This window comes from Geodermatophilus sp. SYSU D00758 (assembly GCF_054049955.1).
In genome coordinates, this window is record NZ_JBJGYK010000009.1 from 56525 (window position 1) to 113595 (window position 57071).

54 protein-coding genes (1 of these 54 cut by a window edge) are annotated in these 57071 nt (G+C 76.1%); 14 read left to right on the forward strand and 40 right to left on the reverse strand.

The window, feature by feature from the left end:
• Window positions 1-233: 233 nt before the first annotated feature.
• Together ACI8AC_RS08655 and ACI8AC_RS08660 are read left to right on the forward strand one after the other, a co-directional pair.
• Window positions 234-1244: a DUF2877 domain-containing protein gene (locus ACI8AC_RS08655; protein WP_456897148.1), complete on the forward strand. Its 1011-nt coding sequence runs from the start codon at window positions 234-236 to the stop codon at window positions 1242-1244.
• A gap of 106 nt (window positions 1245-1350) precedes the next feature.
• Window positions 1351-1677, forward strand: coding sequence for a PspC domain-containing protein (locus ACI8AC_RS08660; protein ID WP_456897150.1), 327 nt, complete (start codon window positions 1351-1353; stop codon window positions 1675-1677).
• A gap of 274 nt (window positions 1678-1951) precedes the next feature.
• On the opposite strand, the gene hisG is transcribed toward ACI8AC_RS08660, so the two are convergent.
• The 8 genes from hisG to ACI8AC_RS08700 are packed head-to-tail and all read right to left on the reverse strand — an operon-like array spanning window position 1952 to window position 8176.
• Window positions 1952-2818 (reverse strand): ATP phosphoribosyltransferase, encoded by an 867-nt coding sequence (hisG, locus tag ACI8AC_RS08665; RefSeq protein ID WP_456897152.1) that lies wholly within the window; start codon window positions 2816-2818, stop codon window positions 1952-1954.
• A gap of 50 nt (window positions 2819-2868) precedes the next feature.
• On the reverse strand, window positions 2869-3132 hold the full coding sequence (locus ACI8AC_RS08670) for a phosphoribosyl-ATP diphosphatase (RefSeq protein ID WP_456897154.1): 264 nt from the start codon (window positions 3130-3132) through the stop codon (window positions 2869-2871).
• Entirely contained in the window at window positions 3129-3656 is a 528-nt protein-coding gene (gene ribH / locus ACI8AC_RS08675; RefSeq protein ID WP_456897156.1) for a 6,7-dimethyl-8-ribityllumazine synthase, read from the reverse strand. The genes ACI8AC_RS08670 and ribH overlap by 4 nt, the downstream gene beginning before the upstream one ends.
• Window positions 3653-4972: a bifunctional 3,4-dihydroxy-2-butanone-4-phosphate synthase/GTP cyclohydrolase II gene (locus ACI8AC_RS08680; RefSeq protein ID WP_456897158.1), complete on the reverse strand. Its 1320-nt coding sequence runs from the start codon at window positions 4970-4972 to the stop codon at window positions 3653-3655. Before ACI8AC_RS08680 ends, ribH begins: the two co-directional genes overlap by 4 nt.
• Window positions 4969-5577 carry a riboflavin synthase gene (locus tag ACI8AC_RS08685; RefSeq protein ID WP_456897160.1) on the reverse strand — a complete coding sequence of 203 codons (609 nt, stop codon included), beginning with the start codon at window positions 5575-5577 and terminating at the stop codon, window positions 4969-4971. The genes ACI8AC_RS08680 and ACI8AC_RS08685 overlap by 4 nt, the downstream gene beginning before the upstream one ends.
• Before the next feature lies 1 nt (window position 5578).
• Complete coding sequence (gene ribD / locus ACI8AC_RS08690; protein ID WP_456897162.1) at window positions 5579-6748, reverse strand: bifunctional diaminohydroxyphosphoribosylaminopyrimidine deaminase/5-amino-6-(5-phosphoribosylamino)uracil reductase RibD; 1170 nt, start codon at window positions 6746-6748, stop codon at window positions 5579-5581.
• Window positions 6745-7416, reverse strand: coding sequence for a ribulose-phosphate 3-epimerase (rpe, locus tag ACI8AC_RS08695; protein ID WP_456897163.1), 672 nt, complete (start codon window positions 7414-7416; stop codon window positions 6745-6747). Before rpe ends, ribD begins: the two co-directional genes overlap by 4 nt.
• A gap of 55 nt (window positions 7417-7471) precedes the next feature.
• Window positions 7472-8176 (reverse strand): DUF1775 domain-containing protein, encoded by a 705-nt coding sequence (locus ACI8AC_RS08700; protein WP_456897165.1) that lies wholly within the window; start codon window positions 8174-8176, stop codon window positions 7472-7474.
• A 344-nt stretch (window positions 8177-8520) separates the two neighbouring features.
• Between ACI8AC_RS08700 and ACI8AC_RS08705 the strand changes: the two genes are divergently transcribed.
• Window positions 8521-10182, forward strand: coding sequence for a DUF222 domain-containing protein (locus ACI8AC_RS08705; RefSeq protein WP_456897166.1), 1662 nt, complete (start codon window positions 8521-8523; stop codon window positions 10180-10182).
• A 59-nt stretch (window positions 10183-10241) separates the two neighbouring features.
• Here ACI8AC_RS08705 and ACI8AC_RS08710 read toward each other — a convergent pair whose 3' ends face one another.
• Window positions 10242-10634: a nuclear transport factor 2 family protein gene (locus tag ACI8AC_RS08710; RefSeq protein ID WP_456897168.1), complete on the reverse strand. Its 393-nt coding sequence runs from the start codon at window positions 10632-10634 to the stop codon at window positions 10242-10244.
• Window positions 10635-10780: 146 nt separating this feature from the next.
• Here ACI8AC_RS08710 and ACI8AC_RS08715 point away from each other — a divergent pair, with 146 nt between their 5' ends.
• The gene (locus tag ACI8AC_RS08715) at window positions 10781-12253 is read left to right on the forward strand and encodes an aldehyde dehydrogenase family protein (RefSeq protein WP_456897170.1); all 1473 of its coding nucleotides are present in this window, start codon (window positions 10781-10783) and stop codon (window positions 12251-12253) included.
• Between the two features lie 120 nt (window positions 12254-12373).
• The gene (locus ACI8AC_RS08720) at window positions 12374-13030 is read left to right on the forward strand and encodes a universal stress protein (RefSeq protein ID WP_456897172.1); all 657 of its coding nucleotides are present in this window, start codon (window positions 12374-12376) and stop codon (window positions 13028-13030) included.
• Between the two features lie 16 nt (window positions 13031-13046).
• On the opposite strand, the gene ACI8AC_RS08725 is transcribed toward ACI8AC_RS08720, so the two are convergent.
• From ACI8AC_RS08725 to def, 3 genes are read right to left on the reverse strand one after another with little or no spacing between them, the layout of a single operon-like run.
• Complete coding sequence (locus ACI8AC_RS08725; RefSeq protein WP_456897174.1) at window positions 13047-14480, reverse strand: RsmB/NOP family class I SAM-dependent RNA methyltransferase; 1434 nt, start codon at window positions 14478-14480, stop codon at window positions 13047-13049.
• Entirely contained in the window at window positions 14477-15472 is a 996-nt protein-coding gene (gene fmt, locus ACI8AC_RS08730) for a methionyl-tRNA formyltransferase (protein WP_456897318.1), read from the reverse strand. Before fmt ends, ACI8AC_RS08725 begins: the two co-directional genes overlap by 4 nt.
• Window positions 15421-15954 carry a peptide deformylase gene (gene def, locus ACI8AC_RS08735; protein WP_456897175.1) on the reverse strand — a complete coding sequence of 178 codons (534 nt, stop codon included), beginning with the start codon at window positions 15952-15954 and terminating at the stop codon, window positions 15421-15423. The genes fmt and def overlap by 52 nt, the downstream gene beginning before the upstream one ends.
• A gap of 42 nt (window positions 15955-15996) precedes the next feature.
• Between def and ACI8AC_RS08740 the strand changes: the two genes are divergently transcribed.
• Window positions 15997-16491 (forward strand): hypothetical protein, encoded by a 495-nt coding sequence (locus ACI8AC_RS08740; protein WP_456897177.1) that lies wholly within the window; start codon window positions 15997-15999, stop codon window positions 16489-16491.
• Window positions 16492-16535: 44 nt separating this feature from the next.
• Here the strand turns inward: ACI8AC_RS08740 and ACI8AC_RS08745 are convergent, their stop codons facing one another.
• The 13 genes from ACI8AC_RS08745 to pyrR form a co-directional block, all read right to left on the reverse strand.
• Window positions 16536-18491 carry a primosomal protein N' gene (locus tag ACI8AC_RS08745; RefSeq protein WP_456897179.1) on the reverse strand — a complete coding sequence of 652 codons (1956 nt, stop codon included), beginning with the start codon at window positions 18489-18491 and terminating at the stop codon, window positions 16536-16538.
• Window positions 18492-18730: 239 nt separating this feature from the next.
• Entirely contained in the window at window positions 18731-19927 is a 1197-nt protein-coding gene (metK, locus tag ACI8AC_RS08750) for a methionine adenosyltransferase (protein WP_456897181.1), read from the reverse strand.
• A 107-nt stretch (window positions 19928-20034) separates the two neighbouring features.
• Window positions 20035-21246 (reverse strand): bifunctional phosphopantothenoylcysteine decarboxylase/phosphopantothenate--cysteine ligase CoaBC, encoded by a 1212-nt coding sequence (gene coaBC, locus ACI8AC_RS08755; protein ID WP_456897183.1) that lies wholly within the window; start codon window positions 21244-21246, stop codon window positions 20035-20037.
• Window positions 21247-21377: 131 nt separating this feature from the next.
• On the reverse strand, window positions 21378-21641 hold the full coding sequence (gene rpoZ, locus ACI8AC_RS08760; protein WP_012949163.1) for a DNA-directed RNA polymerase subunit omega: 264 nt from the start codon (window positions 21639-21641) through the stop codon (window positions 21378-21380).
• Between the two features lie 55 nt (window positions 21642-21696).
• Window positions 21697-22308, reverse strand: a complete 612-nt coding sequence (gene gmk / locus ACI8AC_RS08765) for a guanylate kinase (protein ID WP_456897185.1) — start codon at window positions 22306-22308, stop codon at window positions 21697-21699.
• Between the two features lie 38 nt (window positions 22309-22346).
• On the reverse strand, window positions 22347-22697 hold the full coding sequence (gene mihF, locus ACI8AC_RS08770) for an integration host factor, actinobacterial type (protein WP_456897186.1): 351 nt from the start codon (window positions 22695-22697) through the stop codon (window positions 22347-22349).
• Window positions 22698-23034: 337 nt separating this feature from the next.
• Window positions 23035-23913, reverse strand: coding sequence for an orotidine-5'-phosphate decarboxylase (gene pyrF / locus ACI8AC_RS08775; protein WP_456897188.1), 879 nt, complete (start codon window positions 23911-23913; stop codon window positions 23035-23037).
• A complete protein-coding gene (locus ACI8AC_RS08780; protein WP_456897190.1) occupies window positions 23910-25253 on the reverse strand; it encodes a dihydroorotate oxidase in 1344 nt (447 codons plus the stop codon). The genes pyrF and ACI8AC_RS08780 overlap by 4 nt, the downstream gene beginning before the upstream one ends.
• Before the next feature lie 32 nt (window positions 25254-25285).
• Window positions 25286-28594: a carbamoyl-phosphate synthase large subunit gene (carB, locus tag ACI8AC_RS08785; protein WP_456897192.1), complete on the reverse strand. Its 3309-nt coding sequence runs from the start codon at window positions 28592-28594 to the stop codon at window positions 25286-25288.
• A gap of 2 nt (window positions 28595-28596) precedes the next feature.
• The gene (gene carA, locus ACI8AC_RS08790; RefSeq protein ID WP_456897194.1) at window positions 28597-29766 is read right to left on the reverse strand and encodes a glutamine-hydrolyzing carbamoyl-phosphate synthase small subunit; all 1170 of its coding nucleotides are present in this window, start codon (window positions 29764-29766) and stop codon (window positions 28597-28599) included.
• A gap of 76 nt (window positions 29767-29842) precedes the next feature.
• The gene (locus ACI8AC_RS08795; protein ID WP_456897196.1) at window positions 29843-31147 is read right to left on the reverse strand and encodes a dihydroorotase; all 1305 of its coding nucleotides are present in this window, start codon (window positions 31145-31147) and stop codon (window positions 29843-29845) included.
• A complete protein-coding gene (locus tag ACI8AC_RS08800) occupies window positions 31144-32061 on the reverse strand; it encodes an aspartate carbamoyltransferase catalytic subunit (RefSeq protein WP_456897198.1) in 918 nt (305 codons plus the stop codon). The genes ACI8AC_RS08795 and ACI8AC_RS08800 overlap by 4 nt, the downstream gene beginning before the upstream one ends.
• On the reverse strand, window positions 32058-32663 hold the full coding sequence (pyrR, locus tag ACI8AC_RS08805; RefSeq protein ID WP_456897200.1) for a bifunctional pyr operon transcriptional regulator/uracil phosphoribosyltransferase PyrR: 606 nt from the start codon (window positions 32661-32663) through the stop codon (window positions 32058-32060). Before pyrR ends, ACI8AC_RS08800 begins: the two co-directional genes overlap by 4 nt.
• Window positions 32664-32928: 265 nt before the next feature.
• Here pyrR and bldD point away from each other — a divergent pair, with 265 nt between their 5' ends.
• Window positions 32929-33477 carry a transcriptional regulator BldD gene (bldD, locus tag ACI8AC_RS08810; RefSeq protein ID WP_456897201.1) on the forward strand — a complete coding sequence of 183 codons (549 nt, stop codon included), beginning with the start codon at window positions 32929-32931 and terminating at the stop codon, window positions 33475-33477.
• A gap of 132 nt (window positions 33478-33609) precedes the next feature.
• A complete protein-coding gene (locus tag ACI8AC_RS08815; protein WP_456897203.1) occupies window positions 33610-35322 on the forward strand; it encodes a hypothetical protein in 1713 nt (570 codons plus the stop codon).
• Window positions 35323-35352: 30 nt separating this feature from the next.
• Here ACI8AC_RS08815 and ACI8AC_RS08820 read toward each other — a convergent pair whose 3' ends face one another.
• Both ACI8AC_RS08820 and ACI8AC_RS08825 read right to left on the reverse strand, forming a co-directional pair.
• A complete protein-coding gene (locus tag ACI8AC_RS08820; RefSeq protein WP_456897205.1) occupies window positions 35353-35448 on the reverse strand; it encodes a hypothetical protein in 96 nt (31 codons plus the stop codon).
• A gap of 157 nt (window positions 35449-35605) precedes the next feature.
• Window positions 35606-38245, reverse strand: a complete 2640-nt coding sequence (locus ACI8AC_RS08825; RefSeq protein ID WP_456897207.1) for a LuxR C-terminal-related transcriptional regulator — start codon at window positions 38243-38245, stop codon at window positions 35606-35608.
• Window positions 38246-38888: 643 nt separating this feature from the next.
• Between ACI8AC_RS08825 and ACI8AC_RS08830 the strand changes: the two genes are divergently transcribed.
• The 6 genes from ACI8AC_RS08830 to ACI8AC_RS08855 all read left to right on the forward strand — a co-directional run bounded on the left by ACI8AC_RS08830 (window position 38889) and on the right by ACI8AC_RS08855 (window position 45294).
• Window positions 38889-39125 (forward strand): hypothetical protein, encoded by a 237-nt coding sequence (locus ACI8AC_RS08830; protein WP_456897208.1) that lies wholly within the window; start codon window positions 38889-38891, stop codon window positions 39123-39125.
• 520 nt (window positions 39126-39645) lie between these two features.
• A complete protein-coding gene (locus ACI8AC_RS08835) occupies window positions 39646-39873 on the forward strand; it encodes a hypothetical protein (RefSeq protein ID WP_456897209.1) in 228 nt (75 codons plus the stop codon).
• 143 nt (window positions 39874-40016) lie between these two features.
• A complete protein-coding gene (locus ACI8AC_RS08840; RefSeq protein ID WP_456897210.1) occupies window positions 40017-42293 on the forward strand; it encodes a hypothetical protein in 2277 nt (758 codons plus the stop codon).
• A gap of 1089 nt (window positions 42294-43382) precedes the next feature.
• Complete coding sequence (locus ACI8AC_RS08845) at window positions 43383-43619, forward strand: hypothetical protein (protein WP_456897211.1); 237 nt, start codon at window positions 43383-43385, stop codon at window positions 43617-43619.
• A gap of 458 nt (window positions 43620-44077) precedes the next feature.
• A complete protein-coding gene (locus ACI8AC_RS08850; protein WP_456897213.1) occupies window positions 44078-44794 on the forward strand; it encodes a glutaminyl-peptide cyclotransferase in 717 nt (238 codons plus the stop codon).
• Between the two features lie 293 nt (window positions 44795-45087).
• Window positions 45088-45294, forward strand: coding sequence for a hypothetical protein (locus tag ACI8AC_RS08855; protein WP_456897215.1), 207 nt, complete (start codon window positions 45088-45090; stop codon window positions 45292-45294).
• Between the two features lie 24 nt (window positions 45295-45318).
• Here the strand turns inward: ACI8AC_RS08855 and nusB are convergent, their stop codons facing one another.
• The 13 genes from nusB to ACI8AC_RS08920 all read right to left on the reverse strand — a co-directional run.
• The gene (nusB, locus tag ACI8AC_RS08860) at window positions 45319-45726 is read right to left on the reverse strand and encodes a transcription antitermination factor NusB (protein WP_456897217.1); all 408 of its coding nucleotides are present in this window, start codon (window positions 45724-45726) and stop codon (window positions 45319-45321) included.
• A 30-nt stretch (window positions 45727-45756) separates the two neighbouring features.
• Window positions 45757-46317: an elongation factor P gene (gene efp, locus ACI8AC_RS08865; RefSeq protein ID WP_456897219.1), complete on the reverse strand. Its 561-nt coding sequence runs from the start codon at window positions 46315-46317 to the stop codon at window positions 45757-45759.
• On the reverse strand, window positions 46318-47436 hold the full coding sequence (locus ACI8AC_RS08870) for a M24 family metallopeptidase (protein ID WP_456897221.1): 1119 nt from the start codon (window positions 47434-47436) through the stop codon (window positions 46318-46320).
• A 53-nt stretch (window positions 47437-47489) separates the two neighbouring features.
• On the reverse strand, window positions 47490-47924 hold the full coding sequence (gene aroQ / locus ACI8AC_RS08875; RefSeq protein ID WP_456897223.1) for a type II 3-dehydroquinate dehydratase: 435 nt from the start codon (window positions 47922-47924) through the stop codon (window positions 47490-47492).
• Window positions 47921-48979 (reverse strand): 3-dehydroquinate synthase, encoded by a 1059-nt coding sequence (gene aroB, locus ACI8AC_RS08880; RefSeq protein ID WP_456897225.1) that lies wholly within the window; start codon window positions 48977-48979, stop codon window positions 47921-47923. The genes aroQ and aroB overlap by 4 nt, the downstream gene beginning before the upstream one ends.
• The gene (locus ACI8AC_RS08885; RefSeq protein ID WP_456897227.1) at window positions 48976-49512 is read right to left on the reverse strand and encodes a shikimate kinase; all 537 of its coding nucleotides are present in this window, start codon (window positions 49510-49512) and stop codon (window positions 48976-48978) included. Before ACI8AC_RS08885 ends, aroB begins: the two co-directional genes overlap by 4 nt.
• The gene (gene aroC, locus ACI8AC_RS08890; protein ID WP_456897229.1) at window positions 49509-50687 is read right to left on the reverse strand and encodes a chorismate synthase; all 1179 of its coding nucleotides are present in this window, start codon (window positions 50685-50687) and stop codon (window positions 49509-49511) included. Before aroC ends, ACI8AC_RS08885 begins: the two co-directional genes overlap by 4 nt.
• A 167-nt stretch (window positions 50688-50854) precedes the next feature.
• Entirely contained in the window at window positions 50855-51679 is an 825-nt protein-coding gene (locus ACI8AC_RS08895; RefSeq protein WP_456897231.1) for a shikimate dehydrogenase, read from the reverse strand.
• The gene (gene mltG, locus ACI8AC_RS08900) at window positions 51672-53168 is read right to left on the reverse strand and encodes an endolytic transglycosylase MltG (protein WP_456897233.1); all 1497 of its coding nucleotides are present in this window, start codon (window positions 53166-53168) and stop codon (window positions 51672-51674) included. Before mltG ends, ACI8AC_RS08895 begins: the two co-directional genes overlap by 8 nt.
• Complete coding sequence (ruvX, locus tag ACI8AC_RS08905; protein WP_456897235.1) at window positions 53165-53818, reverse strand: Holliday junction resolvase RuvX; 654 nt, start codon at window positions 53816-53818, stop codon at window positions 53165-53167. Before ruvX ends, mltG begins: the two co-directional genes overlap by 4 nt.
• A gap of 5 nt (window positions 53819-53823) precedes the next feature.
• On the reverse strand, window positions 53824-56499 hold the full coding sequence (gene alaS / locus ACI8AC_RS08910) for an alanine--tRNA ligase (protein WP_456897237.1): 2676 nt from the start codon (window positions 56497-56499) through the stop codon (window positions 53824-53826).
• Between the two features lie 26 nt (window positions 56500-56525).
• The gene (locus tag ACI8AC_RS08915) at window positions 56526-56807 is read right to left on the reverse strand and encodes a hypothetical protein (protein WP_117376347.1); all 282 of its coding nucleotides are present in this window, start codon (window positions 56805-56807) and stop codon (window positions 56526-56528) included.
• Window positions 56807-57071, reverse strand: the 3' portion of a protein-coding gene (locus tag ACI8AC_RS08920) for a DUF948 domain-containing protein (RefSeq protein WP_456897240.1). Its footprint extends 161 nt past the window's final position; the window shows 265 of its 426 coding nt (coding positions 162-426); its start codon lies beyond the right edge, outside the window; it ends in the stop codon at window positions 56807-56809. Before ACI8AC_RS08920 ends, ACI8AC_RS08915 begins: the two co-directional genes overlap by 1 nt.

Genomic DNA, 57071 nt, shown 5'->3' on the forward strand with positions numbered 1-57071 from the left:
CACAGAAGTCTGTCAGTAGTACCTGGACCGACGACCCCATTCTTGGCTACTTCCGCCATACTTCCGCGCGCGACGCGCCGCATAGGTTCGAAGCCCGGGCCCACCCGCCCGCAGGATGGTAAGCCGGTCACCGCGACCCGGTGGCGACCGGCCCCTCCGGCACCGGTGGGCTGGGCCGGGCGGGGGGCCCGAGCCGAAGGTCTCCCGTTGCATCCACGGTGAAGAGGCCTCCCATGCGCACCATCGACGAGTCGACCGGACCGGAGGCCCCTCGTGGCCTGTCGGGTCGCGCCACCGCCGCCCCCGACGCCCGCGCGGCCCGCGCCGGCGTCCCGACCATCCCGCTGCCCCGCGCGTCCGCCTCGGCAGCGGCTCGGACCGCCCCGGTCGCCCGCGCGGCCGTACCCGCGTCCGCCAGCACCGGGATCGCCGACCTGCTCCGGGGCCCCGTCCGCCCGGCCCGGGTCCTGATGACCGCCCCCGCCGCCGTCTACCTGCAGGTGCCCACCGACCACGGAACCGACATCGTCGGGGTGCTCACCAGCGACGCCGCCCGCCTCCCCCTGGGCTGCGTGCTGTTCCGCCCGAGCAACGGGCGCCCCCTGGTCGCCCTCCCGAGCGGTGCCCCGGCCGAGGTCGGCGGCGGCCGCATCGTCGTGGGTGACCTCGCGGTCAGCGCGGCGGCGTGGTGGGACCCGCGCCCGCGGCTGCCCAGCCCGCGGCCCGCACTGCTCCCCGAGGGCGTGCGCCAGCTGCGCAACGCGCTCTACGGGGAGGGTGTCCCCCACAGCGCGTTCACGCTGCCCGGCCTGCCGGCCGGTCCCGGGGGGCCGCTGGCCGCGCTGCGCGGCGCGGTCCGGCGCGCCGACCTGGACGCCGCCCTGCGGACCGCCGCCCGGCTGATCGGGCTCGGCCCCGGGCTCACGCCCGCCGGGGACGACGTCATGGCCGGCACCATGGCCGGTCTCGTCCTCCTCGGCCACCCGGCCGCCGAGCGGTTCGCCGCGGGGGTGTACTCGCTCGCGGCCGGGCGGACGACCGAGCTGTCCCGGGCGCTGCTGCGGCACGCCGCCGCCGGGCGGGTCAGCGGCGAGTACGCCGCGGTCCTGCACGGGCTGGTCGGCGAGCGGCCGCTGGGCCCGACGATCGCCTCGCTGCTGGCCACCGGTTCGACGAGCGGCCGGGCGATGGCGCTGGGCATGTGCACCGCCATCGACCTCGTGGAGCGCACCACCCGCCGCTGAGCTCCCCCGTCCCCGGCCTCGGGTGTCCCCCGAGGCCGGGGACCAGGGACGGTTCCGGGCGTTCCCGGATGGTCCGGGGCCGCTCCGCGGCGGCAGGCTCTGTGCCATGAGCGAACCGCACACCACCGTCCCCCCGTACACCGCCGTCCCCCCGACCGCCGCCGACCAGCCCCGCCGCGCGGAGCTGCGCCGCAGCCGCACCGACGCCATGGCCGGCGGTGTCTGCGGGGGGCTCGGCGAGCACACCGGCATCGACCCGCTGCTCTGGCGGGTCGGCTTCGTGACCCTCACCCTCGCCGGCGGTGCCGGCATCCCCGTCTACCTGCTGCTCTGGGTGCTCATGCCCCCGGCGCCGCTGCCGGCCGGTCAGCAGCCACGGCCGGTCGACGCCCTGGCCGACCGGCTGCACGAGAAGCTGGTCCGCCGCAGCTGACCGCGCGCGGCCCCGGTGCAGGGTCCCGCGCCGAGCCCGGGCCGCGCGCCGGGCACCGGCGGCCCCGGTGCAGGGTCCCGCGCCGAGCCCGCGCCGCGCGCCGGGCACCGGCGGCCCCGGTGCAGGCTCCCGCGCCGAGCCCGCGCCGCGCGCCGGGCACCGGCGGCCCCGGTGCAGGGTCCCGCGCCGAGCCCGCGCCGCGCGCCGGGCACCGGCGGCCCCGGTGCAGGGTCCCGCGCCGAGCCCGCGAGGCGTGGGGGGCACCGGGGTCCTTTCAGATGCGGCAGGCGTGGATGCTGGTCACGAGGATCGCCCGGGCGCCCAGCTCCCACAGCTCGTCCATGAGCCGGTTGGTCTCGCCCTGCGGCACCATGGCCCGCACCGCCGACCAGCCGGGGGTCTGCAGCGGGCTCACCGTCGGGCCCTCCAGGCCGGGGGTGATGGCGGTGGCCCGCGGCAGCAGGTCGTTGGGGCAGTCGTAGTCGAGCATCACGTACTGCCGGGCGACCAGCACCCCGCGCAGCCGGCGGCGCAGCTGGGCGACCGCGGGCACCTCCTCGGCGCCGGCCCGGCGCACCAGGATCGCCTCGCTGGTCAGCACCGGCTCGCCGATGATGTGCAGGCCGGCCGCGCGCAGCGTCGTCCCGGTCTCGACGACGTCGCAGACGGCGTCGGCCACCCCCAACCGGCAGGCGGTCTCCACGGCACCGTCGAGCTTGACGACCTCTGCCTTGATGTCCTTGTCCTCGAGGTAGCGGCGCAGCAGCACGGGGTAGGCCGTCGCGATCCGCTTGCCGGCCAGCTGGTCGACGCCCTCGATGCCCGACTCCACCGGGGTGGCGAACCGGAACGAGGAGCGCCCGAAGCCCAGCGGCATGACCTCGACGGCCGCGGCCCCCTGCCCGTCGGCCGGTGCGGTCTCGAGCAGCATGTCCCGGCCGGTGATGCCCACGTCCAGGGTGCCGGCGGCGACGTAGACGGCGATGTCGCGGGGTCGCAGGTAGAAGAACTCGGTGTCGCTGTCGGGGTCGTAGACGGCGAGGTCCTTGGTGCTGCGGCGCTGGCGGTAACCGCTCTCGGCGAGCATCTCGGCCGCCGGCTCGCTCAGGACGCCCTTGTTGGGCACGGCGATGCGCAGCACGGTGGGATCTCCTTCGGTGGGATCGGGTCGGTCGGGGAGGCGGAGCGGGTCTACAGGTGCGCGTAGACGTCGTCGAGGCTCAGCCCGCGGGCCAGCATGAGCACCTGCACCCGGTAGAGCAGCTGGCTGACCTCCTCGGCGGTGCGCTCGGGCCCCTCGTGCTCGGCGGCCATCCAGGACTCGGCGGCCTCCTCGACGACCTTCTTGCCCGCGGCGTGCACGCCGTCGCGGACGGCGCTGACCGTGCCCGAGGCCGGGTCGCCGGCGGCCACCTTGGCCGACAGCTCGGCGAACAGCTCGTCGAAGGTCTTCACGACCGGGCCTCCTGGCCGGCCGGGAGGACGCGGAAGCCGGTCGGCCCCTGCGGGCCGCGCAGCCCGCGCAGGGTCAGCGCGGTGGCCAGTGCGGCGACGGTGGCCTCCCAGCCCTTGTCCTCGGCCGAGCCGGGCAGCCCGGCGCGGTCGCGGGCCTGCTCCTCGGTGTCGCAGGTGAGGACGCCGTTGCCCACGGGGGTGCCCGCGTCGAGGGCCACCCGGGTGAGACCGGCGGTGACGGCGTCGCAGACGTACTCGAAGTGCGGGGTCCCGCCCCGGACGACCACGCCGAGGGCGACGACGGCGTCGTGCCGGTCGGTGAGCGCCTGGGCGACCACCGGCAGCTCCACCGCGCCGGGGACCCGGGCCACGGTCGGCTCGGCCACCCCGCAGGCGCGGGCGGCGGCCAGCGCACGGTCCAGCAGCGCGTCGGTGAGCTCGGCGTGCCAGGTGGTGGCGACGACGCCGAGGGTCAGGCCCGCCGCGTCGACCGGCCGGGCCTCGGGCGCACCCCGGCCGCTCACAGCTGCTGCTCCGTCCGGCGCAGCGGGACCGCGGTGCCGGGCACCGTCGCGGTGCCCGGGTTGTCCGCGGGGCCGGCCTCGGTCTCGGGCTCGATGATGTCGAGCAGGTGCCCCATCCGGTCGCGTTTGGTGCGCAGGTAGGCCAGGTTCTCGGCGGTCACGTGGCTGGGCAGCGGCACCCGGCCGTTGATCTTCAGGCCGTAGCCCTCCAGGCCGGCGCGCTTGGCGGGGTTGTTGGTGAGCAGCCGCATCGTGTGCACGCCGAGGTCGACGAGGATCTGCGCGCCGGTGCCGTAGTCGCGGGCGTCGGCGGGCAGGCCGAGGTCGAGGTTGGCGTCGACGGTGTCCACCCCGGCGTCCTGCAGCTGGTAGGCCTGCAGCTTGTGCAGCAGGCCGATGCCCCGGCCCTCGTGCCCGCGGATGTAGAGCACGATGCCGCGGCCCTCCTGGGCCACCGCGGCCAGCGCGGCCTGCAGCTGCGGACCGCAGTCGCAGCGCAGCGACCCGAACACGTCACCGGTGAGGCACTCGGAGTGCACCCGGACGAGCACGTCCTCGCCGTCCCCGACCTCGCCGTAGACGAAGGCCACGTGCTCGCGGTCGTCGTAGGAGCTGCGGTAGCCGACCGCGGTGAAGGTCCCGGGGGCCAGCGGGACGGTCGCCTCGGCCACCCGCTCGACCAGCTTGTCGAAGCGCTTGCGGTAGGCGATCAGGTCGGCGATCGAGACCAGGCACAGGCCGTGCTCGTCGGCGAAGACGCGCAGCTCCTCCCCGCGGGCCATGCCGGTGGGGTCCTTCTCGCTGACCAGCTCGCACAGCGTGCCGGAGGGGCGCAGCCCGGCGAGGACCGCGAGGTCCACGGCGGCCTCGGTGTGGCCGGGGCGGCGCAGCACCCCGCCGTCCTTGGCGCGCAGCGGGACGATGTGCCCCGGCCGGGCCAGGTCGGCGGAGTTGGTGGTCGGGTCGGCCAGCAGCCGGATCGTGTGCGCCCGGTCGTGCGCGGAGATGCCGGTGGTGACGCCCTCGCGGGCGTCGACGGTGACCGTGTACGCGGTGCCGCGGCGGTCCTGGTTGACGCGGAACATCGGCGGCAGGTCCAGCCGGTCGGCGTCGGCCTCGGTGACGGCCACGCAGATGTAGCCGGAGGTGTAGCGGACCATGAAGGCCACCAGCTCCGGGGTGGCCAGCTCCGAGGCGAAGATCAGGTCGCCCTCGTTCTCGCGGTCCTCGTCGTCCATGACGACGACGGGGCGGCCGTCCTTGATGGCGGCGATGGCGTCCTCGATGGAGTCCAGCCGCAGGCCCGGGGTGGTCACCGGCGCGCTCCCAGCAGTCGTTCGGTGTACTTGGCGATGACGTCGACCTCCAGGTTGACCGGGCTCCCCGGGGGGAGCGTGCCGAGCGTCGTCTCGCGCAGCGTGGTGGGGATGAGGCTGATCTCGAACCAGGGCTCCGGGACGCCGGCATCGCTGACCGCGCTGACCGTCAGCGACACCCCGTCGACGGTGATCGAGCCCTTCTCGACGACGTAGCGGGCCAGCTCGGGCGGCAGCGCGACCCGCACGACCTCCCAGTGCTCGGCCGGGGTCCGGGTGAGCACGGTGCCCACGCCGTCCACGTGCCCCTGGACGATGTGGCCGCCGAGCCGGGTCTGCGGGGTGACCGCGCGCTCGAGGTTGACCGGGTCGCCCACGGCCAGCCTGCCGATGCTGCTGCGGCGCAGCGTCTCCCCCATGACGTCGGTGCTCCAGGCGGCGTCGTCGACGGAGGTGACCGTCAGGCAGACGCCGTTGACCGCGATGGAGTCGCCGAGCGCGGTGCCCTCGAGCGCCCGGGCGGCGCGGATGCGCAGCCGGGCGGAGTCGCCGTCCTCCTCGCGCGCGAGCAGGGTGCCCATCTCCTCGACGATGCCGGTGAACACCTCAGCCCCTCCCGTCCGCGGACCCGTCGTCCCCAGTGTGACGGGTGGGGCGCAGGCGGATCTGCACGTCCCCGCCCAGCCGGGTCACGTCCACGACGTCCAGGGTCAGCGCGCCGCCGATCCCGGCAATTCCCAGGTCGCCCACCAGCGGGGCGCCGGCCCCCAGCAGCTTGGGTGCGAGGTGGACGACGGCCTCGTCGACCAGGCCGGCGCGCAGGAAGGCGGCGGCCAGCGTGGGGCCGCCCTCGAGGAGGACCCGCCGGACGTCGCGGTCGAACAGCTCGGCGAGCAGCCCGGCCGGGTCCGCTGCGGTGCTGACGTGGGTGGGCGCGGCGCCGTCCCGGACCCGGGCCCCGGCCGGGAGCCGGCCGCGCCGGTCGACCACCACGCGCAGCGGCTGCCGCGCGGCGTCCCGGCCGTCGGGGGTGCGCACGGTGAGCTGCGGGTCGTCGACGAGCGCGGTGCCGGAGCCGACGACGACGGCGTCGCAGATCGCCCGGAGCCGGTGGACGGCGGCGCGCGCGTCGGGGCCGGTGACCCACCGGCTGCTCCCGTCGGCGGCGGCCACCCGGCCGTCGAGGGTGCCGGCGGCCTTCCACACCACGTAGGGGCGCCGCAGCCTCACGCCGGTCAGCCAGGCGGCCAGCGCGCCGTCCTCGGCCTGCTGCCGCTCGACGCCGAGCTCGACGTCCACCCCGGCCGCCCGCAGCCGCTCGGCGCCGCCGCCGGCGAGCTCGGTGGGCTCGGGGACCGCGACGACGACCCGGGCGACCCCGGCCGCCAGCAGCGCGTCGGCGCACGGGCCGGTGCGGCCGGTGTGCGCGCACGGCTCCAGGGTGACCACGGCGGTGCCGCCGCGGGCCCGTTCCCCGGCCTGCCGGAGGGCGTGGACCTCCGCGTGCGGGCCGCCGGGCGGGTCGGTGGCGCCCTCCCCTGCGACGGTGCCGTCCGCGGCGAGGACGACGGCGCCCACCGGGGGGTTGGGGCTGGTGGTGCCGAGGACGGACTCCCCGAGCTCGCGCGCCCGGGCCATGGCGCGGGACTCGTGCGCCCGGGCCGTGGCGCGGGACTCGTGCGCCCGGGCCGTGGCGCGGGACTCGCGCGCCCGGGCCGTGGCGCGGGACTCGCGCGCCCGGGCCGCCGCCGCGCGCTCGGCGTCCGTGCCGTTCACCCCGGCATCGCCGCGGCGGCCTGGGCCCGCAGCGCGGCGATGGCCCGGCCCGGGTCGTCGGCGCCGTACACCGCCGAGCCGGCGACGAAGACGTCGGCGCCCGCGGCCGCGGCCTGCTCGATCGTGTCCGCGTTGATGCCGCCGTCCACCTCGACGAGGACGGTGAGGTGCCCGGTGTCGACCAGCTCGCGGGCGCGGCGGACCTTGGGCAGGGTCTCGGCGATGAACTCCTGGCCGCCGAAGCCGGGCTCGACGGTCATGACGAGGAGGGTGTCGAAGTCCCGGAGGAGGTCGAGGTAGGGGTCGAGGTCGGTGCCGGGCCTGAGCGCCAGGCCGGCCAGGGCCCCCGCAGCCCGGATGTCCCGCGCCACCGCACGGGGGTCGCCGGAGGCCTCGGCGTGCACGGTGACGTTGCGCGCGCCGGCCTCCGCGTACCCCGGGGCCCACCGCTCCGGCGCCTCGATCATCAGGTGGCAGTCCAGCGGGACGGGGCTCACCGCCTGCACCGCCTGCATGACCGGCAGACCGAAGGTCAGGTTGGGCACGAAGTGCGCGTCCATGACGTCGAAGTGCAGCCAGTCGGCGTCGGCGACCCGCTGGGCCTCGTCGGCGAGACGGGCGAAGTCGGCCGACAGCAGGCTCGGCGCGATCATCGGGGTGCGGGCCACGTCCGCCGAGTCTAGGCGGGCGGTGATCACCGCCCGCCCACGGGAGCGGTGGAGGTCACCGGCGGCGGCGCGTGCGCCGCCGCCGGAGCACGGCCCCCACGACCAGGGCCACGAGCAGGAGCAGGCCGGCCCACCAGGCCCCGGCCGGGACGGAGGTGCCGCCGTCCCCGGGCTCGGCGACGGGGGCGGCTGCGACGTCCGGCGCCGCCTCCGGCGGGGCGGTCGTCGTGGGCGCGGGGCTCGGCGTCGTGACCGGATCGGTCGTGGTCGGTGCCGGTGCGCCGGGGGCGACGGTGAGCACCGGCGCGGGCCGCCGGGGCTCGGGCGCTCCCGGGAGGACCGGCTCGATCCAGGCGTCCTCGCTGCCGTCGGCGTACTGCTGGATCGTCGGGAAGGCCAGCGTCGTGACCCCGGCGGGCAGCGCGGTGACGGTGACGGCGTACTGGGCCCCCTCGCCGACCGGCAGGGCCGGGCCGGCCACCTGGAAGCCCGTGTCGGTGGGGGTGAGCGCCCACCCCTGGGGGCCTGCGGCGAGGCTCACGTCGGCCGGTGCGATCCCCTCGGGCAGCCGGGTGCGCAACCCGGTGATGCCGGCGGTGTCGGACTCCGCCGCGGCGCTGAAGGTCAGCGTCACCGGGCCGGTGCCGGCGACGGCGTCGGGAGCGGTGACGTGCACGTGCGCGGTGGCGGGGCCGGCGCCGACGGCCACGAGGACGGCGGCCAGCACGGTCGGGACGAGGATGCGGACGACGCGGGTCACGCCACCACCAGTCGTCGGCCGGGCCCCCGGGGTTCCCGAGGCGCCGGGACGCCGTCCCTGCCGACCGCGTGCCGCTGCTCCGGGAGGCCGGCCGGCGCCGGGCGGCCGCGGCTGCGCCACGACCGCACACCACCCCCGACCGGCCCCGGGACCCCGGCCGTCCGCGGGGTGCGCGGTGCCGGGCGCCGTCCGACCACGGCTGCCGCGCCCGGCCCGGCCGGGTGGGCAACCCCGCCGTCGCGGCGCACCCCACCACCGGCCCACCGGCAGCCGTGGTCCCGCAACCTGCGGGAAGGTGCTGGTCAGGGCCGGTTTCTGTCGTACCCGCGCTCTACGGTGAGGGCATGTTCACCGGTGGCGGGTTCGGGGTCGGTCTGACCGTGACCGACCTACCGGTCGCTGCCGCGGTCTCGGGAGTGCTGGTGGCCGAGGAGCGGCCGGCGCGGCTGGCCGAGGTGCTGCCGGTCGATGCCCGCACGGCGGCGGAGAAGGCCTTCGAGCTGCAGCGGGTGCAGGCGCTCAAGGCCCGGCTGGCCGCCTACGAGGTGGAACTGGTCGCCGCGTTGGCCGCCGACCGCCCCGCGGTGCACGACCGGCGGGCGGGTGCGCCGGGCGCCGCCGGCCCCGATCCCGGCCCGGCCGGGGTGCCCGGTCCACCCGAGGGGGTCAGCGAGTTCTTCTGCGACGAGCTGGCGGTCATCCTCAACTGCTCGCGCACCGCCGCCAGCGTGCTCACCGACGAGGCGCTCACCCTCACTGAGCGGCTGCCGGGCACCCGGGCGGCGCTGGCCGACGGACGGCTGGACTGGCCCCGCGCCCGCGCCATCGCCCGCGAACTCGGCTGGCCAGCCCGCGCCACCGACCCGCGGATCGTGGAGCAGGTCGAGGCCGCGGTGCTGCCGCACGCCGACGGCTGGTCGGTCTCCCGGCTGCGCGCGGCGGTGCGCCGCGAGCTCCTGGCCCGCGACGCCGACGCCGCCGACCGCCGCCGGAAGGACGCCGAACGCGCCGCCGACGTCACCAACCGCCCGGCCGGGGACGGCATGGGCGACCTGGTGGCGCGCATGCCCTGGCCGCTGGCCCGGGCGGCCCGGGCCACCCTCGACGCCCATGCCCGCGCCGCCCAGGCCGCCGGCGACGCCCGCCCGCTCGGGCAGCTGCGGGTCGCCGCGCTGGCCGACCTGGTGCTGCGCCCCTGGGCCGTCGCCGCCGAGCCGGTGGCGGTGCACCTGCAGCTCACCGCGCCGCTGGACGCGCTCACACCGCAGCGCTTCCTGGCCGGCGGCGCCCCACCGCCCGCGGACACCGGCACCATCACCCTGCCCCCGCCCGGGGCGGTGGCCGCACCCACCGCCGCCGTCGACGGCGAGCCGATCACCGCCGCCCACCTGCGCGCCCTGCTCACCCAGGTCGACAGCCTGTGCCCCGGCGGCCTGCAGCCGCCCACCGGCGGCAGCCTCACCTTCGCGCTCACCGATCCCGACGGCACCCTGCGCGCCGTGCTCGACCGCCCCCGCCTCGAGCGGTTGGCCGCCCGCGGTTGCCCGGCCCACGGCCGCGACGCCGACTGCCGGTGCGCGGTGCTCGACCGCCCGGCGGCCACTGGCGCCTACCGGCCCACCGACGCCCAGCGGCTCTTCGTCCGCACCCGCGACCGCACCTGCCGCCACCCCGGCTGCGCCAACCGGGCCGGCTGGGCCGATCTGGACCACGTCGTCCCGCACGCCTGCGGCGGCGCCACCGCCTGCGACAACCTCTGCTGCCTGTGCCGACGCCACCACCGGCTCAAGACCCACGCCCCCGGCTGGACCCACACCCTCACCCCGGACGGGCGGCTCACCGTCACCACCCCCTCCGGCGTCACCCGCACCACCCGCCCACCCGGCCAGACCGAAGCCCCACCGCCCCCCGTCGACCTGCCTCTCACTGGGATCCGGCTGCTCGCCACCTGCCCCGAACCCCCACCGGAGACACCCGACCCCGCCGACGACCCACCACCCTTCTAGGGGCGCACCTGTCCGTGGACGGACGGGCGTGGCCCGGGGGGAGTCGGACCAGCCCGGGCTCAGTCGGACCAGAAGGTGTCGTAATGCGCGGCGTCGGTGTGGCCTTCCCAGACCTCGACCAGACGTCCCTCGCGCACGTGGCCGATGAGGGCCAGGCGGGCATCCAGTGATCGTCCGGCCCGCTGGCCGTGCTCGACGTGCAATCCGACCACGTGCTCGTCCCCGGCGACGACGTCGTGCAGCTCGGCCCGGAAGGTGCCATCCGTCAGCGATGCGAGCCGGCCGAAGAGCTGCAGCACCTCGTCGATCCCCTTGAAGTCGCCCGTGAGCGCATTGCGCCCGGGCACGTGCCAGACGATGTCCGGGTGGAGCAGCTCCCGGATCCGCTCCACGTCACCGCGGTCGGAGGCCGCGTAGAGGTCGCGGAGCATGGTCTCGTTCGGGTGCGGCATGGCGTCCTCCTCGCGGGTCCTTCCCCCGTTCGGAGCCGTGATGGTCCTCCTCCGCGGGGGGAGGGACAAGGAGGACGGCGCCGTGGGCCCGGACCCCCGGGGTCACCGCGCATGCCCGTCGCCCGGCACCGGGTAGGGCCTCGTCCATGGCTGTGGACACCCCTGCCCGCTACGACGGCTTCGACCGCATGCCCCTCGCCGGCACCTGGCGCGAGGGCGGCTCGGAGCGGACCGCGACCGACACCGACCCCTACACCGGCGAGACGCTGACCGAGATCCGCCTGGCCGACGCCGACGACCTCGACGCCGCCTACGCCGCCGCCCGGGAGGCGCAGCGGGAGTGGGCCGGCCGCCTGCCGGGCGAGCGGGCCGCGGTCATGCGCCGCGCCGCCGACGTCATGGAGGCGCGCAAGGGCGAGATCGTCGACTGGCTGATCCGCGAGACCGGCTGCGCGGCGCCGGTGGCGGAGTTCCAGTGGGCGATCACCCAGCGGGACTTCTTCGAGGCGGCGTCCTACCCGTACCGCGTGGAGGGGCGGATCCTGCCCGCCGACATCGAGGGCAAGGAGAGCCGGGTCTACCGCCGCCCGGTGGGCGTGGTCGCCGTCATCAGCCCGTGGAACGTGCCCATGCACCTGTCCAACCGCTCGGTCGCCCCGGCGCTGGCCGTCGGCAACGGCGTCGTCCTCAAGCCCGCTGGGGGCACCCCGGTGACCGGCGGGCTGCTGCTGGCCCGGATATACGAGGAGGCCGGCCTGCCCGACGGGCTGCTGTCGGTTGTCATCGGGTCCGGCAGCGAGATCGGGGACGCCATCGTGTCCCACCCGGTGCCGCGCGTGGTGTCGTTCACCGGCTCCACACCGGTCGGCAAGGGCATCGCGGAGAAGGCCGGGTTGAAGAAGCTGTCGCTGGAGCTGGGCGGCAACGGCCCGCTCGTCGTGCTCGACGACGCCGACCTGGACTACGCGGTCGACGCCGCCGTGTGGGGGAAGTTCTTCCACCAGGGCCAGGTCTGCATGATCACCAACCGGCTGGTGGTGGACGACCGCGTGCACGACGAGTTCGTCGACCGGTTCGTCGCGAAGGTTGCCGGCCTGCAGGCCGGCGACCCGCGGGACCCCTCCACGGTGATCGGGCCGATCATCAACGGCAAGCAGCTCGAGGACATCCAGGACAAGCTCGCCCGCGCCCGGGACGACGGCGCCCGGCAGCTCGTCGGCGGCGACCCCACGGGGCCGATCGGCTCGGTGCTGCCGGCGCACGTGCTGCTGGGCGGCAACGACGTCGCCACCGCGCGCGAGGAGGTCTTCGGCCCGGTGGCCACGATCATCCGGGCGCGGGACGAGGACGACGCCCTGGCCATCGCCAACGACACCGAGTACGGCCTCTCCAGCGCGGTGTTCACCGAGGACACCGAACGCGGGGTCCGGTTCGCCCTGCGCGTCGAGGCCGGGATGACGCACGTCAACGACTCCCCGCTCAACGACGAGAACAACACCGCGTTCGGCGGGGAGAAGGAGTCCGGCCTGGGCCGCTTCGGTGGCGAGTGGGCGATCGAGGAGTTCACCACCGACCACTGGGTGAGCGTGCAGCACACCAAGCGGCAGTTCCCCTTCTGACCGACCCCGGGCGTCCGGCGGGTCCATCGACCCGGCCCGTCGGGACCCAGGACCCCCGGCGGCGGGGGCGGGGTGTGGGCACGGTGGGGAGGACCGCCCACCACGTCCGTCGGGAGCCCCGTGTCCACCGGCCTCTACGTCACCCTCGTCGTCCTGCTCTGGCTGGCCTGCGGGCTAGGCGCGGCCTTCTTCCTGCTCGCCCGCCACGGCTACCGCGACCGCCGCTGGTACCTCATCGGCGGCGCGCTCGGGCCGCTGTTCGTCCCGATCGCGGTCGAGCGCGGGCGCCGCTCCTCCGGGGTGCTGGAGCGGGCCGGCGCCGATCCGGCTCCCACCCCGGCGGCGGGGGCGGCCCCGGCGCGCGACCCGGGTCGGGGCCCGACGGTCGTCGTCGGCCTCGACCGCTCGGCCGGCTCGGACGACGCGGTCCGGCTGGCCGGCCGGCTCTTCGACGGCAGCGGCGCCCGGGTGGTGCTGGTCAGCGTCCTCGACCCGGACGTCGGGGAGTTCGGTGACCGGCGCACCCAGCAGGAGTGGCACGACCACCTGGCCGAGCGGTGCCGGTGGCTGCGGCCCGGCGCGGAGGCACCGGTGCTGGAGATCTGCACCGGCGACCCCGGCCCGGCGCTGGTCGCCGTCGCCCGCTCCGAGGACGCCGACGTGCTCGTCGTCGGCCGCCGCGGGCGGGGGCTGACCCACCGGCTCCTCGGCAGCGTCGCCGACCACGCCCTCCGGCACGCCGACGTGCCGGTCCTGCTCGTCCCCCCGGCCCGGTGAGCGGGCCGGAGGGGGTTCAGCGCGCGCGGCGCAGCAGCGCGAGGAACATCGCGTCGGTGCCGTGCCGGTGCGGCCACAGCTGGGCGTAGCGGCCCCGCTCGACCCCGGGCACGTCGGGGAACAGCGGCGCCACGGGGAGCACCTCGACGTCCTCCCGGCCGGCGGCGGCGTCGACGACCGCCACCGTCTCCGCCGGGTGCGGCGAGCAGGTCACGTAGGCGACCAGGCCGCCCGGCCGCACGGCCGCCAGCGCCCCGGCGAGCAGCTCGCGCTGCAGCTCCGCCAGCGGGGCGACGTCCTCCGGCGTCCGCCGCCACCGCACCTCCGGGCGGCGCCGCAGCGCGCCCAGCCCGGTGCACGGCGCGTCGAGCAGCACCCGGTCGAACGAGCCGGGCGCCCACGGCCCCGACCGGCCGTCGGCGACGAGCACCTCGGTGCCCGGCTCGTCGCGCAGCGCGCCGCGCACCAGCTCCGCCCGGTGCGGCGACCGGTCGGCCGCGGTGAGGTGCACGCCCGCGGGGCGGACGGCGGCCAGCAGCGCCGCCTTGCCGCCCGGCCCGGCGCAGACGTCGAGCCACGCCGCGTCCGGCCCCTCGAGGGGGGCCCGGGCGAGCAGGAGGGCGGCCAGCTGGCTGCCCTCGTCCTGCACCGCCGCCCGGCCGGCCCGGACGGCGGGGACCCGGGCCGGGTCACCGCCGCCCAGCCGCACCGCGTACGGCGACCACGGGCCCGGGGTGCCGCCGGACTCGGCGGCCAGCTCCTCGCGCGCCAGCCGGCGGGCCACCAGGTGCACCTCCGGTGCGGCGTTGTCGGCCCGCAGCGCGTCGGCGAGCTCGTCGCCGCCCTCCTGCGGGGCGCAGCCGGCCAGCGCGTCCCGCCAGGCGTCGACCACCCAGCCGGGGTGATCGGTGGCCAGTGCCAGCCGCTGCCGCTCGTCCCCGCCGAGCCGCTCGAGCCAGTCCGCACGCTCCCCGCCGGCCGCCACCTTCCGCAGCACCGCGTTCACCAGTCCGGCGGCGCCGCCGCCGACGATCCCCCGGGTGAGGTCGACGGTGGTCGCCACGGCGGCGTGCGCGGGCACCCGGAGGTCGAGCAGCTGGTGGGTGCCCAGCCGCAGCAGGTCGAGCACCCGGGGGTCGAGGTCACCCAGCGGCCGGTCGACCAGCCGGGCCAGCACCGCGTCGAGGGTGCCCCGGGCCCGCAGCGTGCCGTAGGCCAGCTGGGTGGCGAAGGCGGCGTCGCGTTCGTCGAGGTCGCCGGCCCGGTCGCGCAGCAGCTGCGGCAGCAGCAGGTTCGCGTAGGCCTCGCGCGAGGTGACGGCGTCCAGGACGTCGTAGGCGGTCAGCCGGGCGCCGTCCAGCCGCGGGCGCGGTGGGCGGCGGCCCTGGCGCGGCGCCTCGCGGCGCCCCGGACGCGGGCCGCCGCCGGGTCGGCGGGGCGGGCGGGTCACGCCGCCGCCCCCTCGTCGCCGACCCGCTCACCGGGCTCCGGGCGGGCGCCGCGGGCCCAGTCGGCGGCCGGGAGCATCCGCTTGCCGGCCGGCTGCACCATCGTCAGCCGGACCGCGCCCCGGCCGGTGCCGACGAGCACGCCCGTGGGGCCCACCGACAGCTCGCCGGGCGCCAGGCCCAGCGACGTCGGCAGCGGCTCCACCGGCGCGAGCCGCAGCCGCTCCCCGCGCCAGGTCGTCCAGGCGCCCGGCGCCGGGGTCACCCCCCGGACCCGGCGGTCGACGACGTGCGCCGGGAGCGACCAGTCGACCCGCGCGTCGGCCGGCTCGATCCGCGGCGCGAGGCTGACCCCCTCGGCCGGCTGCGGCTCGGGCACGACGGTGCCGTCCTCGATCCCGTCGAGGGTGGCGACCAGCAGCCGGGCCCCGCTGAGCGCCAGGCGGCCCAGCAGGTCACCGGCGGTGTCCCGGGGCCCGACCGGCTCGGTGACCACGCCGTAGACCGGGCCGGTGTCCAGGCCGGCCTCCAGCCGGAAGGTGCAGGCCCCGGTGACCTCGTCGCCGGCCATCAGCGCGTGCTGCACCGGGGCGGCCCCGCGCCAGGCCGGCAGCAGGGAGAAGTGCAGGTTGACCCACCCGTGGCGCGGCAGGTCCAGCGCCGCCCGGGGCACCAGCGCCCCGTAGGCGACCACCGGGGCGCAGTCGACGGCCAGGTCGGCGAGCGCGGCGAGGAACCCGGGGTCGCGCGGCGAGCCCGGTTGCAGCACCGGGACGCCGGCGGCGTCGGCCCGCTCGGCGACGGGCGAGCGGCTCACCCGGCGCCCGCGCCCGGAACGGGCGTCGGGACGGGTGAGGACGGCGACGACCTCGTGCCGCTGCGAGGCGAGGAGGAGGTCCAGCGAGGGGACGGCGACGTCCGGCGTCCCGGCGAACAGCAGCCTCAGTGGGGACTCACCTCCACGCGCGGGGTCCAGGCGGCGGCGCCGGCCCAGTCGGCCTCGGCGATCGCGGCCAGCGCGGCGGCGCGGGCGGCGGGGTCCAGCCGGTCGAGGAACAGCACGCCGTCGAGGTGGTCGACCTCGTGCTGCACCGCGCGGGCCAGCAGGTGCGAGCCCTCGACGCGGACCGGCTCGCCGTGCACGTCCACCCCCGTGGCGACCACGTGCAGGGAGCGGCGGCAGTCGTAGCTGTAGCCGGGGATGGACAGGCAGCCCTCCGGGCCTTCCTGCACCTCCTCCCCCACCGTCGCGACGACCGGGTTGACCAGGTGGCCGAGCTCCCCGTCGACGTACCAGGTGAACACCCGCAGGCCCACGCCGAGCTGGGGCGCGGCCAGGCCGGCACCGCCGGCGGCGGCCATGGTGTCGGTCAGGTCGGCGACCAGCTGCCGCAGCTCGGCGTCGAAGTCGACGACGGGGGCTGCGGGCGTCCGCAGCACCGGGTCGCCGAGCAGCCGGATGGGGGTCACGCTCACCGGTCGATCCTAGGCGGCGCCGGACCTGGCTACGGTGCGCACATGGCCTCAGCGACGTCCCACCGCGCCCGCGCGGTCGCCAGCGCTGCCCTCGACGGCCTGGTCGTCGGTGCCGCCGAGGCGGCCCTCGAGCTCCCCGCCCGCTCCCCCGGCCGGGCGGGGGTGTACCTGGCGACCGGCGCGGCGGTGACGGCCGAGACCGTCGTCCGCGAGCTGCCCGCGCTGCGCCGGGCGGTGCGCGGGCTGCCGGCGCTGCCCGACGACCCGCACGACCGGGCGGCGCGGGTCCACCAGGCGCTGGTGACCACCGGCTGGGGGCTGCTGGTCACGGCCGTGGACGGCCCGCTCGCCCGGGCGCTGCGCCGCCGCGGGCACGCGCGCCCCCACCTGCTGCTCGGGGTGGCGGTCGGCGTGGCCACGGCCGCCTCGACCGTGCCGGCGTGGTGGCGCCGGGCCACCGCCCTGATCGCCGCCGACCGGATGACCGCGGGTCTGGACGACGAGCTCGCCGAGCTGCTCAGGCAGTCGTCGGACTGAGCTGCCCCGCGCCACCCGCAGACCGGCCCGGCGCGCGCGGGCGGTCAGACGAGGTCGAGCGGGTCGAGCTGCACCCGCACGTGCTCGGCGGCCTTCTTCGCGCTGCGCACCCCCTGGACGGCGGCCAGCGCGTGGGCCAGACCGAGCCCCTCCGCCCGCGGGACGCGGACCAGGAAGCGCTCGCGCTCCCCCTCGTCGCCCGGTCGCGCCGGTTCGGGCACCGGGCCGAGCACGTCGGCGTCCCCGGGGAGGCGGGCGGCCGCGAGGAACTCGGCGAGCGCCGCGGGCGACCCGGAGAGGGCCGCCATGCGGGTGGCCGGCGGGAAGCCGAGCTCCCGGCGGTCGGCCAGCTCGCGGGCGGCCAGCCAGGCGGGGTCCCAGCGCACCAGGGCCTGCACGACCGGGTGGGCGGCGTCCGCGGCGACCACCACCTGGCCGCCGGCCGACGCCGGCCGGACGAGGGTCGCCGCGTTCAGCCACCGGCGCAGCGTCTCCTCCCCCGCGCGCAGGTCGGCCCGGCCGAGCAGCGCCCAGGAGTCCAGCAGCAGCGCCGCCCCGTACCCGCCCTCGGCCACCGGTTCGGCGCCCGGGGTGGCGACCACGAGGGCCGGCCCGCCCGGGACCGTGGCGAGGACGCCGGACCCGCGGCCGGAGACCCGCACCGCGGCCCCGGGGAAGGCCCGGCCGAGCTCCTCGGCGGTCCGCCCGGCACCCACCACGGTCGCCCGCAGCTTGGTGCCGTGGCAGTGCGGGCAGTCGAAGGCCGCCGCCGGGCGGGCGCACCACCGGCAGGCCGGCACCCGGGAGCCGCCCGGGCCGGGTGCGGCGGCGATGCCGAGCGGGCCCGAGCACACCGGGCAGCGGGCCGGCGACCGGCAGCGGTCGCAGGCCAGGCCCGGCGCGTACCCGGCCCGGGGCACCTGGACCAGCACCGGGGCGCCGTCGGCCAGCGCCTGGCGGGCCACCCGGTGGGCCAGGCTGGGCAGCCGGGCGGTGCGCGCGGCGGGGTCGCGGGCCAGCTCGGCGTCGGCGCCCAGGGCCTGCACCCGCGGCGCGGCCGCGCGCAGGGTGGCCCGGTCGGCGGCCAGCTCGTGCGCCCAACCGCTGTCGACCAGCAGCTGGGCCTCCGCGGTGCGCGCGGTGCCGGCGACGACGGCCGCGCAGGAGGCCAGGTGGGCGCGGTGCAGGAGGACGTCGCGGGCGTGCGCGTAGGGCGCCCGGGGCTCGGCGTGCAGGTCGTCCCCGTCGTCCCAGACGGCGACCAGGCCGAGGTCTGCCACCGGGGCGTAGACCGCGGCCCGCGCGCCCAGGACCACCCGCGCGCTGCCGCGGGCGGCGTCCAGGAACCGCCGGTACCGGGCGTCGGGGGCCGCGTCGGCACGGAGGACGACGGTGGAGCCGGCCGGGAGCCGCTGCTCGGCCGCGGCGGCGAGCCGGTCGAGGTCGCGGCCGTCGGGGACGACGACGAGCGCCCCCCGACCGCCGGACAGCGCGGCCTGGCAGAGCTCGGCGAGGCGGGCGGGCCAGTCCTCGCCGGGCAGCGCCGTCCAGACCGCGCGGGCCGGCCGGCCCTCGGCGACCGCCGCGAGCAGCGAGGGCCCGGCCGGGTAGCGGGCGAAGCCGGCCGGGTCGGGCGCCGCCGGCGCCGGCGGCGGCTCGGCCGGCGCCCGCTTCTCCGCCGCCGCGCGGCGGGGCGGGACGGCCAGGCGCAGCACGTCGGGCACGGTGCCGCCCCAGCGGTCGGCGACCGAGCGGGCCAGTGCCAGCACCTCCGGGGTCAGCACCGGCTCGGGCGAGACCAGCTTGGCCAGCGGCGCCAGCCGGCCGCCGTGCTCGGTGGTGTCCCCCAGCTCGGCGACGAAGCCGTCGACCAGCTGCCCGGCGAAGCGCACCCGCACCCGGCAGCCGGGCACGACCCGGCCGGCCAGCTCGTCGGGGACGGCGTAGTCGAAGGTGCGGTCCAGGTGGGCCAGCGGCACGTCGACGACGACCCGGGCCACCCGCGGCGGGCGGGCGCCCGGGTCGGGGTCCGGGGTGGGCGGGGCCGGGGTCAGCGACGTCTCCGTTCGGCGGGCGCGGGGCGGCTCGGGTCAGTGTGGCCGCCGGGTCCGACACCGCCGCGCCGCTGCTCGCCTCGTCCCCCGGGGGCCGCGGGAGCCCCTGGGGGTGAGGAGGGCGGGCGGCCCCTCCGCAGGGCCCCCCGCGAGCCTTCGAGGGCGGGGGGCAGAGGGGCCCTCCTTCAGGCCCCCGCGGCCGCGCGCAGCGCCTCGACGCGGTCCAGCCGCTCCCAGGGCAGCTCGACGTCGGTGCGCCCGAAGTGCCCGTAGGCGGCGGTCGGCCCGTAGATGGGTCGCAGCAGGTCGAGGTCCCGCACGATGGCACCCGGCCGCAGGTCGAACACCGTGCCGATGGCCTTCTCGAGCGCGTCGTCGGCGACCGTGCCGGTGCCGTGCGTGTCGACGAACAGCCCCACCGGGTGGGCGGTGCCGATGGCGTAGGCGACCTGGACCTCGCACCGGCGGGCCAGGCCCGCGGCGACGACGTTCTTGGCCACCCAGCGCATCGCGTAGGCGCCCGAGCGGTCGACCTTGGACGGGTCCTTGCCGGAGAAGGCGCCGCCGCCGTGGCGGGCCATGCCACCGTAGGTGTCGACGATGATCTTGCGGCCGGTGAGCCCGGCGTCGCCCATCGGCCCGCCGATGACGAACTTGCCGGTGGGGTTGACCAGGAGCCGGTAGCCGTCGGTGGGCAGGCCGAGCGCGGCCAGCTCCGGCTCGACGACGAGCTCCTGGACGTCGGGGGTCAGCAGCTGGTCGATCGAGATGTCCTCGGCGTGCTGGGAGGAGACGACCACGGTGTCGACGCCGACCGGCCGGTCGTCCTCGTAGACGACGGTGACCTGGGTCTTCCCGTCGGGGCGCAGGTAGGGCACCGAGCCGTCCTTGCGGACCGCCGACAGCCGCCGGGAGAGCCGGTGGGCGAGCGCGATCGGCAGCGGCATGAGCTCGGGGGTCTCGTCGGTGGCGTAGCCGAACATCAGGCCCTGGTCACCGGCGCCCTGGCGCTCGATCTCGTCGTCGGTGACGCCGGCCGTGCGCGCCTCGTAGGCGGTGTCGACGCCCTGGGCGATGTCGGGGGACTGCGAGCCGATGGACACGCTCACGCCGCACGAGGCCCCGTCGAAGCCCTTGCGCGAGGAGTCGTAGCCGATGCCGAGGATGGTCCGCCGGACGATGTCGGCGATGTCGACGTAGCCGCCCGTGGTGACCTCGCCGGCGATGTGCACCTGGCCGGTGGTGATGAGCGTCTCCACCGCGACCCGGCTGCGCGGGTCCTGCTCGAGCATCGCGTCGAGGATCGCGTCGCTGATCTGGTCGGCGATCTTGTCCGGGTGGCCCTCGGTCACCGACTCGGACGTGAAGAGACGGCGTGGCACTCGGGGCTCCTAGGGGGTCGGGGGCACTCTCGCGGCACCGGCGGGGCCGGTGCGTCCGGCGTGCACGTTACCGGCGGGCACCGGGTCCGCGCCCGGCGCTCCCCCGCTCACGCCAGCCGGGGGACGACGGCGCTCCAGATGGCCGCGGCCACGGCGTCCTTGCTGGCCTCGGGGACCTCGGTCGCGCTGCCGTCCGCGGCGAGCACGACCGCGGCGTTGTCCGGGCGCCCGAAGACCCGCCCGCCGGAGACGTCGTTGACCACGAGCAGGTCGCAGCCCTTGCGGGCCAGCTTGGCGCGGGCGTGGGTGAGCACGTCGCCCTCGTCGTCACCGGTCTCGGCGGCGAAGCCGACCACCAGCTGGCCGGCCGGGCGGGTCTGCACCAGCTCGGCGAGCACGTCGGCGGTCCGCACCAGGCCCACCGCGTCCGGCTCGGAGGGCCCGCCCTTCTTCAGCTTGGTGCCGGCCGCCGCGGCCGGCCGGAAGTCGGCGACCGCGGCCGCCATCACGACCACGTCGGCGTCCGCCGCCTCGGCGGTCACGGCCACGCGCAGCTCCTCCGCCGTCCCGACCGGGACGACGCGGACGCCGAACGGCGCCGGCTCCTCGACGTTGGCCGCCACGAGGACCACCTCCGCACCCCGCGCGGCGGCGACCCGGGCCAGCGCCCAGCCCTGCCGGCCGGAGGACCGGTTGCCGAGGTAGCGCACCGGGTCGAGCGGCTCCCGCGTGCCCCCGGCGCTGATCACGACGCGGCGGCCCTCGAGGTCACGGGCCAGCGTGCCGGCGCCGCCGCCGAGGACCACGCCGGCCAGGGCCGCCACGTCGCCCGGCTCGGGCAGCCGGCCCGGCCCGGAGTCCGGTCCGGTGAGCCGCCCGACGGCCGGCGGCAGCACGACCGAGCCGCGGCGGCGCAGCGTGGCGACGTTGTCCTGGGTGGCCGGGTGCAGCCACATCTCGGTGTGCATCGCCGGAACGAACACCACCGGGCAGTGCGCGGTGAGCAGGGTGGCGGTCAGCAGGTCATCGGCACGGCCGGCCGCGGCGCGGGCCAGCAGGTCGGCCGTGGCGGGGGCGACGACCACCAGGTCGGCGGTCTGCCCGATCCGCACGTGGGCCACCTCGTCGACGTCGGACCAGACGTCGGTGGTGACCGGGTTGCCCGACAGCGCCTCGAAGGTCGCCGCGCCCACGAAGCGCAGGGCCGCCGGGGTCGGGACGACGCGGACGTCGTGGCCGGCCTCGGTGAACGCCCGCAGCAGCAGCGCGGCCTTGTACGCGGCCACGCCACCGGCGACGCCCAGGACGATGCGGCTCATGGGGACATCCTCCACGCACGGCGACGCCCCCGGCACCGGGTGCCGGGGGCGTCACTCGTGAGGGCTGGAACGGCCCCGTCGCAGGGCCCCGCCCCGAGCGCGCGAGGGGTGGGGGGCGACGGGGTCCGCTCTCAGTTCTCGCCGGCGGTGTGGGTGAGCAGGCCCTCGTTGATCTCGCGGAGCGCGATGGACAGCGGCTTCTCCTGCGGCGCGGTGTCGACCAGCGGGCCGACGTACTCCAGCAGGCCCTCGGAGAGCTGGCTGTAGTAGGCGTTGATCTGCCGCGCGCGCTTGGCGGCGAAGATCACCAGACCGTACTTGCTGCTGGTGCGCTCGAGCAGCTCGTCGATCGGCGGGTTGGTGATGCCCTCGGGGGCGGGTGCGACTCCGGACACGGGCGGGCGTGCTCCTCAGCTCGGTGGCGTGGGCGGGCGGCCGGGGGCCGTGCGCTCACTCGGTGGCGCCGGTCTCCTGACGCGGGTGGGACGACGGCGCAGTCAGCAAGCCTACCAACTCGTCCGCGGCCCGGGCCACGTCGTCGTTGACCACGACCACGTCGAACTCCCCGGCCGCGTCCAGCTCGGCCTGGGCGATGGCCAGCCGGCGCTCCTGGACGGCCGGGGGCTCGGACCCGCGCCCGGCCAGCCGGCTGACCAGCTCGGCCCAGGACGGCGGGGCGAGGAACACCAGCTGGGCATCGGCGTCCCGGGCCCGCACCTGGCGGGCTCCCTGGAGCTCGATCTCGAGCAGCGCCGGCGCCCCGGTGGCGAGTCGCTCGCGCACCGGGGCGGCCGGCGTGCCGTAGCGGTTGCCGGCGTACTCGGCCCACTCCAGGAGGCCGTCCTCGGCGACGAGCCGGTCGAACTCGGCGTCGTCGACGAAGTGGTAGTGCACCCCGTCGACCTCACCGGGCCGTGCGCGGCGGGTCGTCGCCGACACCGACACCCACACGTCGGGGTACCGGCGCCGGACCTCCGCGACGACCGTGCCCTTGCCGACCCCGGAGGGGCCGGAGAGCACGGTCAGCCGCGCGGGGGACTGCTGGGGGGCGACACTCGCCACGCGTCGTCCTCGACCTCCGGGTGCCTCGACGAGCGGGATCAGGCCTCGGCGGCGGCCTGGTCGGCGGCCACCTTCTCGCCGCCGAACTCCGCTTCGAGGGCCCTGCGCTGGTTGGCACCCAGGCCGCGCACCCGGCGGGTCGGGGAGATCTCGAGCCGCTCCATGATCTTCGCAGCCCGCGCCTTGCCCACGCCGGGCAGGGACTCCAGGACCGCGGAGACGCGCATCTTGCCGATCACCTCGTCGGTCTCGCCCTGGCGGAGGACGTCGCCGACGGTGGCGCCCTTGCTCTTGAGGCGCTCGCGGAGCTCGGCCCGGGCCTTGCGGGCGGCGGCGGCCTTCTCGAGGGCCGCGGCGCGCTGTTCGGGGGACAGGTCGGGAAGGGGCATGGTGCGACCCAATCTCGTCGTCGCCGGCCTTCGGGCTCGGCCGGCGGGGCTCGTGCTGATCTCGTCGTGCCGGTGCTCTGTGCTGAGCCTGGCGATCAACCTAGTTCCCGGGATATGCGCAGGTCACGCCCGGTCCACGCCTACTTTCCCGGCAATTCGTGACCCTCCGGTGACTCCGCGTGCCCACCAGCGCTCACACTCCGTCAGGATCGCAGGTCAACCCCGGTTGCGTGGCAGCCGTGTCGCGCCCGTGCCACGACGGCGTGCGCCCGACACGCCGGGTCCGACACGCCGGGACGCCGTCCGGTGGGGACCGGGCCGGGCAGGACCCCTCGGCTCACGCGGCCAGCGCGGCGGCCCAGCGCCCGGCGGCCGCCCGGAGCGCTCCGGGGCCGGGCCCGGCGGCCAGCACGTCGCGCGACACCGTCGGGACCACGGCCGCGCCGTCGCCGAAGAGCCGGCGCAGGTCGGCCGGCGAGCCGCCCTGGGCGCCGAGCCCCGGCGCGAGCACGGGGCCGCCGAGGCCGGTCAGGTCGACGTCGCACTCGGCCAGCGTGGCGCCGACGACGACGCCGAAGGAGCCCGTGGCCGGGCCCCAGCGGCTGCCGAGGTCCTGCACGGCGCCGAGGTCGGGCGGCGGGTCGCCGACCACCCAGCCGGGGGTGTTCCAGCCGCGGACGGCGTCGACGACGACCTGCGCCACCGACCGCTCCCCGGCGAGCGCGTGCTGGAGGGCGCCGGCCTCCGGGTTGGAGGTGCGGGCGAGGACGAACAGCCCCCCGCCGTGCTGGCGGGCGGTGTCGACCGCCGGCTGGAGGGAGCCGGGGCCCAGGTAGGGGCTGACGGTCATGGCGTCGACGGCCAGCGGGTGGCCCGGGCGCAGGTAGTCGGCGTAGGCGTCCATCGTCGAGCCGATGTCGCCGCGCTTGGCGTCGAGGAGGACCAGCGCCCCGGCGGCGCGGGCGCGGGCGACGGCGTCCTCCAGCACCGCCAGGCCCCGCGAACCGTGCCGCTCGTAGAACGCCAGCTGCGGCTTGAGGACGGCGACGGTGCCGGCCAGCGCGTCGACGACGGCGTCGGTGAACCGCGCGAGCCCCGTGGGGTCGTCCGGCAGCCCCCAGCGCTCCAGCAGCGGCACGTGCGGGTCGATGCCGACGCACAGCGGGCCGCGGGCGGCGACCGCGTCGGCCAGCCGCTGCCCGAACGGGGCGTTCACGGCGCCACCGCGCGCGGCAGGGTCTCCCCCAGCGCGGCGATGCAGTCGCGGGCCAGGTACGGGTCGGCGAAGGCCCCGGAGGCCGACTGCACCGCGTCGGCACCGGCGGCGAACAGCGCCTCGAAGGACGCCGGGTCGGTGACCCCGCCCATCGCCAGGACGTCGAAACGCGCCCCCGCCGCGTCCCGCAGCGCCACCAGGCGGCGGGTGAAGTCCAGCGCGGAGGCCCGCACGGCGACGCCCGACAGCCCGGCGAGCTCGCGGCCGGGGAACGTCGGCGCGCCGTCGCTACGGCGCACCCGGCTCTGGACGGTGTTGATGCCCGCGACGCCGTCGACCAGCGGGGCGATCCGGGGCACCAGGGCGGCGAGCTGCCCGGCGTCCAGCCAGGACAGCTTGGCCACCAGCCCGGTGCGGTCGTCCAGGGCCCGGCGGACGCCCTCGACGACGGCCACGGTCGCGTCGGCGTCCAGGCACAGCGGCGGGCGCACCCCCGCCGCCGAGCGGTCCAGGGTGTTGGGGCAGGAGAGGTTGAGCTCGACCACCGGCGCGCCGGCCTCCTGCGCCATCGCGGCGGTCCGCGCGAAGTCGGCGACCAGGGCCGCGAGGCCGGCGCCCTCGGCGTCCTCCCCCATGACGCTGACCAGGAGCAGCTGGTCGTCGGCGAGCGCGGCCAGCGACCGCTCCAGGTCGGGCATCCACTCCTCCGGGGCCGGGGAGGGGACCCCGAAGGAGTTCACCGTGCTGACCGCGGGCGTGCCGGGCGCCACCCAGTCCCACGGGTCCGAGACGACCTCCGCCGACGCGCCGGGCGGCAGGCTCGCCGTCTCGCGCGGGGCGAAGGTCCAGTTGGGCCGGGGGTTGGGCTCGTGGGCGCGGCTGCGGACGGTCTTGTAGGTCAGCACGCTGTAGCCGTTGGACGCGAAGTGGCGCACCCACTGCTCGCCGCCGTTGAGCACGCAGGCCGGCACCCCGATGGGGAAGCCGAGCGACCGGCCCAGCACCGGCCAGCGGCGCCGGGCGGCCGGCCGCTCCGGCAACCGCGGCCCGACCGGGGTGGTGAGGTTGTCGCGGTAGGAGCCCAGCACGTCGTAGGCCGGTGTCGGGACGCCCGCGGCGGCCAGGACCCCCGCGTGGCCGGCGAAGAAGAGCACCCGGGTCAGCAGGGGCAGGTCGTCGTCGCCGACCGCGCCGGTGGCCAGGCGGTCCGCCAGCCCGCGCGCCGCCGCGGCCAGGGCGTCGAGCTCCGGCTGCGGCGGCCGCGCGAACCGGGTGACCCCGGCGAGGAAGGCGCCGGGCAGGCCGTCGACCGCCCCCCGGGCCACGAGGTCGTCGCGCACGCGCCGCACGGCCGCCGCCGGCGGGGCCGCGGTCACGACCGCGCCGGCGCCGCGAGCGCGGCGTGCACCTGCTGCAGGCTGCGGACGCCGACGTCCCCGCGGCGCAGCGATTCCACGCCCTGCACGGCCGCGGCCAGCCCCTGCACCGTGGTGATGCACGGGATCCCGGCCGCCACCGCGGCGGTGCGGATCTCGTAGCCGTCGAGCCGGGGCCCGCTGTTGCCCGGGGAGCCGAACGGGGTGTTGACCACGATGTCGACGGCCCCGGCCAGGATGCGCTCGACGACGTTGTCCGGCCCCTCGCTGAACTTGCCCACCACCTCGCAGGTCACCCCGTTGCGGCGCAGCACCTGCGCGGTGCCCGAGGTGGCCAGCACGCGGAAGCCGAGGTCGGCCAGCCGCTTGACCGGGAAGACCGCCGAGCGCTTGTCCCGGTTGGCCAGCGACACGAAGACGGTGCCCTCGACCGGCAGCGACCCGTAGGCGGCGGCCTGGGACTTGGCGAACGCCGTGCCGAAACCGGTGTCGAGGCCCATGACCTCGCCGGTCGACTTCATCTCCGGCCCGAGGACCGTGTCGACGTTGTGCCCCTCGACGGTGCGGAAGCGGTGGAAGGGCAGGACCGCCTCCTTGACCGCGATCGGCACGTCCGCGGGCAGGTCGGCCCCGTCCCCGGAGGGTGGGAGCACCCCGGCGCGGCGCAGGTCGGCGATCGACTCCCCCACCGCGATCCGCGCGGCCGCCTTGGCCAGCTGGACGGCGGTCGCCTTGGACACGAACGGCACCGTCCGCGACGCCCGCGGGTTGGCCTCCAGCACGTAGAGGATGTCGTCCTTGACCGCGTACTGGACGTTGACCAGGCCCCGCACGCCGATCCGCGCCGCGAGCTGCTCGGTCGCCGCGCGGATCCGCCCGACGTCGGTCTGGCCGAGCGTGATCGGCGGCAGCGCGCACGCCGAGTCGCCGGAGTGGATGCCGGCCTCCTCGATGTGCTCCATCACCCCGCCGAGGAACAGGTCGGTGCCGTCGTAGAGGGCGTCGACGTCCACCTCCACCGCGTCCTCGAGGAACCGGTCGACCAGGACCGGGTGCTCCGGGCTGACGTCGGTGGCCTTGGCGATGTAGGCCTCGAGGGTGGCGTCGTCGTAGACGATCTCCATCCCCCGGCCGCCGAGCACGTAGGAGGGCCGCACCAGGACCGGGTAGCCCACCGACGCGGCGATGGCCCGGGCCTCGGCGAAGGTGGTCGCGGTGCCGTGCTGCGGGGCCTGCAGCCCGGTGTCGGCGAGCACGCGGGAGAACGCGCCGCGGTCCTCGGCGTCGTCGATCGCCTCCGGCGCGGTGCCGAGCACGGGCACCCCGGCGTCCTTGAGCCGCTGCGCCAGGGCCAGCGGGGTCTGGCCGCCGAGGGTGCAGATGACCCCGGCGACCGGGCCGGCGGCCCGCTCGGCCTCGTAGACCTCGAGCACGTCCTCGAAGGTCAGCGGCTCGAAGTAGAGCCGGTCGGCGGTGTCGTAGTCGGTGGAGACGGTCTCGGGGTTGCAGTTGACCATCACCGCCTCGTAGCCGGCGTCCTGCAGCGCCATGACCGCGTGCACGCAGGAGTAGTCGAACTCGATGCCCTGGCCGATCCGGTTGGGCCCGGAGCCGAGGATGAGGACGGCCGGCTTCTCCCGCGGCTCGACCTCGGTCTCCTCGTCGTAGGACGAGTAGTGGTAGGGCGTGCGGGCGGCGAACTCGGCGGCGCAGGTGTCGACGGTCTTGTAGGCCGGCCGCACGCCCAGCCGCCGCCGCAGCGTCCGGACGCCGTCCTCCCCGGCCAGCTCGGGGCGCAGGGCGGCGACCTGCCGGTCGGACAGGCCGTGCCGCTTGGCCCGCCGCAGCAGCTCCGGCGTCAGGGACGGCGCGTCCCGGACCTCGGCGCCGACCTCGGAGACGAGCGCGACCTGGTCGACGAACCACGGGTCGAAGCCGCTGGCCCCGGCGACCTGCTCGACGGTGGCGCCGGCGCGCAGCGCCGCCTCGGCCAGGTACAGCCGGCCGTCGACCGGGGTGCGCAGCGCCTCCAGCAGCTCGTCGACGGGGCGCGACGCCACGTCCTCACCCGCCCCGGTCCAGAACCCGGCCCGGGAGGTCTCCGTCGAGCGCATCGCCTTGCCCAGCGCCTCGGGGAAGTTGCGGCCCAGGGCCATGACCTCGCCGACGCTCTTCATCGTGGTGGTCAGCCGCGGGTCGGCGCCCGGGAACTTCTCGAAGGCGAACCGCGGGATCTTGACCACGACGTAGTCGAGCGTCGGCTCGAAGGCCGCCGGCGTGACGCCGGTGATGTCGTTGGTGATCTCGTCGAGGGTGTAGCCGATGGCCAGCTTCGCGGCGATCTTGGCGATCGGGAAGCCGGTGGCCTTGGACGCCAGCGCCGAGGAGCGCGACACCCGGGGGTTCATCTCGATCACGACCAGCCGGCCGTCGGCCGGGTTGACCGCGAACTGGATGTTGCAGCCCCCGGTGTCGACCCCGACCTCGCGCAGGACCGCGATGCCGACGTCGCGCATGTGCTGGTACTCGCGGTCGGTGAGCGTCATGGCGGGGGCGACGGTGACCGAGTCCCCGGTGTGCACGCCCATCGCGTCGACGTTCTCGATCGAGCAGATGACGACGACGTTGTCGCTGCGGTCGCGCATCAGCTCCAGCTCGTACTCCTTCCAGCCGAGCACCGACTCCTCGACGAGCACGGTGTGCACCGGGGAGTCGGCCAGGCCGTGGGTGGCCATCCGCCGGAGCATGGCCTCGTCGGTGGCGAACCCGGAGCCGAGGCCGCCCATGGTGAAGGAGGGCCGGATGACGACCGGGTAGCCGACCTCGGCTGCGGTCTCCAGCGCCTCCTCGACGCTGGCGCACACCCGCGAGCGTGGCGCGTCGGCGCCGACCGACCGGACGATGTCCTTGAACAGCTGCCGGTCCTCGCCGCGGTTGATCGCGCCGACGTCGGCGCCGATGAGCTGCACGCCGTAGCGCTCGAGGACGCCGCTCTCGTGCAGGCCGATGGCGATGTTCAGCGCGGTCTGCCCGCCGAGGGTGGCCAGCAGGGCGTCGGGGCGCTCGGCGGCGATCACCTTCTCGACGAACTCCGGCGTCAGGGGCTCGACGTAGGTGGCGTCGGCGACGTCGGGGTCGGTCATGATCGTGGCCGGGTTGCTGTTGACCAGGCTGACCCGCAGCCCCTCGGCCCGCAGCACCCGGCAGGCCTGGGTCCCCGAGTAGTCGAACTCGGCGGCCTGGCCGATGAGGATCGGCCCGGAGCCGATCACCAGCACGTGGTGGATGTCCTCGCGCCTGGGCATGGTCAGGCCCCCTTCTCTGCCGTGCCGTGCTCCACGACGGGAGGCGGGCTGACGGCGTCCCTGCCCTGCCGGGCGGTCTCCATGAGGTCGACGAACCGGCCGAACAGCGGCGCGGCGTCGTGCGGCCCGGCCGCGGACTCCGGGTGGAACTGCACGCTGAACGCCGGCGCCTCCCGCAGCCGCAGGCCCTCCACCACGTCGTCGTTGAGGCCGACGTGGCTGACCTCGACCGGCCCGTACGGGGTGTCGGTCGGCCGGTCCAGCGGGGCGTCGACGGCGAACCCGTGGTTGTGGCTGGTCACCCGGACCGTGCCGCTGAGCCGGTCGAGCACCGGCTGGTTGAGCCCGCGGTGCCCGAACCGCAGCTTGTAGGTGCCCAGCCCCAGCGCCCGGCCGAGGATCTGGTTGCCGAAGCAGATGCCGAACAGGGGACGGCGGGCGTCGAGGACCCCGCGGACCGCCTCGACCGCGTAGTCGGCCGCGGCCGGGTCGCCCGGGCCGTTGGACAGGAACACCCCGTCGGGGCCGGCGGCCAGCAGGTCCTCGGCGGTCGCGGTGGCCGGCAGCACGTGGGTCTCCACGCCGAGTTCGGCGAGGTGCCGCGGGGTGGCGGTCTTGATGCCCAGGTCGAGCGCGGCGATCGTGAACCGTCGCTCCCCCACCGCCGGGACGACGTAGGGGTCGTTGGCGGTGACCGCCGGTGCGAGGTCCGCGCCGGTCATGCTCTCGGCCTGCCGGACCCGCGCCAGCAGCTCGTCGGCGGGCAGCCCCTCGCTGCTGATGCCGGCGCGCATCGCCCCGCGCTCGCGCAGGTGCCGGGTCAGGGCGCGGGTGTCGACGCCGCTGATGCCGACGACGCCCTGGCCGGCGAGGGCGTCGTCGAGGCTGCCGGTGGCCCGCCAGTTGGCCGGGCGGCGGGCGGGGTCGCGCACGACGAAGCCGGCCACCCACATCCGGCGGCTCTCGTCGTCCTCCCCGTTGACCCCGGTGTTGCCGATGTGCGGGGCGGTCATGACGACGATCTGCCGCGCGTAGCTGGGGTCGGTGAGGGTCTCCTGGTAGCCGGTCATCCCGGTGGCGAAGACGACCTCGCCGAGCGTCGTCCCCACCGCGCCGTAGGCCTCGCCGCGGAACGTCCGCCCGTCCTCCAGGACGAGGATCGCTGCGTTCACCGCTCCACCCCGGGCCCGCTCCGCTCCTCGCTCGCAGGGCTCGCTGCGATGCTCACTCCCCCGTCGTGTCCGCGCCTCACCGCTGGGCCTTGCCGTCGAGCACCGTCGGGACACCTCTCAGGAACGTGTGGACCACCCGGCCGGGCAGCTCCCGGCCGGCGTAGGGGCTGTTGCGGCTGCGGCTGGCCAGGGCGGCCGGGTCGACGACCGACCGGGCGGCGGGGTCCAGCAGCAGCAGGTTGGCCGGCTCGCCGGGGGTCAGCGGGCGACCGTGCGCCAGCGGGCCCCGGCCGTCGAGCCGGCCGATCGCGGCCGGGCGGGCCGACATGCGGTCGGCCACGCCCCGCCAGTCGAGCAACCCGGGCTCGACCATGGTCTCCAGGACCACCGACAGGGCCTGCTCCAGGCCGAGCATCCCGGGGCGGGCGGCGCCCCACTCGCTCTCCTTGTCCTCCACCGCGTGCGGTGCGTGGTCGGTGGCGACCGCGTCGATGACGCCCTCGGCGAGCGCCCGGCGCAGCGCCTGGACGTCGGCGTCCGTGCGCAGCGGCGGGTTGACCTTGAACACCGGGTCGTAGCTCTCGGCGCAGGCGTCGGTGAGCAGCAGGTGGTGCGGGGTGACCTCGGCGGTGACCTGGACGCCGCGGCTGCGCGCCCAGCGGAGGATCTCGACCGAGCCCGCGGTGGAGACGTGGCAGATGTGCAGCCGCGCTCCGACGTGACCGGCCAGCAGCACGTCGCGGGCGATGATCGCCTCCTCGGCGGCGGCCGGCCAGCCGGTCAGCCCCAGCCGCGCGGAGCGGTCGCCCTCGTGCATCTGCGCGCCGGCGGTCAGCCGCGGCTCCTCGGCGTGCTGGGCGACGACGCCGTCCAGCGCCTTGACGTACTCCAGCGCCCGCCGCATGAGCGCGGGGTCGGCCACGCACATGCCGTCGTCGGAGAAGACCCGCACCCGGGCGGCGGAGTCGGCCATCGCGCCGAGCTCGGCCAGCCGCTGGCCGGCCAGCCCGACGGTCACCGCGCCCACCGGCACGACGTCGACCAGCCCCGCGTCCCGGCCCAGCCGCCACACCTGCTCGACGACGCCCGCGGTGTCGGCGACCGGGTCGGTGTTGGCCATGGCGTGCACCGCGGTGTACCCGCCCAGCGCCGCGGCGCGCGAGCCGGTCTCGACCGTCTCGGCGTCCTCCCGGCCGGGCTCCCGCAGGTGCGTGTGCAGGTCGACCAGCCCGGGCAGGGCCACCAGGCCGGCCGCGTCGACGACCTCGGCGCCGGGCGCGGACAGGCCGGCCCCGACCGCGGCGATCCGGCCGTCCTCGAGCAGGAGGTCGGCCGGGGCCTCGCCGTAGGGGCGGGCGCCGGTGACGAGGTAGGAGCTCACTGGGCGCCTCCGAGCAGCAGGTAGAGCACGGCCATGCGCACGGAGACCCCGTTGCCGACCTGCTCGACGATCGTGGAGCGGACGGAGTCGGCCACCTCGGCGGCGATCTCCATCCCGCGGTTCATCGGGCCCGGGTGCATGACGATCGCGTCGTCGCCCAGGGCGGCCATGCGCGGGGCGTCGAGGCCGTAGCGGCGGCTGTACTCCCGGGCGCTGGGGAAGAACGAGGCGTTCATCCGCTCGGCCTGGACCCGCAGCATCATGACGACGTCCGCCTTCGGCAGGACGGCGTCCAGGTCGTAGGACACCTCGGCCGGCCAGCTGCCCACCCCGACCGGCAGCAGCGTGGGCGGCGCGACCAGGGTGACCTCGGCGCCCAGGGTGTGCAGCAGCCGGACGTTGGAGCGGGCCACCCGGCTGTGCAGCACGTCGCCGACGACGGCGACCCGGACGCCCTCGAGCCGGCCGAGCCGCCGCCGGATCGTGTACGCGTCGAGCAGCGCCTGGGTGGGGTGCTCGTGGGTGCCGTCGCCGGCGTTGACGACGCTGCCGCGCACCCAGTGCGCCAGCCGGTGCGGCGCACCCGAGGCGGAGTGCCGCACCACGATCGCGTCGCTGCCCATCGCCTCGAGGGTCAGCGCGGTGTCCTTGAGGCTCTCGCCCTTGGAGACGCTGCTGCCCTTGGCGCTGAAGTTGATGACGTCGGCCGACAGCCGCTTGGCCGCCAGCTCGAAGGAGATGCGGGTGCGGGTGGAGTCCTCGTAGAAGAGGTTCACCACGGTGCGGCCGCGCAGCGTGGGCAGCTTCTTGACCTCGCGGCCGGCCAGCGCCGCGTCGATCTGCGCGGCGGTGTCGAGGACCAGCGTGGCGTCGGCGCGGTCGAGGTCGGCCGCCTCCAGCAGGTGCCGCTTCACCGCCCCTCCCCCGTGAGGAGCACCTCGTCGACGCCGTCCACCTCGGTGAGGTGGACCCGCACCGACTGGCTGCGCGAGGTCGGCACGTTCTTCCCGACGTAGTCGGCCCGGATCGGCAGCTCCCGGTGCCCCCGGTCGACCAGGACCGCCAGCTGCACGGCGCGGGGCCGGCCGAGGTCGCGCAGCGCGTCGAGCGCGGCCCGCACCGAGCGGCCGGAGAAGAGGACGTCGTCGACGAGGACCACGAGCCGGCCGTCGATGCCGGCGTCGGGCAGCACGGTGGGCTCCAGCGCCCGCACGCCCCGGGTGCGCAGGTCGTCGCGGTGCAGGGTGATGTCGACGGTCCCGGTGTCGACCGCGGTGCCGGAGAAGGCCGCCACGCGGGCGGCGAGCCGGCGGGCCAGCGGGGCGCCGCGGGTGGGGATGCCGACGAGGACCAGGTCGGCGAGCGAGGCCGTTCCCTCGCCCGCCCCACCGCCCCCGGCCCACTTCTCGATCAGCTGGTGGGCCATCCGGTCGACCACGCGGGCGACGTCGGCGGCGGAGAGCAGCGCTCCCGGCGCTGCGGGGCTGCCCAGGGCAGCAGGGGACGAGCCGGCCATGAGGCCTCCTTCCCCGCCTCACGGGACGGGTCGTTAAAGGAGAGGGGTGGACCGGGGACGACCGTACTGCACCGGATCGTGTGACCCGCGGCGCGCTCCGGGGTCGCCCCGGGCCCGGACCGACCCCGCCGGCGGGCACCTCCTGCGTGAACCCGCAGGACCACCCCTCACCCGGGGGAGGTGTCCTGGTGTCGCCGTCCCCGCTCGACCAGTACGCTCCGTGACGACAGAACGCCTCCGACGACGGACAGTGAGCAGGAACGCGATGAGCACCGACTACTCACGGGCCCTCGGTGCCCGGCTCCGCGCCATCCGCAACCAGCAGGGCCTCTCCCTCCAGGGGGTGGAGGACAAGTCGCACGGCCGCTGGAAGGCCGTCGTGGTCGGGTCCTACGAGCGCGGCGACCGCGCGGTGACCGTGCAGCGGCTCTCCGAGCTGGCCGTCTTCTACGGCGTCCCGGTCTCCGAGCTGCTGCCCGACCCGCGGCCGAGCTCCGCGGTGACCTCGACGACGAAGATCGTGCTGAACCTCGAGTCGCTGGGCTCGCTGCCCGCCGACGAGGCCGGCCCGCTGGCCCGCTACGCCTCCACCATCCAGGCGCAGCGGCACGACTACAACGGCAAGGTCCTCTCCATCCGCGCCGAGGACCTCAAGTCGCTGGCGATCATCTACGACATGAGCCCGGACGAGCTGACCAGCCGGCTCATCGAGTGGGGCGTGCTCTCCCCCGGCATGGAGGGCATCGCCGGCAGCGGCGACGACGAGGACGAGGACGCCTGGGGCAGCAACGACCGCCGGCGCACCCCGCGCTGAGCGAGGACGCCGTCCCCGCACCGCGCGCCAGCCCCGGACGGGGCGCGCCCGGGGTCGCCGCACGGCAAGCCGTTGCCGAAGCGTCACACCGGGCGGCGGATCCCGCACGGGCAACGGGGTAGCCCGGGTGGGGTGAGCTCCACCGCACCCGCCGTGCACGGGATGACCGGCCTGCGACGCACCACCCTGCTGGTCGCCCTGACCGCCGGCCTCTCCGGCCTCGAGGCGGCCGTGCTGCTCGCCGTCTCCTTCGTCTCGGCCGTCCCTCTCGCCGCCCAGGCCGGCGCACCCGCGCCCTTCGGGCTCTTCCACGACCTCCGCTGGGCGATGACCTTCTCCTGGTCGCCGTGGTCGGTCGCCTGGATGCTGGCGGCGCTGGTCTGCCTCCGCTCGCTGATCGACGCGCTGGCCGTCCGGCTGGCCTGGCCGGCCGACGTGGCGCCACCCTCGCTGACCACCCTGCTGCGGCGCAGCGCGCTGCTCACCGCGGTGGCGCTGGTCGCGCTGACGCCCTGGGTCACCCTGACGTTCCTGGTCGGGGCGACCGGCTTCTCCCCGGTGATGTTCGCGGCGATCCTCGGGGCGGCGGTCACCGTGCTGGTGCTGACCCCGGCCATGGTCACCGGTTCCTGGTGGCGGCCCCGGGTGTCGCTGCGCGGCGTCGGCTGGACCGCGCTGGTGTGGGTCTGGCTGATGGTCGTGGCGCTGGCGCTGACCTGGAGCCCCGGCTGGGTCGCGGTGGTGACCGCCCTGGGCGCCGGCGCGGTCAACGCCTGGCTGTGGCGGCGGGTGGTCGCCGCGGCCCTGGCCCCGCGCCGCAGCCGCGCCGTCCCGGCGTGGCCGCTGGTCCCGGTCGCCCTGACCACCGCGGTGCTCGTGATCGGCGGCTGGACCGCGGTGCCCACGTTCACCGGCGCCTCCGACGCCTCCGACGCCTCGGACGCCTCCGGCGACGAGGGCATCGGCATCGACGTCGGCGAGACGCCGGCCGCAACGGCCCAGCCGGTCCTCTACATCGCCGGGTTCGGCAGCAGCTACGGCGGCGAGCAGTTCGAGATCTACCCCGAGCGGTTCGACACCGTCCGCTACTCCTACCGCGGTCTCGGACCGGACGGCGAGCCGCTGCCCTACGAGCCGGTGCAGACCTTCCAGTCGCTGGACGCCAGCGCCGACATCCTCGCCGAGCAGGTCCGCGAGCTGGCCGAGGCGTCCGAGGGGCCGGTGTCCCTGGTGGCCGAGAGCGAGGGGACGATGGTCGCCCGGACCTACCTGGCCCGCAGCCAGGACCCGCCGGTCGACACGCTCGTCCAGACCTCGCCGCTGATCCGGCCGGCCCGGGTCTACTACCCCGATTCCGGCACGGAGGCCTGGGGCTACGGCGGCGGCTGGGCCGTGCGCGGCCTGCTGACCCTCTTCCGGGTGCAGAACCCCGCGCTGGAGGTCGAGGCCGACATCCCGTTCCTGCGCTCGCTGGTGGAGGATGCGCCGCTGTACCGCGACCAGACGCTGTGCCCGGTGCCCGGGGTGCGCAACTACCTGCTGCTCCCGCTGGAGGCCGCGCTGACGGCCTACCGCGGGCCGCTGTTCCGGATCGAGTGGGCCGCGCTCCCGGCCTTCCACGCCAGCCTCAGCGACGACGCCGGTGTCCAGGAGACGATCGCCCAGGTGCTCGACGGCGAGGAGCCGGACCGGGCCGGCTGGGCGGCGTCCTTCTGGCTGATCCGCGGGGCCGCCGGCGCCTGGCAGGCCCCGGCGCTGCCGTTCGCGGTGCGGGAGGCGTGGGGGGCGGCGCCGCGGTCGGACCCGGAGTTCGGGTACCGCAACTGCGCGTGGTCCCCGACGTAGCGAGCCGCACCCCCCGGCTCGGCACTGCGCTCAGCGGGTGGGGACCTCGGCGTCCAGGATCGCGCCGAGGACGCCGTTGACGTAGGCCGGGGAGTCGTCGGTGGACAGGCTCTTGGCCAGCTCCACGGCCTCGTCGATACCACCGCGTCGGGCACGTCGTCGGCCCACAGCAGCTCGAAGACCGCCATGCGCAGGTGCACCGAACGACCCGCACGCGAACCTCTCGATCCGACGGTCCACGGTGGCGTGACCGGGAACGACCCTGCCCGGGGATCAAGACCGGTCAGGTACCTGTCAAGGCGGCGGTCGGCAGCATCGCCGCCAGGTCCGCTCGGCTGCTGATCCCCAGCTTGGCGTAGGCGTTCGAGAGGTGGGTCTCCACCGTGCGCACCGACACCACGAGCCGGTCGGCGATCGCCTGGTTGCTCAGCCCCGCACTGGCCAGTCGGGCGACCTCCTGCTCCCGAGCGGTCAGACCCGGCAGGGGCAGGACGTCGAGCGCCGGCCCCCGGGCCAGGCCGCACTCGCGGGCCAGGGCGGCTGCCCGCAATCGGGCTGCGGCCGCTGCTCGGCGCTCCCCGCGCCGCTCGTGGGCGGAGGCGGCCTCGGTCGCCGCATCCGCCGCCAACAGCAGCGCTCCGGTCTGCTCGAACCGGCAGCTCGCCTGGTCCAGCCCCTCGGCGGAGCCGGCGACAGCGGCCGCCGCATGCGCAGCGAGGTCGGCCATGAACGGTGCGTCCAGCCGTTCGGCCTGCTGGTACAGCCTGTCGACGATTCTCGGGCCCTGTCCCAGCCGTAGGCCGTCGTGCAGCACGACCGCCTCGACGGCCGCCTGGCCCTGACGAGCGGCCAGCGCCGCTGCCTCGAGCACCAGGGCACCGGCCTGGCCCTGCCGACCGTCCGCGGCAGCGACCCACGCCTCCGCCAAGCGCCGCAGCGGATGGAACACCGCGATCGCCCCGGCGTCAGCGGTCTGCGCGCCGTCCACCAGCCGGCGGGCGGCGCAGACGTCCCCGACCAGAGCCCGCGCCGCCGCCAGGGAGGACCGGCACAGCGGGAGGAGGCCGGCCGGATCCCGCTCCTCGAGAGCCGGCAGCGCCTCGGCCAGCCACCGGTCGGCCACGCGCGGCCGCCCGCTGGCCAACGCCGCCCACCCCCGGTGGACCGAGGCGATCGCGTCCCCGATCCACTCGGGCGCCGCTTCCAGGTTCTGCCGGTGCAGTTCGGCCGCCCGCTGCTCGAGTTGGCCGAACCGTCCGCCCAAGGCCAGCGCCAGGATCTCCGCCTGCGCGAGCGCCATCTGCGTGTAGACCCGCTCCGCCGGGTCGGGATGCCTGTCGAGCGCCAGCCGACCCGTCTCCGCCGTGGTCAGCGCCTGCCCTGTCCGGCCGGTCACCGCCAGGCCGGCTGCCACCGCGGCCGCCGCGAGCGCCTGGGCGGCGCCTGCCGGTGCGGACAGCACGGTCATGCCCTGCCGCACCGCTCGGTGGGGATCCCCCCCGAGGAAGGCCAGCATCGCCTCGACCGCGGCGAGGAGGCCCCGGGCGCCGTCGTCACGGACGGTCGCACCGGCCTCGTGGAGGACCGCCCCGGCCTGGTCGGCCTGCCCCACCCCGCAGAACAGGGTCAGCGCCCGGGCAGCGGCCAACCGCGCCCGGTCCTCGTCGGTACGCGCCTTGGGCGCGGCCGCGGCCGCCAGCCGGTCGACGAGCACCGACCGGCCCTGCCAACGGACGGCCTCGATCAGGGTCGCGTGCGCCGGGAACCCGCCGCCCTCCTTGATGGCGGCCCGGGCCAGGCGCTCGGCCAGGGGGAGGTCCAGCTGGGCGAGTGCGCGACGGGCCCCCGCGGTGAGCAGCGGGCCGCTGTGCGCCGTCGCCCCGCTGTCGAGCAGCACGGCGGCGCGGTGCGGGAGGTGTTCCTCGCCCCCGCCGGCCGCGTGATCCCGGGCCAGCCGACGACGGATCCGTTGCCGCGCGGCCTCCGGGACGAGACCTCGGACGACCTCGGCGTAGAGCGGGTGGGCGACTTGGATTTCCCCGGATCCGGCCGCGTCGTCCTCGATCGCGCGGCGCCGCTCGAGAGCGGTGACGGCGTCCGGGCTGCTGAGCTCCACCACGTGCTCGACGCTGCAGGTCCCGGCCGTGGCGAGAACCTGCAGTGCCCGCCACTCGTCGGTGTCCATGTCCCCCAGGTGGGCCAGGACGATCTCCGAGAGACGTTGTGACGGGGTGATCCCCCCGACCCAGGACCAGAGGTCCCCGTACCGCTGCAGGCGGCCGGTCCGGAGTCCGTCCGCCACGAGCTCGTGGAGGTAGAGCGGGTTCCCCCCGCTGAGCCGCCAGAGACGCTCGACGGTCCGGGTGTGCACCGGGCCGTCCACGCGGTGGCCGATCAGCCGTTCGGCGTCCTCACGCTCGAGCGGCTGCAGCTCGATGCGGGTGGCCGACCCGTCCTTCCACAAGGTCGCCGCTGGGTCCTGGACCGCGTTGCCGGTGCGGACCGTCAGGACCAGGCTCACCGCCCCGCCGGCGGCGAGCTGGTGCAGCAGGGTGACCGACAGGGGGTCGAGGAGGTGGACGTCGTCGACCCCCAGCACACGTGGCGCTCCGGCGCGGTCGCCGACGAGGGTCCTGGTCGCCTGCTGCAGGAGCGCCAAGGCGTCCGCCCCGGTGTCGATGGCAGGGAGCAGGTGGGCGAGGGCCCCGAGCGGCACCCGGGCAGCCGCCTTCGTCCCGGCGGCCCAGTGGGTGGATCGCCCCTCGCCCTCGGCGAGGGACAGCGCCTCCCGGGCGAGCCGGGTGCGGCCGACACCCGCCGGACCCACGATCACCACGTTGCCCGGGGGATCGGCGTCCAACGCGCGGCCGATGAGCTGGCAGGCGGCGTCTCGACCGAGCAGCGGCGTGCGCTCGCCCGCCATCAGTCCGTCGGAGCAGGGATCGACGACCGAATTCCCCCTGGGTCTGCTCCGTCCGGATCCGGCCACTGCCCGGTGCAGACCTGTACGCGCACGATCATGACGCCGACTCCCCCGAGCCACAGTTCCGAAACGGCCCTGGTGCGCAGAGTAGTGACGATTTCGTCACGCATCCGTCACATCCGGGACTGTCCCGCGTTCCGTGCGCATCGGCGGGCCCTGTGCGGCCGAGTTCGTACGGACCGTGATCGATCGCTCACGTTCCGGGGGGACGGGGCACCCGCAGCCGGTCCTTTGACCCATGCCGATCGCGGTCACCCGCGAGGGCCGGGCCGCCCCCGCCGCCCCTCCGACCGCGCCCTGATGAGCCGGGCCCCGGTGTCCCACGGATTCCGTCCGGACTACGTGGTGGGGCCGCACCGGTACGTGACCGACTGCGGTCGGATTCAGTGCGCCCGGCCGTCATCTCGGTGGCGCCCGGCGTTGCCTGGACGTCGTCCTCTCGTCAGGATCTATTTCGCCGATATCGACATGGTGATCGGCCGCCAGTCGGGCTGGAAATGCAATCACGTCGCCTCCGGGCCGCCTCTACGAGAGATTTCCGGCCCTTCTGGCACCAATCGTCGAGGACATCCCAGGAGGAATCATGTTCGAGGACCAGACCGTCGACCTGCTCCCCGCACGGACCACCCTGCAGGCCGGAGCGGGCGGTGCCGGCGGCAACGGCGGCCGGGGCGGGGACGCCCTCGCCGTCTCGGCCGCGGTCATCTTCGTCGGTGGCGACGTGGACGACAGCACGCTGTCGGCGACGTCCGCCGAAGCCACGGCTACCGGTGGCGCCGGCGGCGCCGGCGGCGACGGCGGCGACGGCGGCGACGACTGATCACCGGGCTCCGCCGGCACCGCATCGCTGCTCCGCGCCGCTGACGACGTGCCGCTGAACCGATGAGGAGGAGGGGCGACCGGGTACCGATCGCCCCTCCTCCGTCGTTCCCGCAGGTCCCGGGCGAACGCCCCCGCCCGGTCCCATCCCCTCCGTGACGATCCACCAGGCGGCACGTGCACCACCGGCCATGGCCTCTCGCCGGCCCGCGAGTCGCGTCGGACTACGTGGTCCGGACCCCGGCGTACGTACTCGCGCGCGACTGGTTCCGTGTTCAGGCGCCGCGATCCCCGTGATGCCCGACGTTGCCTGGACGTGTCCCGCTGGCCAGGATCAGTCGGGCCAACAGCGGAATGGTGGAGAAATCGGCGCGGTGATCCGCTCTCGGGCGGGCGGGAACAAATGTGGGAGAACAGATCCTGCTCAGTGCAGGCTCATCCGGGCTGCATTCACGGCGACCTGGTTCCCCGGCTCCGTCACCTCGTGTCTTCACCATCTCGTGAAGACACGAGGAGGAACCATGTTCGAGGACCAGACCGTCGAGCTGCTGCCGGCACGGACCACCCTGCAGGCCGGCTGGGGCGGTGGCGGAGGTCGGGGGGGGCGCGGCGGGGACGCCGTCGCCATCTCGATCGCGATCATCATCATCAACGGTGACGTGGACGACAGCACGATCACGGCGATCTCCGGTGCCGCCACGGCCATCGGGGGCGCTGGTGGCGCCGGTGGCGCCGGTGGCAACAACTGATCGCTGCCCCTGCTGCCGCGCCGCGCCGCGTCGCTGACGGCGGCGTGCCACTGAACCGGTGAGGAGGAGGGGCGACCCGCACCGGTCGCCCCTCCTCCCGTCCGACCCGGGTCCTCGACCCGGGCAGAGCTGAGGTGAGCTGGATGACGCCCTTGACCGGCGATGGGGTCAGCCCGGCCAGGGCCGTCGTGGCAGACCCCGTGCGCCGACTCGCCGAGGGCACGGAGCTGCTCGGGGAGTACCGGGACTCCGGGTACCGGACACCCAAGTTCCTCGTACGACGGGCCGACGGCCAGGTCATGCAGTTGCCCCTGCTCCTGTACCGGGTGGCCTGCCTCCTGGACGGGCGCGACGCCGACCGCATCGCCACGGACCTGGGCGCGGAACTCGGCCAGGACCTGACCGCCGACCAGGTGTCGTACCTGGTCGAAGAGCGGCTCCGGCCGGTCGGCCTGCTCGCCCCCGACGACGCCGTCAGCGCAGACCCCGGCACGGCGACGGCTCCGACCCGGTCCGACCCCTTGCTGGCCCTGCGTTACCGGAAGGGGGTGGTCCCGGCAGACGTCACGTGGCGCATCGCCGGCGTCTTCCGGCAGTTCTTCACGCGTCCTGCCTGGGTGGCGGCTCTGGCCACCTTCGCGGCGCTGGACGCGCTGGTGCTCCTGCAGGGTGACGTGGTGGACCGCGTCACGGCGGGCGCGAGGACGCTGGTCCACCGACCGGAGCTCACCCTCCTCCTCCTCGTGCTCCTGGTCCTCTCGATGGCCTTCCACGAGATCGGACACGTCACGGCCTGCCGATACGGCGGGGCTCGTCCGGGCGACATGGGGATCGGCCTGTACCTCGTCTGGCCGGCCCTCTACAGCACGGTGACCGACACGTACCGCCTGGACCGGGTCGGACGCCTGCGCACGGACCTCGCCGGCGTCTACTTCAACGCCATTTTCATGGCGGTCCTGACCGGTCTGTACCTCCGCACCGACGCGACCTGGCTGCTGCCGGCGATCCTGCTCATGCACGTCCAGGCCGCCCAGCAGTTCCTGCCGAGCATCCGGTTCGACGGCTACTACATGCTCGCCGACCTGGCCGGGGTGCCCGAGCTGTTCAACTACGTGGGGCCGGTGCTGAGGAGCCTGGTCCCGGGCCGGCCGGCACATCCACGTGTGCAGGACCTGCGGCCCCGGTCACGGCGGTTGATCGTGCTCTGGGTCTCCGTGACCGTCCCCATGCTCGTGTTCTACCTGGTCACCTTCCTCCTCGTGGTGCCGCGGGTCCTGCCGCTGGTGTGGGAGGTGCTGCTCGACTACCTGGACCGGATGCAGTCGGCGATGCAGGCCGGCGACGTCACGACCGTCGCGCTGAGCGTGTTCCAGCTCCTGCTCATGCTCCTGCCATGGGTGGGCGCCGCCCTGGTGATCGCCATGATCCTGGGTGCGCTGCGCCGCTTCGGCGATGCGCGGGGATGGGCGTGGGCCGCCCCACGTCGCTGGCGCGGCGTCCGGCGGCACACAGCCCTCGCAGCGGTGGCCGGACTCGCCGGTGCGCTCGTCTGGCGAGTGGCGCACGTGGCCGGGTCGGCTCCGACGTCGACCCCAGGGAGGGGAGTGGGTGGACGCCACGCCGACGTGCTCACCAGCAGCCCGGCGCTCGCTGTGCTGACCTGTGCCGTGCTGGTCGTCAGCTTCCTGACGTCGGCCGCACTGCTCCGGTGGCGGCTGCCGGCGGTCGTCCTGCCGCTGGCCGGGGTCGCGGCCATGGGGCCCGCGATCTCCATCCTGGCTACCCCGTCCCCTGCCGTGGTCGGTGCGACGTCGACGGCGTCGGGGGCGACGATCCTGGTGGCGGCGAGCCGGGCGCATGCCGGCGCGGCTCGACGAGGAACACGGTCGGTGCCGTGGCGACGCGTCCTGGTCGGAGCGGGTCTGGTGGCCGTCGCCGTCGGTGTGGCGACGGCGCCGCTGCTGGCGCTGCCCCTGGCAGTGGGTGCCGTGCTGCTGGCCACCAGGACGGGGTGGCGACCCCACCCGCTGGTGCGCGGGTGGGTCCTGTCCGCGGTCGGCATGCTGGGGGTGACCGCGCTGGTCGCCCTCGCACTGCTCAGGACGACCCCGACGGCGCTGTCCCCTGCAGGGCAGCAGGTCCTCCTGCTGGTCGCGGGGTTGACCGTGGTCGGCGCCTCCGCGGTACGCGAGCTCCGGTGGCCGGCCGCCGCCCTCGCACCCCTCCTCCTGATCGCCGTCGTCCCCGCACCCGGTGCCCTCGCTGCTCTCCCCCTGGTGCTCTGCGCCACGGTCGTGCTCGGTGCGCTGCTCGTCGAGGCGTTGACGCGCCACCCGGTGGAGGACCGGCCGCATCCACTGCTCAGGGCGGTGCTCGTCGTCCCGATCCTCGTCGTCGTGCTCGTCGGGGCCCTCCTGTGATGCCGCCCGGATCGCCGCCCGGGGCCGTGTCCAGCCCGCGGCCCGTCGCCCACCCGACCACCAGTGGTGCGAACCCTCTCGGCCATTCCTGGCGATATCATCGCGAGCCCCACACATTTCCAGGAGGGCGGTCGTGCGTTTCCTGGTCTCCGGTGCCGCCCCCGTGCGGATGACGTGGGCCACCAAGCTCTGTACCGATTCCCTCCTCTCGGCGATGGTGCTCATGGCTTGCTCGACCCCTGCTGATCCGGGCGGCGCTGGAGGCGCAGGCGTCTCGGCCGGCGCCACGAGCGCGGCCGGCTCCCCCGGCGCGGCCGGCTCCCCCGGCTCCCCCGGCGCGGCCGGCTCCCCCGGCGCGGCCGGCTTCCCCGGTGGGACTGCCCGTGGCGGTGCCGTGAGCATCGCCTCCTGCTCCGGGGCCTCGTGCTCCGTGACGCTCGGGGGCGCCGGCTCCCGCGTCCGGGTCCTGGGTACGGCGATCTCCCTCGGCGACATCCGCGACGGGCGGGCGACCATGCGGGTCGGGGACCAGGACGTCACCTGCACCCAGGGACAGAGCACGGCAGCCGGTCCGCTGAGACTGACGTGCACGGCCCTCACGAGCGACACCGTCACCCTGGACGTCTCGCTCGGCTGAAGCGGTGGCCCGCTGGGAGGCGAGTCGCTCGACGCGTGCGACCCCGGCCCGGCGCCGATCACGGGAGCGCACTCGCCGACCGGGTGGGACGGCCCGGCCGTCCTCTCCACCGGCCGCGGGACCGGCCAGGCGTACGTTCCCGGCTCCGGCCTCGTGGACGAGCCTCACGCGGCTGCAGCACCCTCCCCGCATCCTCGGGCGCCGTCGATCTGCGTGCCCGTGGTGTCGGCTACGTAGTCCGCTCCGGCAGGATCCGTGCGCCCGGCCGTCATCTCGGTGGCCTCCGGCGTTGCCTGGACGTCGTCCTCTCGTCAGGATTCATTTCGCCGATATCGACAGGTGATCGGCGGCCAGCCGGGCCGAAAATGGGATCAGCGCACGTGCGGGCTGCCTGTACGAGCCATTCCCGGCTCCTCTGGCACCATTTCGTCGAGGACATCCCAGGAGGAATCATGTTCGAGGACCAGACCGTGGACCTGCTGCCCGCACGGACCACCTTGCAGGCCGGAGCAGGCGGTGCCGGCGGTGCCGGCGGCCGGGGCGGGGACGCCATCGCCGTCTCGGCCGCGGTCATCTTCGTCCAGGGCAGCGTGGACGACAGCGAGCTGACGGCGACGTCCGGCGCTGCCTCGGCGACCGGTGGCGACGGTGGCGACGGTGGCGCCGGTGGCGCCGGTGGCGACGACTGATCGCTGCCCCGGCTGGCGGCGATGCGTCGACGGGATCGTGGGGACCGACCCCGCACCGCTCCTGACGCGCCGCTCACCGTGATGAGGAGGGGTGACCGACACCGGTCACCCCTCCTCCCACTGCTTCCCCGGGTGCCGGACCGCCGGCACCGACCACCGGGGCGCGCCCCTCGGCCTCGGTCCGAGACCCCACCGGCCGCGCGACCGGGTGCGGCGCGTGTGCGCCGCACCGCACCGAGCGGTCGGCGGGAGGTGTCCCGGTCGGCCAGGTCGGCGCCGGGTCCGTCAGCACGTGACTCGCCCACCACCCGTGAAGAGATCGAGAGGGCTCCGTGAACCGTGTGATCCGCCGTCGGACCCTCGGTGCCGTCCTCACCGCTGCGGTGTTGTGCGGCTGCTCCTCGGGGAACGGCGTGGAGGAATCGTCCGAGGAGGGGCCGGCGCAGCTCCAGGACGCCGTGACGAGGGGTTGGGCCCTGTCGGTCCCGGTCCTGCACCCGGAGGTCCTGGCCGAGGTGCCGCACGATCCGTCGGCCTTCACCCAGGGGCTGGAGCTGCACGAGGGCACCCTCTACGAAGGCACCGGTCTCGAGGGGAGGTCCCAGCTGCGCGTGCTCGACCCGGCGACGGGGAAGGTGCAGCGGGCCGAGTCCCTGCCCGGAGAGCTGTTCGGCGAGGGCATAGCCGTGGCCGGGGATCGCATCTGGCAGCTCACCTGGCGCGACGGCGTGGTGCTCGAGTGGGACCGCGCCACCCTCGCACTGCGACAGCAGCTGCCGCTCGACGGGGAGGGTTGGGGGTTGTGCCACGACGGCACCCGCCTGGTGCGCAGCGACGGCACCGACCGGTTGCGTTTCCACGATCCGGTCACCTTCGCCGAGACCGGCTCGGTTCCGGTGACGATCGACGGCGAGCCGGTGACCCAGCTCAACGAACTCGAGTGCGTCGACGGACAGGTCTGGGCCAACGTGTGGCCGTCCGACGTGCTCGTCCGCATCGACCCGACCAGCGGACGGGTCACCGCCGCCGTGGATGCGGCCGGGTTGCTCGACCCGGAGCAGCGCGCGAACCCCGACGCGGTGCTCAACGGCATCGCGGCACTGGGCAACGACGAGTACCTGCTCACCGGCAAGCTGTGGCCCGTCTCGTTCCGCGTCCGGTTCGTGGAGGAGTAGTCGATGACCGGTCGGGGGCGGCCTCGGCCCGCCGGCCGCCGCCCCCTCCCCCTCGGGGCCCGACCGTGCTGGGATCGGACGTCGGGCTCCGGCGCGGCGTTCGACCCGATGACCACTCCCCGTCCGGTCGGAGGTGCCCCGTGCGACGTCGGTTCCCCCGGCCACCCTCCGGGGGCCGTGCTACGGCCGGCCGTGGGTTCGGTGTGCGGTCCGGCGCGGTCAGCGCGTCGGCAGCAGGCGGTTCCGTCTCCGGGTCCGTGACTCTCGTGTCCTGTTCCGGGGACTCCTGCTCGGTGACGCTCGGAGGCAGGGGCTCACGGGCGCACGTCCTCGGGACGACGTTCGGCATCGCCCTGGTCGACGGTGCGCGGGCGACCCTCCGTGTCGACGGCCGGGACGTCCCCTGCACCCCGGGGCACGGCGTCTCGATCGGCGCGCTGCGCCTCACCTGCACGAACGCCACGGACGACACGGTGACGTTCACCGTCACCCGGGGCTGACCTCGCCGCATCGGCGGGGTGCCCTCAGCGGGTGGGGACCTCGGCGTCCAGGATCGCGCCGAGGACGCCGTTGACGTAGGCCGGGGAGTCGTCGGTGGACAGGCTCTTGGCCAGCTCCACGGCCTCGTCGATGACCACCGCGTCGGGCACGTCGTCGGCCCACAGCAGCTCGAAGACCGCCATGCGCAGGATGGCGCGGTCGACGTCGGGCAGCCGCTCCAGCGTCCAGCCGCTGGCGTGCCGGCTGATCAGCTCGTCGATGCGCGCGCCGTGCTCCACGGCGCCCTCGACCAGCCGCACCGCGTGGTCGGGGACCGGCGGGGAGGCCAGCGCCACCCGCTCGCGCAGCAGCTCCAGCGGGTCGCTGCTGCGGACGTCGGCCTCGTAGAGGACGTCGACGGCGCGCTTGCGCGCCTTGGACCGGGCGGCCATGTCAGGGCGGGCCGGGGACGGGGCGGGCCGTCAGTTGGCGCGGCCGAGGTACCGGCCGTCGCGGGTGTCGACCTTGAGCCGGTCGCCGGTGTTGACGAACAGCGGCACCTGGATCTGCGCACCGGTCTCCAGGGTGGCCGGCTTCGTGCCACCCGTGGAGCGGTCGCCCTGCAGCCCCGGGTCGGTGTGCTCCACGACCAGCTCCAGGGTCACCGGCAGCTCGACGTAGAGCGGGGTGCCCTCGTGGACGGCGACGACGGCCTCGGTGTTCTCCAGCAGGTAGTCCGCCCCGCCCCCGACGGTCTCGGCCGGGACCGGGATCTGGTCGAAGGTCTCGCCGTCCATGAACACGAAGTCGGTGCCGTCCTTGTACAGGTAGGTCATCGACCGCTTGTCGACGGTGGCGGTGTCCACCTTGGTGCCGGCGTTGAAGGTCCTGTCGACGACCTTGCCCGAGAGCACGTTCTTCAGCGTGGTGCGCACGAAGGCGCCGCCTTTGCCGGGCTTGACGTGCTGGAACTCGGTGACGGTCCAGAGCTGGCCGTCGAGGTTGAGGACCATGCCGTTCTTGAGGTCGTTGGTGGTAGCCATCTAGAGGACCAGCAGTTCCTTGCTCGTGAGGGTCAACAACTCGGGCTCGCCATCGGTGACGACCAGCGTGTCCTCGATCCGGACACCGCCGTGGCCGGGCAGGTAGACCCCCGGCTCCACGGTGACGGCCATGCCGGCGGCCAGCGTACCCGCGCCGAGCTGGCCGATGCCCGGTGCCTCGTGGATCTCCAGGCCCACCCCGTGGCCCAGCCCGTGGGTGAAGTGCTCGCCGTGCCCGGCGGCGACGATGACGTCGCGGGCCGCGGCGTCGACCGCGACCACGTCGGCGCCGGGCGCGAGCGCGGCCCGCCCGGCCGCCTGGGCCGCGGCGACGAGGTCGTAGACCTCGCGCTGCCAGTCGGCCGCGTGGCCGAGGACCAGCGTGCGCGTCATGTCCGAGTGGTAGCCGTCGACGGTCGCGCCGAAGTCCAGCTTCAGCAGGTCACCACCGGCCAGCACGGTGCCGTCGGGCCGGTGGTGCGGGATCGCCGAGTTGGCGCCGGTGGCGACGATGGTCTCGAAGGACGGCGCCTCGGCGCCCATGGCCAGCATCCGGGCGTCGAGCTCGCGGCCGACCTGCAGCTCGGTGCGACCCGGCCGCAGCGCCCCCTCGGCGGCCAGCTCGGCCAGGGCGGCGTCGGCGATCGCGCAGGCCCGCCGCAGCGCGTCGACCTCCTCGTCGTCCTTGACCGCGCGCAGCGCCTCCACGGCCCGGCGGACGCCGGTCAGCTCGGCGACCGCACCCCCGGCGGCGTCGGCGACCACCGACTCCAGCGCGCGCAGCCCGTCGACGGTGACGTGGTGGGACTCGAAGCCGATCCGTCCCGCGCCCGGCCCGCCGGACCGCGGGCGCACCGCCTCGCGGGCCAGGGCGGTCGCGGTCGCCCGGTCGACGAGCAGCTCCACGTCGGGCACCTGGGTGCCGGCCTGGGTGGTGTAGCGGCCGTCCGTGCCGAAGACGTCCCGGCCGTCGGTGCGCAGCAGCAGCGCGCCGTTCGAGCCGGTGAACCCGGTCAGGTACCGCACGTTGTGCAGCTCGGTCACCAGGACGGCGTCCAGCCCCCGCTCGGCGGCGACCGCCCGCAGCCGGTCGCGCCTGCCCGCCTGACGCGCACCCATCTGGAGACCTCCCTCTCCGGCGCCGCGCCCGCGCGCGGACCCCGCTCCTCGCCTCACCGCACCCCCCGCGCGGCCAGCCACTGCAGCGCGAGCACGTAGCCCTGCACCCCGAGGCCGGCGATGACCCCGTCGGCCACGCCGGACACGTAGGAGTGGTGCCGGAACTCCTCGCGGGCGTGGATGTTGGTGATGTGCACCTCGACCAGCGGGCCGTTGAGCGCGGCCAGCGCATCGCGCAGCACCACCGAGGTGTGCGACCACCCGCCGGGGTTGACGACCACCGCGTCCCCGGCGTCGGAGGCGGCGTGCACCCAGGAGAGGAGCTCGGACTCGGAGTCGGTCTGGCGCACCAGGACCGCGACGTCCAGCTCGCGGGCGGCCTGCTCCAGCAGGGCGACCAGCTCGGCGTACGTCGTCGTCCCGTACCGCTCCGGCTCCCGCAGGCCGAGCCGGCCCAGGTTGGCGCCGTTGAGCACCTGGATGGTCATGCTGTCCCTCCACCGACCGCCGCCCACGCGGCGTCGAGCCAGGCCTGGTCCGGGTCGGCCAGGATGCGCGGGTTGCCGAGCCCGTCGAGGACGACGAACCGCAGCGAGGCGCCGCGGGCCTTCTTGTCCACCCGCATCACCGACTGCAGCCGGGCCCAGTCGCCGGCGTAGCGGGTCGGCAGGCCGATCGCGGCGACGAGGTCGCGGTGCCGGGCCACCTCGGCCGGCGTGAGCAGCCCCGCCTGCCCGGCCAGCTCGGCGGCGAACACCAACCCGACGCCGACCGCCTCGCCGTGCCGCCAGCCGAAGTCCTCGACCCGCTCGATCGCGTGGGCCAGCGTGTGGCCGTAGTTGAGGAACTCCCGCACGCCGGTGTCGAGCAGGTCCTGCCCCACCGCGTCGGCCTTGACGCGCACGGCCCGCTCGATGAGCTCATCGGTGTCGCGGCGGCCGGTGGGGTCGGCCTCGAGCAGGCTCAGGACGACCGGGTCGGCGATGAAGCCGCACTTCACCACCTCGGCCAGGCCCGAGCGGAACTCCGCCCCGGGCAACCCGGCCAGCACCTCGGTGTCGGCGAGGACCGCGGCCGGCGGGTGGAAGGCGCCCACCAGGTTCTTGCCCGCGGCGGTGTTGATGCCGGTCTTGCCGCCGACCGCGGCGTCCACCATGCCCAGCAGGCTGGTCGGCACCTGGACGACGCGGACCCCGCGCACCCAGGTGGCGGCGAGGAAGCCGGCGAGGTCGGTGACCGCGCCCCCGCCCACGCCGACGACCGCGTCGGAACGGGTGAGCCCGAGCCGGCCGAACTCCTCCCAGGCCGCGGCGGCCACCGCCGCGGTCTTGGCCGCCTCGCCGTCGGGCACGACGACGGCCTCGGCGGCGACCCCGGCGGTCTGCAGCGCCTCGACGGCGGCGCCCGCCCGGGCGGCCAGCGGCGGGGCGTGGACGACGGCGGCGCGGGCGGTGCCGGCCAGCACCAGCCCGAGCTCGGCCTGGGCACCGGGGCCGATGACGACCTCGTAGGGCCGCTCACCCGGGACGGGGACGCGCCTCACGGGTGCGCCCGCTGCGCGCCCACGGCGGCGAGCACGTCGGCGACCACCTCGGCCGGCTCCCGCCCGCCGGTCGGGACGGTGGCCGAGGCCACCTCGGCGTAGAGCGGGGCGCGGGCCTGCAGCAGGCTGCGCAGCGTCGCCCGCGGGTTGAGGCCCAGCACCGGCCGTTCCCGGCCCAGGCCCACCCGCCGGGCCGCCGAGGCCAGGTCGACGTCGAGCCACACGACCGCGCCGCCGGCGGCGCGGTGGGCGGTCAGCAGGTCGCGGGTCCCCTGCGCCAGCACCGCCCCGCCGCCCAGGGCGAGGACGCCGTCGTGCTCGGCCAGCGCCCGGCGGACCGCCGCCCGCTCCAGCGCGCGGAAGTGCTCCTCGCCGTGCTCGACGAACAGGTCGGCGACGGTCTGACCCGCGCGCGCCTCGATGTCGGCGTCGGTGTCCCGGAACGGCAGGCCGAGGGCCCGCGCCACCGCGGTGCCGACGGTGGTCTTGCCCGACGACGGCGGGCCCACCAGCACCAGCACCGGCCCGCTCACCGGACCGCCAACGCGTCGAGGTAGGCGCGGGCGTTGCGCCGGGTCTCGGCGAGGGAGTCCCCGCCGAACTTCTCCAGCGCGGCGTCGGCGAGCACCAGGGCGACCATCGCCTCCATGACGACGGCGCCGCGCGGCACCGCGCAGGCGTCGCTGCGCTGGTTGATCGCGACGGCCGGCTCGCCGGTGGCCACGTCGATCGTGGCCAGCGCCCGCGGCACGGTGGAGATCGGCTTCATCGCCGCCCGCACCCGCAGCACCTCGCCGTTGGTCATCCCGCCCTCGATGCCGCCGGCGCGGTCGGTGAGCCGCTGCACCCGGCCGTCGGCGAGGACGATCTCGTCGTGGGCGACCGAGCCGCGGCGGCGGGCGGTCTCCAGGCCGTCCCCGACCTCGACGGCCTTCACCGACTGCACACCCATCAGCGCGGCCGCCAGGCGCGAGTCCAGCCGGCGGTCCCAGTGCACGTGGCTGCCCAGCCCCGGCGGGAGGCCGTGCACCACGACCTCGACGACGCCGCCGAGGGTGTCGCCGTTCTTCCGGGCGTCGTCGACCTCGGCCACCATCTGCGCGCTGGTGGCCGGGTCGGCGCACCGCACGGGGTCCTCGTCGACCCGCGGGTTGTCCTGCGGGCCGGGCACCACGCCCGGCGGGACGACGACCGGGCCGATGCCGACGACGTGGCTGACCACCTCGGCGTCGAGGGCCTGGCGCAGGAAGGCGCGGGCCACCGCACCCAGCGCCACCCGGGCGGCGGTTTCGCGCGCGCTGGCCCGCTCGAGGACCGGGCGGGCGTCGTCGAAGCCGTACTTCTGCATGCCCGGCAGGTCGGCGTGCCCGGGCCGGGGGCGGGTGAGCGGGGCGTTGCGGGCCTGGCCCTCGAGGACGGCCGGGTCGACGGGGTCGGCCGACATCACCGTCTCCCACTTCGGCCACTCGGTGTTGCCGACCTGGACGGCGATCGGCCCGCCCTGCGTGACGCCGTGGCGGACCCCGCCGGTGAGGGTGACGACGTCCTGCTCGAAGGACATCCGCGCGCCGCGGCCGTGGCCGAGCCGGCGGCGGGCCAGGTCGGTGTCGAGGTCGGAGGTCTGCACCCGGACGCCGGCCGGGAGGCCCTCGAGGATGGCGGTGAGCTGCTGGCCGTGCGACTCACCGGCGGTCAGCCAGCGCAACATGCCGGCGATTCTGCCAGTCGGCGGACCGTCCACCTCCGGCCTCCCTGCAGGGTCCCACCGCGAGCCTGCGAGAGGTGGGGGCAGGGAGGTCCTCGCTCCCTCGCCGGCTCGGGGCGGGCCCCGGGAGGGGGGCCACACCTGCGCCGGACAGCACCGAGGTCACCGGGTCAGCGGAGCTCCAGCGCGGCCCGCATGGCCTCGATCGGCGCCGGCCGCCCCGTCATCAGCTCCACCTGGACGGTGGCCTGCCAGAGCAGCACATCGAGGCCGCCGGCCACGGTGCCGCCGGCCGCGGTCACCGCCCGGGCCAGCGGGGTGGGCCACGGGTCGTAGAGGACGTCGAGGACCGTCTGCCCCGCCCGCCAGTCCAGCGCGGCCACGGCCGGCTGCCCGGCGACCGGCACGGTGCTCACCACGACCGGGGCCTGCACCGGGCCCCCGGACATCGGGAGCACCCGTGCGCGCACCTCCAGGGTGTCGAGCACCCGCAGGACGTCCTCGGTGCGCGCGGGGTCGCGGACGACGACGTCCACCGCCTCGGCCCCGAGGGAGGCGAGGGCCACCGCCGCGGCCGCCGCCGTCCCCCCGGCCCCGAGCAGCGCCGCGTGGGAGACCTGCTCGACACCGGCCAGCCGCAGCGCCATGCCCACGCCGGTGACGTCGGTGTTCTCGGCCCGCCAGCCCTGCCCGGTGCGGACGAGGGTGTTCGCCGCGCGCAGCAGCCGCGGCAGCGGCTCCACCACGTCCGCGGCCGCGACCGCCGCCTGCTTGCACGGCATGGTCACCGAGAACCCGCACCACTCCTCGCCGAGGCCGGCCAGGAGGACGGGCAGGTCCTCCGGGCCGACGTCGAGGGCGTCGTAGGTCCACCCCTCCAGCCCCAGTGCGGCGTAGGCCGCCCGGTGCAGCAGCGGGGACAGCGAGTGCGCGACCGGCCGCCCCAGGACCGCCGCGCGCCGGCCCGTCCCCGCCGTGTCGGAGGGGTCAGCCACCGCAGCCCAGGCCGGCCTCGGCGCAGCGCTGCCGGGCGGCCAGGAACTCCTCGTAGCTGTCGGTGAAGAAGTGGTTGCCGTCCTGCGACTCCAGCACGTAGTAGAGGAGGTCCCCGGTCGAGGGCGCGAGGGCCGCCTCGAGGCTGGCCTCGCCCGGGGAGCTGATCGGCGTGGGCGGCAGCCCGGCCCGCGTGCGGGTGTTGTACGGCGAGTCGGTCTCCAGGTCGGTCACCGTGAGCTCGTTGCCGTTCTTGCCCAGCCCGTAGGCCAGCGCCGCGTCGATGCCCAGCGGGATGCCCTGCCCCAGCCGGTTGTAGATGACCTGCGCGACGTCGGGCCGCTCCTCGTCCAGCCGGGTCTCCGACTGCACCATCGAGGCGACGATCACCACGTCGAGCGGCGACCGGCCGGCGGCCGCGGCGCGCTGCTCCAGCTGGATGCGCTGGGCGGTGTCGGTGAACGCCGACACCATCGCCCGCAGCATGTCCGCGGGGGTGTCGTCCGGCGTGAAGTCGTACGTGGCGGGGAACAGGAAGCCCTCGAGCTGGCCACCGGCCCACTCCGGGACGCCCAGCGACGCGGGATCGGCCGCCGCGGCGCGGAACTCCTCGACGGGCCGCTCCGTGGCCTCGGCCAGCCGCTGCAGGGTCTGCTCGACGGTGAACCCCTCGGGCACGGTCACCCGGGCGAACAGCCGCGAGGCGGGGTCGAGCAGCAGGTCGAGGGCGGCCTGACCGCTCATCTCCTCCCGCAGGCCGTACACGCCGGGCTGGATGCCGGTGGCCGCCGGGTTGGCCTCGGCGGCCTCCACGAACGGGCTGACGGAGGCGATGACCCCGGCGTCGACCAGGCTGCGGCCGATGTCGCTGAGGGTGTCCCCCACGGCGACGCGGACCTGCACCTCCCCGGTGCCCTGCCCGGTGTAGTCCTCGGCCGCGGGGTTCACCAGGCCGATCAGCGCCCGGCCGCCGACGACGATGCCGCCGACCAGCGCGACCAGCACCGCCAGCGACAGCACGATGGCCAGCGGGCGGCGGGCGCCACCGCGGCCCCCGCCGCCGCGCCCCCGGGGGGGCCGGCCGCGGTGGTCGGTGTCCTGCGCGTCCGCGCCGAGCACCTCCAGGCCGCCGGTGGCCTCGGCGTCGTCGTCCCACTGCGGCTCGCGCCCGTGCGGGTCGGCGGCGTACGGGTCGCGGACCTGCGGGTCGATCGCGGCGGTCTCGTCGCCTCCGGCCGGGGGCCCGCCCGGCCCGCCGGGTGGCGGCACGGCGACGGTCGCGTCCTCGTCGGCCCCGTCGCGCCGCTGCAGGCGCGACCAGGCCCCGGCGGGCCGCGGCGGGAGGTCCGGCAGCGGCGCCGAGGGGTGGGCCGCACCGGCACGCCGGCCCGCGCCGTCGCCGGGCGGGACGAGCGGACCCGTGCCGTCGTCCTGCCCGGCCACCCGGGAGGCCTGCCGGCCCCGCGCCCCGCGCGGGGCCGGGTCGGTCACGATCGCTCCTGCTGCGCGTCCAGGTAGGCCTGGAGGATGACCACGGCCGCGGCCTGGTCGATCACCGACCGCTGGCGGCGGCTGTCGAGACCGTTGGCCCGCAGCGCGCCGGCCGCGGACACCGTGGACAGCCGCTCGTCGACCAGGTGCACCGGCACGCCGCCGAGGCGCCCGGCGAGGGCCCGGGAGTAGGCGCGGGCCTCCCGTGCCGACGCACCGGACGCACCGGACAGGTGGCGGGGCTCCCCCACGATCACCTCGGTCACCTCGTGCTCGGCGACCAGGGCGGCGATCCGGTCGAGGTCGGACTCGTCCCGGGCCCGCGGCACGGTCTCCAGCGGGCTGGCCAGGGTGCCGGTCGGGTCGGACAGCGCCACGCCCACGCGGACGCTGCCGACGTCGACGCCCAGCCGGCGGCCCTGCCGGGTCCGGCGCGGCGGGATGGGCAGCCCGCCCGGCAGGCCGCCGGAGAGGTCGATCTGCGCGGTCTCGTGCCGGACCGGCGGGAAGCCGGCGCGCAGGTCGATCTGCTCGGTGCGGTGGTGCACCGGCTCCTGCGGGGTGCTGCGGGGCCGGGACGGCGGCACCGCCGGCCGGCTCACCCGCCGCTCCCCCACCGGACCGGTCTCGTCGGGGCGCTGCTCGGGCACGTCCCTCACCTCCCTGCGGCGGTCGCGACCGCCTGTTCGCCGGCCTCGAGGGCCGCGGGGATGCCACTCGGGTCGGTCCCCCCGCCCTGGGCCACGTCTGCCTTGCCCCCACCCCGGCCGCCGACGGGGACGGCGGCGGCGCGGAGGACGTCGTTCGCCGTCAGGCCGCGCTCCTGGGCGGCCGGGGTCACGGCTGCCACGAGGGCCACCTTGCCGCCGGACTCGGAGGCGAGCAAGACCACCGCCGGGCGATCGGCCAGCCGGCCGCGGACGTCGAGGGCCAGGGTGCGCAGGTCACCCCCGCCGAGGCCCGCAGGCGCGCCGGTGACGACCGCGATCCCGGTCACCTCGCGCGCCGAGCGGGCCAGCTCGCCGGCCGCGGCCAGGGTCTGCTGACCCCGCAGGTCGGCGACCTCGCGGTCGAGGTCGCGCATCCGGGCCAGCATGCCGGCGACCCGGTCGGTCAGCCCGTCGGCCGGGGTCTTCAGCAGGTCGGAGAGCTGGCGCACCAGGTCGCGCTCGCGGGCCAGGTACCGGAACCCCTCCAGGCCCACGGCCGCCTCGACGCGCCGCGAGCCGGAGCCGACCGACGACTCGCCGGTGAGCGCCAGGGTGCCGATCTGGGCGCTGCCCTGCACGTGGGTCCCACCGCAGAGCTCCCGGGACCAGGGGCCGCCGATCTCCACCACGCGCACCTGCTCGCCGTAGGTCTCCCCGAACAGCGCCAGGGCGCCGATGGCCTGGGCCTCGGGCAGCGTCATGAACGCGGCGCTCACCGCGTGGTCGGCGCGGACGGCGGCGTTGGCGACGTCCTCGACGTCCCGGCGCTGCTGCGCGGTCAGCGCGCCCTGCCAGGCGAAGTCCAGCCGCAGGTAGCCGGGCCGGTTGTAGGAGCCCGACTGCAGCGCCTGCGGGCCGAGCACCTGGCGCAGCGCGGCGTGCACGACGTGGGTGCCCGAGTGCGCCTGGCAGGCCGACAGCCGCCACTCCCGGTCCACCTCGGCCACGAGCTCGGCGCCGTCGCGCAGCTCCCCCTCGAGGACCCGCACCTGGTGCACGACCAGGCCCTTGACCGGCCGCTGCACGTCGAGCACCTCGGCGCGGCCGCCGTCCCAGGCCAGGTGCCCGGCGTCGGCGACCTGGCCGCCGGACTCGGCGTAGAAGGGCGTGCGGTCCAGCACCACCCGGGTGACCTCGCCGGGGCCGGCCACGGCCGGGCCGTCCTCCTCCAGGTCGGTGACCACGCCCAGCACGCGGGAGTCGGTGCGCAGGGTGGAGTAGGCCCGCCAGTCGGTGGGCCCGTGCTCGGCCAGCAGCCGGCGGTAGGCCAGGACGTCGACCGAGCCGGTCCGCTTCGCGCGGGCGTCGGCGCGGGCCCGGTCGCGCTGCTGCTGCATGAGCGCCCGGAACCCCTCCTCGTCGACGGTGACGCCCTGCTCGGCGGCCATCTCCAGCGTGACGTCGATCGGGAAGCCGTAGGTGTCGTGCAGGCTGAACGCCTGCTCACCGGAGAGCGCCGGGGTGCCGGCGGCCTTGGCCTGGGCGACGGCGGTGTCGAACAGGGCGGTGCCGGAGGTGAGGGTGCGCCGGAAGGCGTCCTCCTCGGCGTAGGCCACCGACGAGATGCGGGCGAAGTCGGTCTCCAGCTCGGGGTAGCTGGCCTTCATCGCGTCGCGCGAGACGGGCAGCAGCTCCGGCAGGGTCGCGGCGTCCACGCCGAGCAGGCGCATCGACCGGACGGCGCGGCGCAGCAGCCGGCGCAGGATGTAGCCGCGGCCCTCGTTGCCGGGCGTGACGCCGTCCCCGATGAGCATCAGGCCGCTGCGCACGTGGTCGGCGACCACCCGCAGCCGGACGTCGGTGTCGTGGTCCTTGCCGTAGGTGACCCCGGCGAGCTCGGCGCCCCGGTACAGCACCGGGGCGACCTCGTCGATCTCGTAGAGGTTGTCCACGCCCTGCAGCAGGTAGGCCACCCGCTCCAGGCCCATGCCGGTGTCGATGTTCTTCCTCGGCAGGTCGCCGACGATGCGGAAGTCCTCCTTGCTGCGCACGTCGGCGAGCTCGTACTGCATGAAGACCAGGTTCCAGATCTCCAGGAACCGGTCCTCGTCCACCACGGGGCCGCCGTCGGGGCCGTGCTCGGGGCCGCGGTCGTAGTAGATCTCGCTGCACGGGCCGCCGGGGCCGGGCTGGCCGGTGTGCCAGTAGTTGTCCTTCAGCCCGCGGCGCTGGATGCGCTCCTCGGGCAGGCCGGCGATCCGCTTCCAGGCGTCGGCGGCCTCGTCGTCGTCCAGGTAGACGGTGACCCAGATGCGGTCGGGGTCGAAGCCCAGCTTCCCGTCCTCGACCGACCCGGTGACGAGGTCCCAGGCGTGCTGGACCGCCCCCTCCTTGAAGTAGTCGCCGAAGGAGAAGTTGCCGTTCATCTGGAAGAACGTGCCGTGGCGGGTGGTCTTGCCCACCTCCTCGATGTCGAGGGTGCGCACGCACTTCTGGACGCTGGTGGCCCGCGGGTAGGGCGCGGGCTCGCGGCCGGTCAGGTACGGGATGAACGGCACCATGCCGGCCACGGTGAAGAGCAGCGACGGGTCCGGCGACACCAGCGAGGCGCTGGGGACGACGGTGTGCCCGCGCTGGGCGAAGTGCTCGAGGAAGCGGCGGCGGATCTCGGCGGTCTGCATGTCCTACTCGGTCGGTCTGCGGGTGGTCAGTCGGCGGCGTGCGCGCCGCGCCGGGGCAGCTGCGCGGGGCCGCCCTCGGGGAGCGGGGCGTCCAGGCCGGTGCCGGCGCGGATCTCGGCCTCGCGCTCGGCCATCGCCTCGCGGACGTCGGCGCCGAACGCGCCGATGGCGTCGGCGAGGTCGCGCAGCCCCTCGGCGATCGAGGCGCCGACCCCCGCGGGGGTCATCCGCTCCGCGGCGCGGGACATCTTGCGGACGAGGAGGGCGCCGATCGTCACGCCCATCGCCAGCCAGAACAGCCGGCGCATCAGGCGGCCCGCCGAGCGGTGCGGCGCGCACGGCGCTCGGCCTTGTCGCGGGCGGCGGCCTCGGCGATGGCCTGGCCCTCGCGCTTCTTGCGCGCCGCGCTGCGCACCCCGTAGCTGAACGCGGCCACCTTGATCAGCGGGCTGCCGATGGTGGCGGCGACGACGCTGGTCAGCGCGGCCACGTTGCTGGAGACGTTCGCCGCGTTGCCGGTGATGTCGTCCACGCGCTCGAGGTTGCTGTTGACGTGGGCGACCGTGGTGGAG

Coding starts and splice junctions, on each gene's coding strand:
- bldD (WP_456897201.1), top strand. CDS start 32,929: ATGAGCACCGACTACTCACGGGCCCTCGGTGCCCGGCTCCGCGCCATC.
- coaBC (WP_456897183.1), bottom strand. CDS start 21,246: ATGAGCCGCATCGTCCTGGGCGTCGCCGGTGGCGTGGCCGCGTACAAG.
- nusB (WP_456897217.1), bottom strand. CDS start 45,726: ATGGCCGCCCGGTCCAAGGCGCGCAAGCGCGCCGTCGACGTCCTCTAC.
- ACI8AC_RS08845 (WP_456897211.1), top strand. CDS start 43,383: ATGTTCGAGGACCAGACCGTGGACCTGCTGCCCGCACGGACCACCTTG.
- ACI8AC_RS08825 (WP_456897207.1), bottom strand. CDS start 38,245: ATGGCGGGCGAGCGCACGCCGCTGCTCGGTCGAGACGCCGCCTGCCAG.
- pyrR (WP_456897200.1), bottom strand. CDS start 32,663: ATGGCCGGCTCGTCCCCTGCTGCCCTGGGCAGCCCCGCAGCGCCGGGA.
- efp (WP_456897219.1), bottom strand. CDS start 46,317: ATGGCTACCACCAACGACCTCAAGAACGGCATGGTCCTCAACCTCGAC.
- carB (WP_456897192.1), bottom strand. CDS start 28,594: ATGCCCAGGCGCGAGGACATCCACCACGTGCTGGTGATCGGCTCCGGG.
- ACI8AC_RS08835 (WP_456897209.1), top strand. CDS start 39,646: ATGTTCGAGGACCAGACCGTCGAGCTGCTGCCGGCACGGACCACCCTG.
- ACI8AC_RS08710 (WP_456897168.1), bottom strand. CDS start 10,634: ATGCCGCACCCGAACGAGACCATGCTCCGCGACCTCTACGCGGCCTCC.
- ACI8AC_RS08870 (WP_456897221.1), bottom strand. CDS start 47,436: ATGGGTGCGCGTCAGGCGGGCAGGCGCGACCGGCTGCGGGCGGTCGCC.
- aroQ (WP_456897223.1), bottom strand. CDS start 47,924: ATGACCATCCAGGTGCTCAACGGCGCCAACCTGGGCCGGCTCGGCCTG.
- ACI8AC_RS08830 (WP_456897208.1), top strand. CDS start 38,889: ATGTTCGAGGACCAGACCGTCGACCTGCTCCCCGCACGGACCACCCTG.
- ACI8AC_RS08660 (WP_456897150.1), top strand. CDS start 1,351: ATGAGCGAACCGCACACCACCGTCCCCCCGTACACCGCCGTCCCCCCG.
- alaS (WP_456897237.1), bottom strand. CDS start 56,499: ATGCAGACCGCCGAGATCCGCCGCCGCTTCCTCGAGCACTTCGCCCAG.
- ACI8AC_RS08655 (WP_456897148.1), top strand. CDS start 234: ATGCGCACCATCGACGAGTCGACCGGACCGGAGGCCCCTCGTGGCCTG.
- ACI8AC_RS08705 (WP_456897166.1), top strand. CDS start 8,521: ATGTTCACCGGTGGCGGGTTCGGGGTCGGTCTGACCGTGACCGACCTA.
- mihF (WP_456897186.1), bottom strand. CDS start 22,697: ATGCCCCTTCCCGACCTGTCCCCCGAACAGCGCGCCGCGGCCCTCGAG.
- ACI8AC_RS08740 (WP_456897177.1), top strand. CDS start 15,997: ATGGCCTCAGCGACGTCCCACCGCGCCCGCGCGGTCGCCAGCGCTGCC.
- aroC (WP_456897229.1), bottom strand. CDS start 50,687: ATGTTGCGCTGGCTGACCGCCGGTGAGTCGCACGGCCAGCAGCTCACC.
- ACI8AC_RS08840 (WP_456897210.1), top strand. CDS start 40,017: ATGACGCCCTTGACCGGCGATGGGGTCAGCCCGGCCAGGGCCGTCGTG.
- ACI8AC_RS08715 (WP_456897170.1), top strand. CDS start 10,781: ATGGCTGTGGACACCCCTGCCCGCTACGACGGCTTCGACCGCATGCCC.
- ACI8AC_RS08915 (WP_117376347.1), bottom strand. CDS start 56,807: ATGCGCCGGCTGTTCTGGCTGGCGATGGGCGTGACGATCGGCGCCCTC.